General features: G+C 70.5%; 39 protein-coding genes and 1 riboswitch. Of the genes, 5 read left to right on the top strand and 34 right to left on the bottom strand.

From position 1 onward, the window contains the following. Positions 1–27: 27 nt before the first annotated feature. Positions 28–789, bottom strand: coding sequence for an alpha/beta hydrolase family protein (locus AC1DVZ_RS14145; RefSeq protein WP_477618836.1), 762 nt, complete (start codon positions 787–789; stop codon positions 28–30). A gap of 90 nt (positions 790–879) precedes the next feature. Here AC1DVZ_RS14145 and AC1DVZ_RS14140 point away from each other — a divergent pair, with 90 nt between their 5' ends. Further along, on the top strand, positions 880–1,251 hold the full coding sequence (locus tag AC1DVZ_RS14140; protein WP_477618835.1) for a DUF805 domain-containing protein: 372 nt from the start codon (positions 880–882) through the stop codon (positions 1,249–1,251). Between the two features lie 55 nt (positions 1,252–1,306). On the opposite strand, the gene AC1DVZ_RS14135 is transcribed toward AC1DVZ_RS14140, so the two are convergent. The 23 genes from AC1DVZ_RS14135 to AC1DVZ_RS14025 all read right to left on the bottom strand — a co-directional run bounded on the left by AC1DVZ_RS14135 (position 1,307) and on the right by AC1DVZ_RS14025 (position 30,775). Next, positions 1,307–2,113, bottom strand: coding sequence for a hypothetical protein (locus AC1DVZ_RS14135; RefSeq protein ID WP_477618834.1), 807 nt, complete (start codon positions 2,111–2,113; stop codon positions 1,307–1,309). A gap of 77 nt (positions 2,114–2,190) precedes the next feature. Then, positions 2,191–2,415, bottom strand: a complete 225-nt coding sequence (locus AC1DVZ_RS14130; RefSeq protein WP_477618833.1) for a hypothetical protein — start codon at positions 2,413–2,415, stop codon at positions 2,191–2,193. Positions 2,416–2,630: 215 nt separating this feature from the next. Then, entirely contained in the window at positions 2,631–4,805 is a 2,175-nt protein-coding gene (locus AC1DVZ_RS14125) for an ATP-binding SpoIIE family protein phosphatase (RefSeq protein WP_477618832.1), read from the bottom strand. A gap of 71 nt (positions 4,806–4,876) precedes the next feature. Next, the gene (locus AC1DVZ_RS14120) at positions 4,877–7,036 is read right to left on the bottom strand and encodes a S9 family peptidase (RefSeq protein ID WP_477618839.1); all 2,160 of its coding nucleotides are present in this window, start codon (positions 7,034–7,036) and stop codon (positions 4,877–4,879) included. Positions 7,037–7,064: 28 nt separating this feature from the next. Then, positions 7,065–10,679 carry a DNA polymerase III subunit alpha gene (gene dnaE, locus AC1DVZ_RS14115; RefSeq protein ID WP_477618831.1) on the bottom strand — a complete coding sequence of 1,205 codons (3,615 nt, stop codon included), beginning with the start codon at positions 10,677–10,679 and terminating at the stop codon, positions 7,065–7,067. A gap of 167 nt (positions 10,680–10,846) precedes the next feature. Beyond that, entirely contained in the window at positions 10,847–11,770 is a 924-nt protein-coding gene (locus tag AC1DVZ_RS14110) for an RluA family pseudouridine synthase (protein WP_477618830.1), read from the bottom strand. Beyond that, positions 11,767–12,345: a signal peptidase II gene (locus AC1DVZ_RS14105; protein WP_477618829.1), complete on the bottom strand. Its 579-nt coding sequence runs from the start codon at positions 12,343–12,345 to the stop codon at positions 11,767–11,769. Before AC1DVZ_RS14105 ends, AC1DVZ_RS14110 begins: the two co-directional genes overlap by 4 nt. Further along, entirely contained in the window at positions 12,318–13,199 is an 882-nt protein-coding gene (locus tag AC1DVZ_RS14100) for a TraR/DksA family transcriptional regulator (RefSeq protein WP_477618828.1), read from the bottom strand. The genes AC1DVZ_RS14105 and AC1DVZ_RS14100 overlap by 28 nt, the downstream gene beginning before the upstream one ends. Before the next feature lie 211 nt (positions 13,200–13,410). Next, positions 13,411–14,688 (bottom strand): DivIVA domain-containing protein, encoded by a 1,278-nt coding sequence (locus tag AC1DVZ_RS14095; protein WP_477618827.1) that lies wholly within the window; start codon positions 14,686–14,688, stop codon positions 13,411–13,413. 117 nt (positions 14,689–14,805) lie between these two features. Continuing rightward, positions 14,806–15,093, bottom strand: coding sequence for a YggT family protein (locus AC1DVZ_RS14090; protein WP_477618826.1), 288 nt, complete (start codon positions 15,091–15,093; stop codon positions 14,806–14,808). A 42-nt stretch (positions 15,094–15,135) separates the two neighbouring features. Beyond that, a complete protein-coding gene (locus AC1DVZ_RS14085; RefSeq protein WP_477618825.1) occupies positions 15,136–15,615 on the bottom strand; it encodes a cell division protein SepF in 480 nt (159 codons plus the stop codon). Positions 15,616–15,698: 83 nt separating this feature from the next. After that, entirely contained in the window at positions 15,699–16,406 is a 708-nt protein-coding gene (locus AC1DVZ_RS14080; protein ID WP_477618824.1) for a YggS family pyridoxal phosphate-dependent enzyme, read from the bottom strand. Beyond that, positions 16,403–17,128, bottom strand: coding sequence for a peptidoglycan editing factor PgeF (pgeF, locus tag AC1DVZ_RS14075; protein WP_477618823.1), 726 nt, complete (start codon positions 17,126–17,128; stop codon positions 16,403–16,405). The genes AC1DVZ_RS14080 and pgeF overlap by 4 nt, the downstream gene beginning before the upstream one ends. A 68-nt stretch (positions 17,129–17,196) precedes the next feature. After that, positions 17,197–18,432 (bottom strand): cell division protein FtsZ, encoded by a 1,236-nt coding sequence (gene ftsZ, locus AC1DVZ_RS14070; RefSeq protein ID WP_477618822.1) that lies wholly within the window; start codon positions 18,430–18,432, stop codon positions 17,197–17,199. Positions 18,433–18,744: 312 nt separating this feature from the next. Then, on the bottom strand, positions 18,745–19,506 hold the full coding sequence (locus AC1DVZ_RS14065; protein WP_477618821.1) for a cell division protein FtsQ/DivIB: 762 nt from the start codon (positions 19,504–19,506) through the stop codon (positions 18,745–18,747). Beyond that, the gene (gene murC / locus AC1DVZ_RS14060; protein ID WP_477618820.1) at positions 19,503–20,939 is read right to left on the bottom strand and encodes a UDP-N-acetylmuramate--L-alanine ligase; all 1,437 of its coding nucleotides are present in this window, start codon (positions 20,937–20,939) and stop codon (positions 19,503–19,505) included. The genes AC1DVZ_RS14065 and murC overlap by 4 nt, the downstream gene beginning before the upstream one ends. Further along, positions 20,936–22,054 carry an undecaprenyldiphospho-muramoylpentapeptide beta-N-acetylglucosaminyltransferase gene (gene murG, locus AC1DVZ_RS14055; RefSeq protein ID WP_477618819.1) on the bottom strand — a complete coding sequence of 373 codons (1,119 nt, stop codon included), beginning with the start codon at positions 22,052–22,054 and terminating at the stop codon, positions 20,936–20,938. The genes murC and murG overlap by 4 nt, the downstream gene beginning before the upstream one ends. Further along, positions 22,054–23,349 carry a putative lipid II flippase FtsW gene (ftsW, locus tag AC1DVZ_RS14050; RefSeq protein WP_477618818.1) on the bottom strand — a complete coding sequence of 432 codons (1,296 nt, stop codon included), beginning with the start codon at positions 23,347–23,349 and terminating at the stop codon, positions 22,054–22,056. Before ftsW ends, murG begins: the two co-directional genes overlap by 1 nt. A 2-nt stretch (positions 23,350–23,351) precedes the next feature. Beyond that, positions 23,352–24,869: a UDP-N-acetylmuramoyl-L-alanine--D-glutamate ligase gene (gene murD, locus AC1DVZ_RS14045; protein WP_477618838.1), complete on the bottom strand. Its 1,518-nt coding sequence runs from the start codon at positions 24,867–24,869 to the stop codon at positions 23,352–23,354. Positions 24,870–24,880: 11 nt separating this feature from the next. Continuing rightward, a complete protein-coding gene (gene mraY / locus AC1DVZ_RS14040) occupies positions 24,881–25,963 on the bottom strand; it encodes a phospho-N-acetylmuramoyl-pentapeptide-transferase (protein ID WP_477618817.1) in 1,083 nt (360 codons plus the stop codon). Then, positions 25,960–27,408, bottom strand: coding sequence for a UDP-N-acetylmuramoyl-tripeptide--D-alanyl-D-alanine ligase (locus tag AC1DVZ_RS14035; protein WP_477618816.1), 1,449 nt, complete (start codon positions 27,406–27,408; stop codon positions 25,960–25,962). Before AC1DVZ_RS14035 ends, mraY begins: the two co-directional genes overlap by 4 nt. Next, complete coding sequence (locus AC1DVZ_RS14030; protein WP_477618815.1) at positions 27,405–28,973, bottom strand: UDP-N-acetylmuramoyl-L-alanyl-D-glutamate--2,6-diaminopimelate ligase; 1,569 nt, start codon at positions 28,971–28,973, stop codon at positions 27,405–27,407. Before AC1DVZ_RS14030 ends, AC1DVZ_RS14035 begins: the two co-directional genes overlap by 4 nt. Before the next feature lie 17 nt (positions 28,974–28,990). After that, positions 28,991–30,775 (bottom strand): peptidoglycan D,D-transpeptidase FtsI family protein, encoded by a 1,785-nt coding sequence (locus AC1DVZ_RS14025; RefSeq protein WP_477618814.1) that lies wholly within the window; start codon positions 30,773–30,775, stop codon positions 28,991–28,993. On the opposite strand from AC1DVZ_RS14025, the gene AC1DVZ_RS14020 reads away from it, so the two are divergent. Then, positions 30,753–30,974 carry a hypothetical protein gene (locus tag AC1DVZ_RS14020; RefSeq protein WP_477618813.1) on the top strand — a complete coding sequence of 74 codons (222 nt, stop codon included), beginning with the start codon at positions 30,753–30,755 and terminating at the stop codon, positions 30,972–30,974. The genes AC1DVZ_RS14025 and AC1DVZ_RS14020 overlap by 23 nt on opposite strands. A gap of 180 nt (positions 30,975–31,154) precedes the next feature. Here the strand turns inward: AC1DVZ_RS14020 and ftsL are convergent, their stop codons facing one another. The 3 genes from ftsL to mraZ form a co-directional block, all read right to left on the bottom strand. Beyond that, positions 31,155–31,808: a cell division protein FtsL gene (gene ftsL / locus AC1DVZ_RS14015; protein ID WP_477618812.1), complete on the bottom strand. Its 654-nt coding sequence runs from the start codon at positions 31,806–31,808 to the stop codon at positions 31,155–31,157. Beyond that, positions 31,805–32,797 carry a 16S rRNA (cytosine(1402)-N(4))-methyltransferase RsmH gene (gene rsmH, locus AC1DVZ_RS14010; RefSeq protein WP_477618811.1) on the bottom strand — a complete coding sequence of 331 codons (993 nt, stop codon included), beginning with the start codon at positions 32,795–32,797 and terminating at the stop codon, positions 31,805–31,807. Before rsmH ends, ftsL begins: the two co-directional genes overlap by 4 nt. Before the next feature lie 165 nt (positions 32,798–32,962). Then, a complete protein-coding gene (gene mraZ, locus AC1DVZ_RS14005; protein WP_477613318.1) occupies positions 32,963–33,394 on the bottom strand; it encodes a division/cell wall cluster transcriptional repressor MraZ in 432 nt (143 codons plus the stop codon). A gap of 439 nt (positions 33,395–33,833) precedes the next feature. On the opposite strand from mraZ, the gene AC1DVZ_RS14000 reads away from it, so the two are divergent. The 3 genes from AC1DVZ_RS14000 to AC1DVZ_RS13990 are packed head-to-tail and all read left to right on the top strand — an operon-like array spanning position 33,834 to position 38,483. Continuing rightward, the gene (locus AC1DVZ_RS14000; protein WP_477618810.1) at positions 33,834–34,835 is read left to right on the top strand and encodes an AAA family ATPase; all 1,002 of its coding nucleotides are present in this window, start codon (positions 33,834–33,836) and stop codon (positions 34,833–34,835) included. Between the two features lie 10 nt (positions 34,836–34,845). After that, complete coding sequence (locus tag AC1DVZ_RS13995) at positions 34,846–36,108, top strand: DUF58 domain-containing protein (protein WP_477618809.1); 1,263 nt, start codon at positions 34,846–34,848, stop codon at positions 36,106–36,108. After that, entirely contained in the window at positions 36,105–38,483 is a 2,379-nt protein-coding gene (locus AC1DVZ_RS13990; protein ID WP_477618808.1) for a transglutaminase TgpA family protein, read from the top strand. Before AC1DVZ_RS13995 ends, AC1DVZ_RS13990 begins: the two co-directional genes overlap by 4 nt. 43 nt (positions 38,484–38,526) lie before the next feature. On the opposite strand, the gene AC1DVZ_RS13985 is transcribed toward AC1DVZ_RS13990, so the two are convergent. The 7 genes from AC1DVZ_RS13985 to metX form a co-directional block, all read right to left on the bottom strand. Continuing rightward, a complete protein-coding gene (locus AC1DVZ_RS13985; RefSeq protein WP_477618807.1) occupies positions 38,527–39,288 on the bottom strand; it encodes an ABC transporter permease in 762 nt (253 codons plus the stop codon). Between the two features lie 9 nt (positions 39,289–39,297). After that, positions 39,298–40,056, bottom strand: coding sequence for an ABC transporter ATP-binding protein (locus AC1DVZ_RS13980; protein WP_477618806.1), 759 nt, complete (start codon positions 40,054–40,056; stop codon positions 39,298–39,300). Continuing rightward, positions 40,053–40,436 (bottom strand): DUF1048 domain-containing protein, encoded by a 384-nt coding sequence (locus AC1DVZ_RS13975; RefSeq protein ID WP_477618805.1) that lies wholly within the window; start codon positions 40,434–40,436, stop codon positions 40,053–40,055. Before AC1DVZ_RS13975 ends, AC1DVZ_RS13980 begins: the two co-directional genes overlap by 4 nt. A gap of 2 nt (positions 40,437–40,438) precedes the next feature. After that, a complete protein-coding gene (locus AC1DVZ_RS13970) occupies positions 40,439–40,792 on the bottom strand; it encodes a PadR family transcriptional regulator (protein ID WP_477618804.1) in 354 nt (117 codons plus the stop codon). A gap of 165 nt (positions 40,793–40,957) precedes the next feature. Next, on the bottom strand, positions 40,958–42,610 hold the full coding sequence (locus AC1DVZ_RS13965) for an RNA polymerase sigma factor (RefSeq protein WP_477618837.1): 1,653 nt from the start codon (positions 42,608–42,610) through the stop codon (positions 40,958–40,960). Positions 42,611–42,858: 248 nt separating this feature from the next. After that, positions 42,859–43,260: a universal stress protein gene (locus AC1DVZ_RS13960; RefSeq protein ID WP_477618803.1), complete on the bottom strand. Its 402-nt coding sequence runs from the start codon at positions 43,258–43,260 to the stop codon at positions 42,859–42,861. A gap of 106 nt (positions 43,261–43,366) precedes the next feature. Further along, a complete protein-coding gene (gene metX / locus AC1DVZ_RS13955; protein WP_477618802.1) occupies positions 43,367–44,503 on the bottom strand; it encodes a homoserine O-acetyltransferase MetX in 1,137 nt (378 codons plus the stop codon). 17 nt (positions 44,504–44,520) lie between these two features. Next, positions 44,521–44,631: riboswitch (SAM riboswitch) on the bottom strand. Positions 44,632–44,725 lie beyond the last annotated feature (94 nt).

The raw sequence follows: 44,725 nt of genomic DNA, 5'->3' as shown, positions 1-44,725 counted from the left end.
GACTCGCTGGTGTCGTCGACGCCGTCGTCACCGCTCCACGAGGTAGGGGTCCGCCCACGCGCTGATGATGCGGGCCGCCCGCTTGGCCTGGTTCCTGCCGGTGAGCAGGTGGTCGGCCCCCTCGAGTGACACGAAGCTGCGCGGGTGCCGAGCGGCCCGGAAGATCTCGCTCGCGTTTGCGATGCCCACCGTGTTGTCGGTCGGAGAGTGCATCACCAGCAGCGCCCTACGCAGGGTGCGGATCTGCTCGTGCAGGTCCACCGCGCGCACGTCCTCGATGAAGTGGCGGCGCAGGACGAGCGCCTTGCCACCGATCAGGAACGGAGCCTCCCCGTCGGCAAGGATGCGTTCCACGAGCGCGTCATAGTTGTGCTCCACGTGCCCTGGCTCGTACGGCGCCCCGATGCTCGCCACGGCGCGCACGGACTCGAGGTGGTGGGCGGCCGCGATCACCGCCGCGCCTCCGAAGGAGTGCCCTACGAGCAGCCTCACCAGGCGCCCGGAGTCGTTCATGAACCGCACGGCCTGGGCGGTGTCCGCGACCTTGTGCGAGAACGACCCGTCGCCCCAGTCCCCCTCGGACTCGCCGAGCCCGAGGTTGTCGAAGCGCAGCATCCCGATGCCCTCGTGGGCCAGCTGCTTGCAGATCCGGTTCGCGGCGGGGCTGTTCTTGCCCAGGGTGAAGCCGTGGGAGAAGACACCCCAGCCCCGCACGTGTCCCTCGGGCTGGTCGATGACGCCGGCGAGTCGCGGTCCGCTCGTACTGGGAAACCACACCGACTCAGGCACGGCGCCCATCCTCTCAAACCGCTGAGGGACGGCGTCGGGCTGCACGAGGCGTGAGAACATCGACGGGCCACCCACGCACGAAGGGGTCACATGACGTTCGCACAGGCCATCAGCAGCGTCCTGCGGCAGTACGCGACGTTCACCGGTCGGGCGCGACGTTCCGAGCTGTGGTGGTTCGTGCTCTTCACGGCCCTCGTCTCGGCCGCCATGCAGGTGCTGGACAACGCACTCTTCGGCAGTCTCGGCTCTGATGTGGCGGGCGGGCCGCTTCGGACCCTCGTCGGGATCGCCCTGCTCGTGCCGACGCTGGCGGTCGGCGCACGGCGCCTGCACGACACGGACCGCAGCGGCTGGTGGCAGCTCATCGCCCTTGCGCCGGTCGCCGGCATCATCGTCCTGGCCGTGCTGTGGGTGGTCGACTCCAGCCCCGGCGCGAACCGGTTCGGCGCGTCGGCGACGTAGCCGGCCTGACTGCTCTGGGCAGCTCGGCGGGCAAGGTCCGATGTCGCGGGTGGGGTCAGAACCCGCCCATGTCGCCGCCACCACCGAAGTCGCCGCCACCGAAGCCACCGGAGTCGAAGCCACCGGAGTCGAAGCCGCCGGAGTCGAACCCGCCCGAGCCGTAGTCGTCGCCGGCGACACCCGCGTCGCCGCCGGGGTCCCCTGCAGCGTCTCCCCCGGCGCCGTCTTCCCCACCGGTGTCAGCTCCCGACCCGTCCGAGCCGTCCGAGCCGTCCGAGCCGTCCGACCCGCTGGTGGTGTCTGCTGCCTCGGCCGCCTCCGGCGAGGAGTCGTAGCCGTCGAACAGCGCGTCGGCGATCGCCGACCCGATGACCACACCGGCGATCGTGCCCATCATCGAACCCATGATGCTGCCGCCCATCCCCGGGCCGCCCAGCCCGCCACCGAACCGGCCCCGGCTGAAGGTCTGCTCGAGGTAGCCCGGTTGCCGCAGCTCGGCCCGCGTGGCGGCCCGCGCCATCGACTGCGGGTCTGAGGTGGGGGCGGATTCACCGGCAGGCAGACCGGACGACAGCTCGGCCAGCACCTGCTCACGCTGCTGGGGCGTCAGTCGGGCGAAGGCCTCTGCGTGCACCTGCTCCAGCGACTCCGGTGGCGCGGTCCGAAGCAGGTACCGGTACCGCGCGATCGCCTGCTCGTCGGTTGCGCCCGCGGCGCCTCTCTGGCCGGCGTTGCCCTGGGTGCCGCCGGCTGCGGCGGGTGCGCCCTGCCCAGGTGCCGGTCGGGCAGGCGGCGCCGACCCGGCATACCCGCCCTGGGTCTGGAGCGGCTCGCGGCCGAGCAGTCGATCGAGGAAACCCATGGCGCTCTCCACTTCGGAGGTGGGCGCTTGGTCGCCCACGGTGCCACCACCCTGCAACGCGAGGGGCGGCAGCGCAATCAGGAGGTCAGCGGGCTGATGCGTCCCTCGTAGGCCGTGCGTGTGCGACCCGCAGGCGCTGCCGGCGCGCCGACGCCACGAGGCAGGTCCAGAACAGAGCCGCTCGAGGCGCCCACACCGTCACGCCGGTCGAGGGACGAGACGTCCTCGTCCCTGAGCGGGACGAACCGTTCGAGCAGCCGTTGCCACATATCCATCGACCCTTCGCCGTTCCGGAGGAGCACTCATCGGGGCAATCCTTCTGAGGCGCAGCATGAACGATGCCGCAGGCCAGGTGTTGGCGGCGCGCCGGACCGGGCCCTGTCGTTCGTTGGTCAACGAGGGCTGGCCGAACGGACGATCGGTCACTCCACACCACATCCGGACGAGTCCGACGGTGCTCCACCGAGTCGTGCGACGGCTCACCCGGTCGGTGAGGAGCGGCTCGCGGGTGCGCGGGTCAGCCGGCCCAACCCTGAGCGGTGGGCTGCGCCCCGAGCAGCTCGACGGCCACCTCGAACCAGACGGTGGAGCCTGCCGACGTGCGATGGGCTCCGAACGAGTCGGCGATGGCGCGCACGAGTGACAGTCCACGACCGCGGACGGCCATGGGCTCCGCGCCAGTCAGGAGTGGCTCGCCCCTGTTGCCGCTGTCGGCGACCGTCACCGCGAGGATGCCGGTGTCGAGGTCCATGGTGAGGTGCGACTCGGTTCCGGCGTGCAGCACGGCGTTGGTGATGAGCTCGGAGATCCCCGTGACGATGGTGTGCTGGTCACCGTCACCAACGTTCCAGTCGGTGAGCTGCTCGCGAGCCCAGTCACGGGCTGCACGCACCGACTCCGGCATGGGTGGCACCACGATCGCGGCCCGCCGGTGACCCTCGGGTGAGCGCCCGATGGCCAGCACCGCGCAGTCGTCCTCCTGACCGGAGGTCTGCAGCATCGAGTCCATGACGTGCTGCGCCACACTGCGCGGACTGCCCGGCGGCAGGTCGGCGAGCACCTCCAGCAGCCTGGCCTCGCCCTCGTCGAAGGCCTCGCCCCGACGCTCGAGCAACCCGTCGGTGAAGCCGACCAGCATGTCGCCGACCCCGAGGGTGAGGTGGTGGGCCGGTCTGACTCCCTCGATGCCCAGCGGTGGACCAACCGGCATCGTCACCAGCTCACCCCGCGCCCGGCCATCGGCCCTGGAGGCCTGGCCGAAGAGCAGCGCCGGGAGCGGGTGCCCAGCGCTGGCCAGCACCACGTCGCCCGTCTCGGGATCCACTGTGCCGTACAGCATCGTCACGAACAGCTCGCCGCCGAAGGCCATCCCGGGTCGTGCCCGGGGTGAACCGAGCGGCATCGACGCGGGCCACAGGGCATCCAGGTCCCAGACCACCCGGTCCAGTGCGTTCATGACCGAGGCAGGGTCGCTGTTGGTCAGCGCCGCACCCCGCACGGCGGCACGGACCTGACCCATCACCGTCGCCGCCATGACTCCGCGACCGACGACGTCTCCGATGACCACCGCCAGCCGGCCGTCCGGGAGGAAGAACGAGTCGTAGAAGTCTCCCCCTGCCACCGTCCCCTCCGACACCGGTTCGTACCGAGCGGCGATGCTGATCGCATCGGACTGCGGGAGGTTGGGTGGCAGCAGGGTGCGTTGGAGCAGCTCGGCGGTGGTGCGTTCGGCGTCGTAGACGACGGCCCGGCCCAGGGCGTCGCCCACGAGCTCACGGAACGGCGCCAGCACCGCCACGACGTCGTGCGGCACCGGGACGGCCTGGCGCTGGATGACGAGCGCGGCCTGCCCCCTCCCTGCCCAGAACGGGACGGCCACGATCTCACCGTTGTCGGACAGGTAGGGCTCGCCCCGCGCGATCGACTGGGCGATGACCGACGCCATGTCCTCCCCGAGCTCGGACCAGATCAGGGGCAACCGCTCCTCGTCGGGCGAGAGCTGCTCGATCCGGTGTCGTCGCGCCATCCGCCACGAGGCCGGGCCCGGTGACGGCAGGCAGATCGACACCGAGAGTCCGTCGAAGGCCACCATCGCCTGGCGCAGGACCACCTTGCACACGTCGTCGACGGTGACTGCGACGGCGAGCTGGGCAGCCAGCTTCGCGACGGCGCGGGCTCTCCCGATGGCACTGGTGGTCTCGACGATGACGTGCAGCACGGCCAGCACGCTCCCGTCGTCGGCCCGGACCGGCGATCCGCTCCTCAGGTAGTACCCGACGTCGGTCCCGTCCTCCAGCCCGTCCGGGAGGCCCTTGCCCCCGCCGTCGTCCGACGCCCGCCCGCGGTCGAGCCGCAGCTCGGTGCCCTCGTCGAGGAAGGCCTCTGCCTCGGAGTACGCGCGCTCCAGGAGTGGACCGACCTTGGGGTCGTTCCAGACCTCGGCCACCACCGTGCGCGCGGACTGGCCGAAAGCCGACGGGTGCTTGCTGCCCAGCAGGTCGCGGAAGGCGTCGTTGTAGAGCATGGTGAGCTCGGCTCCACACAGGAGCGCAACCGGCAGGGGACACTCCAGAGCGATCTCCCAGGCAGCTTCGAGCTGTGCGGGCCACTGCGACCGGGGCCCGAGCGGCGTCGCGGCCCAGTCGCTGTGGGCAGCGAGACGTCGCGCCTCCTGCGTTCCGCCCTCACCCACGCATTCCGCCTCTGTCCGACGTCGACCGCTCTATCCGAAAGGGTATTGCCCCTGCGCGACCTGAGACACGATCACTCGCCACTCAATCGGGAGTTCCTCGTGACGGCGCCCACCTGGTCGATGAGGAAGGCCCACTCCCACGCCACCTGCCGCCACGCGTCGTAGCGCCCACTCTTGCCACCGTGGCCCGCCACCATCTCGGTGCGCAGCAGGACGGGACGGTCGGCCGGGTCACTGGTCGTCTCCTCCCGCAGGCGGGCAACCCACTTCGCCGGTTCGGTGAAGAACACCCGCGTGTCGTTGAGCGACGTGGTGGCAAGCACCGCCGGGTATGCCGCGTGGTGGACGTTCTCGTACGGCGAGTAGGACTTCATGTAGCCGTACACCTCGGGGTCCGTCAAGGGGTTGCCCCACTCCTCCCACTCCACCACGGTCAGCGGCAGCGAGGGGTCGAGGATCGTGGTGAGGGCGTCGACGAAGGGCACCGCGGCGTGCACGGCGCGGAACCGTGTCGGCGCAAGGTTGAGCGCCGCGCCGATGAGCAGACCCCCAGCCGAACCGCCTTCTGCCACCAGCCGATCCGGCGCGACCCACCCGCTCGCGACGAGGTGCTCCGCCGAGCTGACGAAGTCGGTGAAGGTGTTCTTCTTGGTCGCCAGCTTGCCGTCGTCGTACCACGCCCGACCGAGCTCGCCGCCCCCGCGAACGTGGGCGATGGCGTAGACGAAGCCGCGTTCGAGCAGCGACAGCCTGGCCACCGAGAAGTAGGGGTCGGACGAGATCTCGTACGACCCGTAGGCGGTGAGCAGCCCCGGGTGGGTGCCGTCGGGATGGGCGCCGGCGGGGTAGACCAACGACAGCGGCACCTTGGTGCCGTCGGCTGCGGTCGCCCACTCGCGCCGCTGCTCGTACTGCGTGGGGTCGTAGTCGCCGAGCACGGGCTGTCGCTTGAGCAGCTGGAACTCGCGGCTCACGACGTCGTAGTCGTAGACGGTCTTGGGCGTCACCATCGACTCGAAGACCACCTGCAGCCGGGTCGTGGCACTCTCGGGGTTGTCGCCGAGCCCGACGGAGTAGACCGGCTCGTGGAACTCCAGGTCGTGGTGGCCGGCGAAGCCCGATGCCTGGGCCGGGTCGCGGTCGAGGACCCGCAGGGCGGTCAGCCCGTCCCTGCGCAGCGACAGCACGGCCACCTCGTCGAACGCGTCGATGCCCTGGAACCGCTCGCCTCGCCCTGCGCGCATCAGGGTCTRCCACTGGTCGGCCGACGTGGCGTCCAGCGGCGCCCACGCCAGGTCGGAGTCGATCGAGTCCGCGTTGTGCACGATGAGGAGGCGGTMTCCGGCGGGTTCCACGTCGTACTCGACGCCCTCGCGCCGGGGCGCGACGACCCTGAACTCACCCGTCGGGTCGCCGGCGTCGAGGATCCGGACCTCCGACGTCGTCTTCGAACCCAGGCCGATCATCAACCAGCGGTCGTCCCGGGAGGACCCCACCCCCATCCAGAACCGCTCGTCCTCCTCGTGGTGGACGAGGACGTCATCGGTGGCGGGGGTGCCGACCTGGTGTCGCCAGACCTGGTGGGGGCGCCAGGTGTCGTCGACCCGCGTGTAGAAGAGGTGCTGGCCGTCCAGCGAGAACACGCACCCGTAACCCACCTCGTCGACCGCGGTGTCGATGACGTCGCCCGTGCGAAGGTCCTTGACCCGCAAGGCGAACCGTTCGTCGCCCTCGGTGTCCACGGCATACGCGAGGCGTTGGTGGTCGGGGCTCACGGTCAGCGCCCCGAGCGCGAAGAAGTCATGCCCCGCGGCCTCGGCGTTCGCGTCGAGCAGGACCTGTTCGCCCTCGACCTCGGACCCGGGCTCAGGCATCGGCCGCGGCACGCCCTCGACGCGGGGCGCACGGCACTCGACGGCGTACTGGGAGCCCTCGAAGCTGCGGGAGTAGTACCACCAGGGGCCGCTCGCCACAGGGACCGAGAGGTCGGTCTCCTGGGTGCGGGAGCGGATCTCCTCGAAGATCGCGTCGCGCAGCGGCTGGAGGTCGGCCGTCACTGCCTCGGCGTAGTCGTTCTCCGCCTCCAGGTGCGCGCGCACCGCCGGGTCTTCCTTGTCACGCAGCCACTCGTAGCGGTCGACGACGACGTCCCCGTGGTGTTCCCGCGTGCTCTCGCGCTGCGCGGCCCGTGGTGGGGTCGGCGCAGCGATGGGCGGGCTTGCCTCAGGCATGGTCACGCTCGCACCCTATGTGGTGGCCTCAGCCGGCCAGGCAGCGCGGGCCGAGGATCACCTTGAGATCGCCGAAGAGCGCCTCCGTGGCGTTGACGCGGTACGAGTCCTCGAGCCTCATCAGGACCGAGCGGCCCGGCTGGCTCAGCCGGACGTGCACCTCGGTGGAGCCGGGATGCGACGACAGCACCGACTTGAGCTCCTCGACCTTGGTCTGGGTGGCCCGGTTGGTGTCGATGGTGACGACGACGGGGCCACGCGGCCCCTCGGAGATGTCGGGCAGCGTCAGGTCGGAGGCGAAGATGGTCGGGGTGTCGTCGCGACGGTTGACCCGGCCCTTGACGACGACGACGGCGTCGTGGGTGAGGGCGTGCTGCACCGTGAGGTAGGCGCTGGGGAAGAAGAGGCACTCGATCGCGCCCTCGAGGTCCTCGACCGTGACGATCGCCCACAGGTCGCCCTTCTTGGTGCGCTTGACCTGCAGCCCGGTGATCAGGCCGGCGATGGTGACGTTGGCGCCCTCGGGCTTGCCGTCCTCGCCCATCAGGCTCGCGATGGAGGTGTCGGCGTGCGAGCTGAGCACGTGCTCGATGCCGAACAGCGGGTGGTCGGACACGTAGAGACCCAGCATCTCGCGCTCGAACTGCAGCAGGGTCTTCTTGTCCCACTCGACGCTGGGAATGGTCGGCAGCACGGAGAAGTCGACGGACTCCCCTGCCGCGTCGTCGCCGAAGGACCCGAACAGCGAGTCCTGGCCGATCGCCTCCTGGCGCTTGATGTCGACGAAGTTGTCGACGAAGTCCTCGTGCACGCGGTAGAGGCCCTGGCGCGACTCCTGCAGTCCGTCGAAGGCGCCGGCCTTGATCAGTGACTCGATGGTGCGCTTGTTGCAGACCACGGCAGGGCACTTGGACAGGAAGTCCTTGAACGAGGTGAAGGCGCCCTTCTCCTCGCGCGCGGCCACGATGGCCTCGACGACGTTGTGCCCGACGTTGCGGATCGCCTGCATCCCGAACCGGATGTCGGTGCCCACCGCGGCGAACCGCGCCACCGAGTCGTTGACGTCGGGGGGCAGCACCTTGATGCCCATCCGCCGGCACTCGCCGAGGTAGAGCGCGGACTTGTCCTTGTCGTCGCCGACGCTGGTGAGCAGGGCAGCCATGTACTCGGCCGGGTAGTTGGCCTTGAGGTAGCCGGTCCAGTAGGACACCAGCCCGTAGGCCGCGGTGTGCGCCTTGTTGAAGGCGTAGTCCGAGAACGGCACCAGGACGCCCCACAGGGCCGCGATCGAGGCCTCGTTGAAACCCTTGGCCTTCATGCCCTGGGAGAAGGGGACGTACTCGGCGTCGAGGACCTCCTTCTTCTTCTTGCCCATGGCACGCCGCAGCAGGTCGGCGTTGCCGAGGGTGTAGCCCGCGAGCTTCTGGGCGATCTCCATGACCTGCTCCTGGTAGATGACCAGGCCGTAGGTGGTGCCGAGGATCGGGAGGAGGGCGTCGACCATCTCCTGCTGGAGCTTGCCTGCCAGCTGCGGGTCGAGCGGCGTCAGCTCCTGCTTGCCGTTCTTGCGCAGGGCGAAGTTGGTGTGGGCGTTGACCCCCATGGGACCGGGTCGGTAGAGCGCCAGGGCCGCCGAGATGTCCTCGAAGTTGTCGGGCTGCATCAGCTTGAGCAGCGTGCGCATGCCGCCGCCGTCGAGCTGGAACACCCCGAGGGTGTCACCGCGCGAGAGGAGGTCGAAGGTGGGCTGGTCGGTCATGTCCTTCGACAGCGCGTCGAGGTCGATGTCCTCGCCACGGTTGGCCGCCACGTTGTCGATGGCGTCGTCGAGGATGGTGAGGTTGCGCAGGCCCAGGAAGTCCATCTTGACCAGCCCGAGCGCCTCACAGCTCGGGTAGTCGAACTGGGTGATGACCTGGCCGTCCTGCAGCCGTCGCATGATCGGGATGACGTCGATGAGCGGCTCGCTCGACATGATCACCCCGGCCGCGTGGACGCCCCACTGCCGCTTGAGCCCCTCGAGTCCGAGCGCGGTGTCGACGATCTCCTTGAAGTGCGGCTCGGTGTCGACCAGCGTCCGGAAGTCGCCGCCCTCGTTGTAGCGCTTGTGGTCCTTGTTGTAGATCTCGGCCAGCGGCACGCCCTTGCCCATGACGTCCGGTGGCATCGCCTTGGTGAGCTGCTCCCCCACCACGAACGGGTGACCCATCACGCGGGCGGCGTCCTTGACGGCCTGCTTGGCCTTGATGGTGCCGTACGTGACGATCTGGGCGACGCGGTCGGCGCCGTACTTGTCGGTGACGTACTTGATGACCTCGCCGCGTCGGCGCTCGTCGAAGTCGACGTCGAAGTCGGGCAGCGAGGGTCGCTCCGGGTTGAGGAACCGTTCGAAGATCAGGCCGTGCGGGACCGGGTCGAGGTCGGTGATCTTCATGGCGTAGGCGCACATCGAGCCCGCACCGGAGCCACGACCGGGACCGACCCGGATGCGGTTCTGCTTGGCCCAGTTGATGAAGTCGGCGACGACGAGGAAGTAGCCGGCGTAGCCCTTGGACACGATGACGTCGGTCTCGAAGGCGGCCTGCGTGGTGGCGTACTCGGGGATGCCCGTGGGGAATCGCTCGACGAGCCCCTTCTGGACCTCCTTGATGAACCACGACTCCTCGTTCTCCCCTGGGGGACAAGGGAACCGGGGCATGTAGCGGCCCTCGTCCTCGGTGAACGAGATGTCGCACATCTCGGCGATGAGCAGGGTGTTGTCGCAGGCCTCGGGCAGCTCGCGCCAGGTGTGCCGCATCTCGGCCGGGCTCTTGAGGTAGAAGTCGTCGGCGTCGAACTTGAACCGGTTGGGGTCCATCAGGGTCGAGCCGGACTGCACGCACAGTAGCGCGGAGTGCGCCTTGGCGTCCTCGCGTGTCGTGTAGTGCAGGTCGTTGGTCGCGACCAGGGGCAGGCCGAGCTCGCGGGCCAGGCGCAGGAGGTCCTTCTGCACCCGCCGCTCGATGTCGAGGCCGTGGTCCATCAGCTCGGCGAAGTAGTAGTCCTGGCCGAAGATGTCGCGGAAGTCCGATGCAGCCTGCAGCGCCTCGCGGTACTGGCCGAGGCGCAGCCGGGTCTGCACCTCGCCCGACGGGCAGCCGGTCGTCGCGATGAGCCCCTGGCCGTACTGGCCGAGCAGCTCGCGGTCGATGCGCGGCCACTTGGCGTAGACCTGGTCGAGGCTGGCCTGGGAGTCGAGCCGGAACAGGTTGTGCAGACCGTTGTTGTTGCGGGCCAGCAGCGTCATGTGGGTGTAGGCGCCCGAACCGGACACGTCGTCGCCCGACTGGTGGTCCTCTCCCCACTTCACGCGGGTCTTGTCGGTGCGGTGGGTGCCCGGCGTGACGTAGGCCTCGACGCCGATGATCGGCTTGACGCCCGTCCCCTGGGCCTTCTTCCAGAACTCGTAGGCGCCGAAGACGTAGCCGTGGTCGGTGGTGGCCAGGGCCGGCATCCCCATCTCGGCCGCCTTGGTGAACAGGTCACCGATCCGCGCCGCGCCGTCGAGCATGGAGTACTCGGTGTGCACGTGGAGGTGGACGAACGAGTCGCTGCTGTTCGAGCTGGTGCTGGAGGAGGCGCGGGAGCCGGGCTGGGAGGACATCGAGACGATCCTAAGCCTCCCCACCGACTGCCCCTCGGCGTGTCGGGGCCCCGTGTCGCGGCGGGTTCCCGACGCCCTCCCCCACCACGCTCAGGTATGCCGCGGAGCCGGCGCCCACGCGCCTGCTGGGACCCGCACGGCATACCTCATCGGCTCGGGGTGGTGCCTCAGACCCGGTCGAGCGCCTGGGCCAGGTCGGGCGGGTACGGGCTCTCGTAGGTGACGTACTTGCCGGTGCCGGGGTGGTCGAAGCCCAGACCCACGGCGTGCAGCCACTGCCGCTCGAGGCCGAGGCGGGCCGCCAGCTTGGGGTCCGCGCCGTAGGTCAGGTCGCCCGCGCAGGGATGGTGCAGCGCCGAGAAGTGCACCCGGATCTGGTGGGTGCGCCCGGTCTCGAGGTGGATGTCGAGCAGCGAGACGGCCCGGAACGCCTCGATGACCTCGTAGTGCGTGACGCTGGCCTTGCCCTTCTCCATCACGGCGAACTTGTAGTCGTGGTTCGGGTGCCGGCCGATCGGTGCGTCGATGGTGCCGACCACCGGGTCGGGGAGACCCTGGACGAGGGCGTGGTACTTCTTGTCGACGCTGCGGCTGCGGAAGGCCTGCTTGAGGACGCTGTAGGCGTACTCCGACTTGGCGACGACCATCAGTCCGCTGGTCCCGACGTCGAGCCGCGAGACGATCCCCTGCCGCTCGCTCGCCCCACTCGTGGCGATGCGGTAGCCGGCCGCGGCGAGGCCGCCCACGACGGTGGGGCCGGTCCAGCCCACGCTGGGGTGGGCCGCCACCCCCACCGGCTTGTCGACCACGACGAGGTCGTCGTCGTCGTGGATGATGCCCATCCCGGGCACCGGCTCGGCGATCACCTTGAGCGTCGGGCTCTGCTCGCTGGCCGGCAGGGTCACCTCGAGGAGGTCGCCGGCGCTCACGCGGTCGGACTTGCCCGCCTGCTTGTGGTTGATCTGGACCTCACCCGCCGAGGCGAGGTCGGCCGCCTTGGTGCGCGAGACCCCGAAGAGCCGGGCCAGGGCGGCGTCGACGCGCTCCCCCTCGAGGCCGTCGGGGACGAAAAGGGTTCTGGCGTCGGTCATTCTGCGGCCTCGTGTCGTCCGTGGTGGGGGCGTTTGCCGTCGACGCCGATGCCGCGCAGGGCCAGCAGCCCGATGGCTGCGGCGGCGCCGACGATGGCGATGTCGGCGACGTTGCCGATGAACAGTCCGAAGTAGTCGATGAAGTCCACGACGTGTCCCCGACCGGGGCCCGGCTCGCGCACCATCCGGTCGGTGAGGTTGCCGAGCGATCCGCCCAGCAGCAGCCCCAGCGCCCAGGCCCAGCCGCGACTGCCGATGCGGCGCGCGGTGCGGATGATGACGACCAGCACGGCGAACGCGATCAGGGTGAGCACCCAGGTGGCGCCGTTGCCGATGGAGAACGCGGCGCCCGCGTTGCGGATCAGGTTGAGCCGGATGAACTCCCCGACGACGTTGACGGGCGCTCCCGGGTCCAGGTGGTCCAGGGCCCAGGCCTTGGTTGCCTGGTCGGCGAGGTAGGCCGTGAGGGCCGCCGCGGCCATGAGGCCGAAGAGGCCGCGGCGCTCTGGTGTGGGTCTGGTGGTGGAGGGGGACTCGTCGGCCGCGATCAGCGGCGCTCCTGCTTCGTCTTGCATGTCACGCATAGGGTCGCACGAGGAGCGGCCTGAAGGCGAAGTTTGCCGATCGGGTTGCCGCAGGACTCGCAGATTCCGTAGCTGCCGTTGTCGAGTCGCTCGATCGCGTGGAGGTTCTGGTCGAGCATCTCGCGGGCGTTGTTGGCCAGCGAGATCTCCTGCTCGCGCTCGAAGGTCTTGGCTCCGGCATCCGCCTGGTCGTCACCGGCGCCGTCGCCGGCATCCCGCATCAGCCCCACCAGGTCGGCCTCGGCGACGGTGATCTCCTGGCGCAGGTGCGCGACGTCGCCCTCGATCGCGGTGCGGATCTCGCGCAGCTCCTTGGCTGTCCACGGGGACTCGTCGTCGCGGACCCGCAAGGACCGGGGGGCGGTCCTGGTGGCGGCGCTGGTCTTCTTCGCGGGCGCGGCGCTGGTCTTCTTCGCGGGCGCGGCCTTCTTGGCGGGCGCAGCGCTGGTCTTCTTCGCGGGCGCGGCCTTCTTGGCGGGCGCGGCCTTCTTGGCGGGCGCCGCGCTGGTCTTCTTCGCGGGCGCGGCCTTCTTGGCTGGCGCGGCGCTGGTCTTCTTGGCCGGCGCGGCGCTGGTCTTCTTGGCCGGCGCGGCGCTGGCCTTCGTGGCGGGCGCGGCCTTCTTGGCCGGGGCGGCGCTGGTCTTCTTCGCGGGCGCGGCCTTCTTGGCGGGCGCGGCCTTCTTGGCCGGGGCGGCGCTGGCCTTCTTCGCGGGCGCGGTCTTCTTCGCGGGCGCGGCGCTGGCCTTCTTCGCCGAGGTGGTCTTCTTGGCAGGGGCGGTCTTGGTCGCGCTGGAAGCCTTGCTCGCCGATGCGGACTTCGTCGCCGCTCTCGCCTTTTGAACCATGGTGTGCCAGGCCCCTCGGTCGCATGGCGCTCCTAGACGAGCGCGCACAGGTGCGGTGAGGATAAGCGCTGGGCGCTGCGGACTCAACGGCAAAACGCGGTCGGAGCCAAAACCGTTGGAACGCGGGCCCTCGGAACGCCAGGGAGCGCCCACCGCGATGCGGTGGGCGCTCCCTTCGTGCACTGATGCCCGTGGCCGGACGCAGGGTCTCCTACTGGTTGTCGGAGTTGCCCTCGTCCTGCGCCTGGTCCTCGTCGTCGCCGGCCTCTGCAGGCTCCACACCGATGTGGTCGAGGTCGGCGAGCTGCTCCTCGATGTAGTTCTTCAGTCGCGCACGGTAGTCGCGCTCGAAGGTCCGCAGCTCGTCGATCTTCTTCTCGAGCATGCTGCGCTCACGACCGAGCTCCTCGAGGATCTGCGCCTTCTTCTGCTGGGCCTCGTGGACCATGCCGGTCGAGCGCTCGCGGGCCTCCGTGATCATCTGCTCGTGCTTGGAGGTCGCATCGCTGACGAGCTCGTCGTGCCGGGCCTGCGCCGTCGCGAGGAGCTCGTCGTGGCGGGACTGACCGACGGACATCAGCTCGTCGTGCTTGCTCTGGCCCACCGTGAGCAGCTCGTCGTACTTGCTCTGGCCGTCACCCACGAGCTCGTCGTGCCGTGCCTGTGCCTCGGAGATCAAGCGGTCCCTGGTGGACTCGCCCTGCCCGACGTGCTCGTCGTGCAGTCGCTGAGCCATCTCCAGCAGTGCTGCGGCGCTGGCGCCACCAGCTGCGGCCCCGGCACCCACTGCCGCGGCGTTGTTGCCTTGTTCCGCTGCGACGATGGGCGCCGCCTGGGCGGCCTGCGCCGCCTGCGCCGCTTCGACTCGTGCGGCTTCGAGGGCCTTGGTCTGCTCGGCGTTGGCGCGCTTGAGCTCCTCGGCCTGCTGCTGGGCCTCCTCTGCCTGCTGCTGCGCCTCGGCGGCACGCTGCTCGGCCTGCGCCGCGCGCTGCTCCGCCTCCTTGGCGCGGGCCTCGACGGCCTGCGCGCGCTCCTGGGCACCCTTCTCGGTGTCCGAGATCCGACCCTGGGCGGCCTGCTCGGCCTCCTCGGCGCGTGCCTGCGCCGTCTTCTCGGCCTCCTCGGCGCGAGCGACGGCTGCCGCCACCCGCTCCTGGGCTGCCTTCTCGGCCTCGTCGGCCTTGGCCGCGATGGCGGCCAGGCGCTCCTCGGCCTCGCGGGTGGCCTTCGCCTCCGCCTCCTGGGCGGCCTTGGCGTCCGCTGCCTTGGCGGCCGCGGCGTTGGGGTCGGCCTTGGCGACGACCGGCATGCCCTTGGTCTGCCGGCACTCGTTCAGCTGGTCACGGAGGTCATCCCCCTCCTTGACGATGCGACGCATCTCGGCGACCACCTCGTCGAGGAAGTCGTCGACCTCGCGTTCGTCGTAGCCACGCCGGAACTGCGTCGGCGTGAAGTTCTTGTTGAGGACGTCCTCAGGCGTGAGCGTCATGTAGTCACCTCGGTTGGCTGGCATGAGCAGTGCAGGTAAAGCATCCCAGAGAATGGGTCACGCGCCAGCCTAGAGGATGCGGCGCCGACCGGATGAGGCTCGTCGGAAAGTGTCCGGCTAGAGCAGGCTCAGCGCCAGGCTGGTCAGCAGCATCAGGACCAGGAACGCCAGGTCGAGGCGCAGGGTGCCCAGCGTCAGCGGGGGGATCACCTTGCGCAACGCCTTCAGAGGCGGGTCGGTGATCGTGTACACGAACTCCGCGACGACGAGGATCGCGCCACGCGGGCGCCAGTCGCGTGCGAAGGCCTGCACCCAGTCCAGGACCAGCCGTCCCAGCAGGATGACGAAGAAGAGGAAGACGACGAACCGAAGGGCGCTCGCGACGATGTTCTGACCCAGCAGCATGGGCTCACCCTGCCATGGGAAGCGTGGCGTGGGCTGTGTGGGTCAGCTCTGGTTGAACAGGCCGCGGGTCGCGGTGGGGGCTGCGGGGCCCTCCTCGGCCGAGACCTCGACGTGTGCCGGGGACAGCAGGAACACCTTGGAGGTGACCCTCTCGATCTGCCCGTGCAGGCCGAAGACCAGGCCGGCAGCGAAGTCGACCAGGCGCTTGGCGTCCGAGTCGTCCATGTCCGAGAGGTTCATGATGACCGGCGTGCCGTCGCGGAAGCTCTCGCCGATGTTCTTGGCCTCGTTGTAGGTGCGCGGGTGGATCGTGGTGATGCGGTTCAGCGCACCCACCTCGACGTCACGGACGACCCTGGCCACGGGCGTGCGCTGCGGCAGCGGGGTGACGGCGGCCGAACGCTCGGCCGGTGCCTCCTGGCGGGCGGGCTCGTCGTAGTCGTACTCGTCGTAACCGTCGTAGCGCTCGTCATCTTCGGCGAGCCCGAGGTACACCATCGTCTTGCGCAGCGCCCCAGCCATGTGCGAGCTCCCTTTGGGTTCAGTGCCTACTGTCCGTTCACGATCACGCCTGGTCCACGTCATCGCCGTCTTCGGGACTGAAGTTACCGGTGTGACTGCCGAGAACCGAGGATTGCGCTCCCGACACGCAGGTGTGTCGCTCCGTGCGCCACGGCAGCCTCGAGGTCCCCGCTCATCCCCGCGGAGATCCAGGTCGCCCCCCGATGAGCCTGTTGTATGCCGTGTGCCACCGTCCGCAGGCGGGCGAAGGCCGCCCCGGGGTCGGCCCCGAGCGGCGCGACCGCCATCACCCCGCGCAGGTCGAGGTGGTCGCACCCAGCCACCTGGTCAGCCAGCGCCTCCGCGGACTGCGGCTCGACACCGCCCCGGTCGGGCGGGTCGTCGAGGGAGACCTGGACCAGGACAGCGGGACGGACTCCGTGGGCGGCGGCCGCGCGATCGAGGGCTGCGACGAGCTTGGGACGGTCGACAGACTGCACGACGTCGGCATAGGACACGACCGACCCTGCTTTGTTGGTCTGGAGCTGACCGATGAAGTGGACCTGCACGTCCTGCCGCCGGGCCAGCTCGGACACCTTGACCGAGGCTTCCTGGTCGCGGTTCTCCCCGATCGCGCCGATGCCGAGTTCCACGAGGAGCTCGATGTCGCTGGCGGGGAAGAACTTGGTCACCGCGATCAGCTGGACGTCCGACGGATCCCGTCCCGCCTGGGCACACGCCGCATCGATGCGCTCGCGGACCCGGGCAAGGTTGTCGGCGAGCTCGGCGCGACGCGCCGCCCCGTTGCTCACGCGACCCCGGCCACGACGACCCCGGCACAGCGACCGGTGCGCCCGTCCCTGCGGTAGGAGAACAGCCGCTGGTCCTCGCGGGCACACCCCGGGACCCACTGCACCCCGACGCCGTTGGCCACCAGCTGGGCGACGACCCCCGTCGCGACATCGATGGCCGGAGTGCCGGACCACGACCGCGCGGACGACTCGGGTGCCACGTCCGCCGCGGCCACGCGCATCTGCTCCGGCACCTCGTAGCACCGGCCGCAGACCGACGGTCCGACCACGGCGCTGATGTCGCGGGCACCGAGGTCGCGCATCTGACGCACCGCGGACTCGACGATGCGGGACATCATCCCGGGCCGACCGGCATGCACGGCTCCCACGACGCCGGCAGCAGGGTCGGCCAGCAGGACCGGGGTGCAGTCGGCCACGAGGACCGCGAGGGCCAGCCCAGGGGTGGCGGTGACCAGGCCATCCGCCGGCGGCGGGCCCTCGGAACCCCACTCCCGGTCGACGACGATGACCTCGTTTCCATGGCACTGCTGCATGAACAACAGGTGATCGCGTTGTACCCCAACGGATTTCGCGACCCGAGAACGGTTCTCCTCGACGGCCACGACGTCGTCCCCCACGTGCCCACCCAGGTTGAGCGAGTCGAACTCGCCGCCGCTGACGCCGCCCTCGCGGTCGGTGAAGCCCCATTGGACGGGACCGGTGTGCGCGCGCCAGTAGTACACCGCCCCAACCTACGACAGGGGCGCCGGAGTCGTCCGGCGCCCCTGTCGGCGTGGTCTCAGCGTGTTGCTTACTTCAGGAAGTCGGGCACGTCCAGGTCGTCGCCCTCGTCGAAGGTGACGGTCCGCGGCGGGCGACCTGCGGGCTCGCGCTGTGCCGCAGGCTCGACCGGCGCTGCCTCCGAGGTCTGCACCGGGGCGTCGCGCGACGGGGCCGGCGGCGCGGAGGGCTCGAACCTCGGCGCCTCGGCAGCCGGAGCAGCCGCGGCGGCTGGTGATGCCTGGGTCGGCTGCTGCTGCGCCGGGCGCGAGGAGCCCTGGATCTGTCCGATCGCGCGGTCGTTCTCGCGCTTGAGGGGGGCGCCGCCGTCAAAGCCTGCGGCGATCACGGTGACCCGGACCTCGTCGCCGAGGGCGTCGTCGATGACGGCGCCGAAGATGATGTTGGCCTCGGGGTGGGCCGCTTCCTGCACCAGCCGCGCGGCCTCGTTGATCTCGAAGAGACCGAGGTCGCTGCCGCCCTGGATGGACAGGAGCACGCCGTGTGCCCCGTCGATGCTGGCCTCGAGCAGGGGGCTGGAGATGGCGAGCTCGGCGGCCTGGACCGCCCTGTCGTCGCCCCGCGAGGAGCCGATGCCCATGAGGGCCGAGCCCGCGCCCTGCATGACGGACTTGACGTCGGCGAAGTCGAGGTTGATCAGTCCCGGCGTCGTGATCAGGTCGGTGATGCCCTGGACACCGGACAGCAGCACCTGGTCGGCCGAGCGGAAGGCGTCGAGCATGCTGACGGTGCGGTCGCTGATCGACAGCAGCCGGTCGTTGGGGATGACGATCAGCGTGTCGACCTCTTCGCGCAGGTTGGCGATGCCGGTCTCCGCCTGGTTGGCGCGACGACGTCCCTCGAACGTGAACGGGCGCGTCACCACACCGATGGTCAGGGCACCGAGCCCCCTGGCGATCTTGGCGACCACCGGCGCTCCACCGGTGCCGGTGCCACCACCCTCACCCGCGGTGACGAAGACCATGTCGGCACCCTTGAGGACCTCCTCGATCTCCTCCGCGTGGTCCTCGGCGGCCTTCTTGCCGACCTCGGGGTCGGCGCCGGCACCGAGGCCCCGCGTGAGCTCGCGGCCGATGTCGAGCTTGACGTCCGCGTCGCTCATCAGCAGCGCCTGCGCATCAGTGTTGACGGCGATGAACTCGACGCCCTTGAGGCCGACCTCGATCATGCGGTTGATGGCGTTGACGCCACCTCCGCCGATGCCGACGACCTTGATGACGGCCAGGTAGTTCTGTGGTGCTGCCACGGCGTGGGCCTTCCTGAATGCGGTGCTCGGTGGTGGTCGTCGCTCGGTGCTGACGAGTCCGTGGTGGTGCTCGTCGACCGATCGCAGTACCTCAACGTCACGTTGAGGGTTACCCTCATCGACGTCCAGATGCCTACGTTTCGGTGTCGCCGACGCTATGCGTCACATGGGTCGCAGGCAACCTGATCGACCGCGTGTCGCAGCACAGATTCACCCGATTCAGCAGTTTTCGGCGAGGCCGTCGGATGGCCTGTCACACCCGTCACTTCAGCCCCACCGGTCACAGTGTGACACGAGCTGCGGGCGTCGCCCTCATCGGGTGACGGGCGTGCTCGGAGCACTGACGTCGATCAACGTCGGCCGCGAGGCGAGCAGCGCCGTCATGATGGCCACCTTGCGCTCCGGCTCCTCGATCCCACCCCACACGACGGACGTACGACCGATCCGCAGGGTGACCAGGTTGGCGCTGCTCACGGTGATGTTGGTGACCCGCTTCTGTGTCGCCGCGGGGAGCGCCTTGAGGACGCTGACGGCTGCTGCGAGGGCATCCCGGGACAGGGCTGCGGTGGTGGCGGCATTCACCGTCGGAACGCCGCGCGGAGGGGTGCTGACCTGGGCGTAGGCCATCCCTGTCTCGTCTACAACCTGTAGTTGACCTTGAGGGTTCTTGACGACGAGGAACGGCTGCCGCGGGCTGGCGTGGATGACCAGGGTGCTGGGCCAGGACCGTTCGATCGAGACGTCCGCCACGGTGGCCCGCTCGGCCACGCGGGCGGCCACGGCGCCGCTGTCGACCCGCGCCAACGGCTCCCCCAGCGGCACCTGGGCCATCGCCCTGATGGCCGCGACCTCGGCCTCGGGGACCCCGACGACCTCGACGTGGCGCACGGCGAGGACCGGGCTGAACCCGACCACCCACCCGAGGAAGACCACGACCGCCAGGCTCGCGGCGGCATACGCGAGCAGTCGCAGCGGGCGCTGGCGCACCTCGTGGGCGCGCCGCTGGAACCGCGCACGGGACGACGCGAGCCCCGTGCGGCCCGCGCGACCGCTGGACCCGGGATGACGGCTCATGCCTGACCGAGGGCGCGCAGGATCTCGGGCCCGATCATCGTCACGTCCCCAGCACCCACCGTGATGACGAGGTCACCCTCGCGGGTCCGACCGGCCACGTGCTCGGCCACGGCCGACCACGAGGGGACGACGGTGACGTCCACGTCCGGCCGCAGCTCACGCAGCGCGTCGGCGATCAGCTGGGAGGAGACGCCCGGCATGGGGTCCTCCCGGGCCGCGTAGATCTCCATGAGCACGACCACGTCCGCGGGCAGCAGCGCCGACGCGAACTCGCGGGCGAAGTCCCGCGTGCGCGAGTAGAGGTGCGGCTGGAAGACGACGACCAGCCGCCCCTCGCCTGCGAGGTCCGCGCCCGTGCCCACGACGGCCGCGACCTTGCCGGGGTTGTGGGCGTAGTCGTCGACCACCGAGACACCGGCCGCCGACCCCTTGGGCTCGAACCGACGCCGGGTGCCGGTGAAGCCGAACAGCCCGTCGAGCACGCGGGTGGGGTCCTGACCGAGGCCGTCGACGGCCACGGTGTAGGCGGCAGCCGCGTTGAGCAGGTTGTGGCGACCGGGGATGTTGATCCGCAGGTTGCGCGGGACGCCGTCGGGCCCGGTGACGGTGACCCGACCCATCAGCCCGCGGAAGACCTCGTCGCGCAGGACGACGTCGGCGTCGCTCGACCACCCGTAGGTGAGCACCCGGGTGCCGGCGGCCCGCGTCGCCTCCGCCAGCGAGCGGGATCCCTCGTCGTCGTGGCAGGCGACGAGGAGCCCACCATCGACGATGGTCGCCGCGAACGCGGTGTAGGCCTCCTGGACCCGCTCGAAGGTGCCGTAGAAGTCGAGGTGGTCGGGCTGCACGTTGGTGACGACCGCCACCTCGGGCCGGTAGACGAGGAACGAGCCGTCGCTCTCGTCGGCCTCCGCGACGAACACCTCGCCGGTGCCCCAGTGCGCGTTCGTGCCGTGCTTGGCGAGCTCGCCGCCGGCAGCGAAGGACGGGTCGACGCCGCAGTGCTGGAGCGCGACCGTCAGCATCGAGGTCGTCGTGGTCTTGCCGTTGGCCCCCGCGACGGCCACGCGTCGCGAGTCCGCCATGGTGCTCGCGAGGGCCTGGGAGCGGTGCAGCACGCGCAGGCCCGCCGCGCGGGCGGCCGCCAGCTCGATGTTGGTCTCGCGGATCGCCGAGGAGATGACGACGGTGTCCTTGCCCTCGACGTATGCCGCGTCGTGGCCGACGTGGACGTCGGCGCCTTCCGCGGCGAGGGCCGCGAGCACCGGGGACTGCTTGGCGTCGGAGCCGCTGACCGCGCACCCCCGGGCCAGCATCACGCGTGCCACGCCGGACATGCCGGCGCCACCGATGGCGATGAAGTGGATCGAGCCCAGGTCGCCCAGAGGAGGCACGGGCTCGGTGAAGTCGAACCGTTCGTTGGAGCCGTTCATCGTTGCCCCGCAATGGAGTCCGTGAAGGCAGCGACCACCAGGTCGGCCAGCAGCTCGTCGGCGCCCCGCTCCCCTGTCGCCGCAGAGGCGGCTGCCATCGCGTCCATCCGGTCACGATCCGACACGAGCGGCACCAGGGTGTCGTCGACCCAGGACGGGGTGAGCGCCGCGTCCTCGACCAGCAGTCCACCACCGGCGGCCACGACGTCGGCGGCGTTGAACCGCTGTTCGCCGTTGCCGATGGGCAGCGGGACGTAGACGGCCGGCAGCCCCACCGCGGTCAGCTCACAGACGGTGTTGGCGCCCGCGCGGGCGACGACGAGGTCGGCCGCGGCATACGCGAGGTCCATCCGGTCGGCGTAGGGCGCGACCACGTAGGGCGCGCCGGGCCCGCCGTTGTCGGCGACGAACTCCTTGCCGGCGCCCGTGAGGTGCAGCACCTGCACCCCGGCCGCCCGCAGCGTCGCGGCCCTGGCCTCGAACGTCGTGTTCAGCCGCTGCGCCCCGAGCGACCCGCCGGTGACGAGCACCGTCGGCCAGTGGGGTTCCAGCCCGAAGTGGGCAAGGGCCTCCGGGCGCAGCGCGACGCGGTCGAGCTGGGCGATCTCGCGGCGCAGCGGCATGCCGATCGCGGTCGCGTGGGCCAGCTTCGTGCTCGCGAACGTCGTGGCCACGAAACGGGTCATCCGGGCGCCGACCCGGTTGGCCAGGCCCGCGCGGGCGTTCTGCTCGTGCACGACGATCGGGACGTGTCGGCGACGGGCGGCGAGGTAGGCAGGGGTCGAGACATAGCCACCGAAGCCCACGACCACCTGGGCGCCGGACTGCTCGATGGCCCGTTCGGCGGCCGCGACTGCGGCGCGGAGGTTGCCCGGGAGGCGGAGCAGGTCACCGGACGGACGGCGGGGCAGCGGCACCTTGGGAACGGTCATCAGCGGGTACCCACGGTCGGGGACCAGCCTCGCCTCGAGGCCGGTCTCGGTGCCCAGGGCGGTGATGACGACCTCGGGGTCACGCCGGCGCAGGCAGTCGGCCAGGGCCAGGAGGGGCGAGACGTGGCCGGCCGTCCCGCCACCGGCCAGCAGGACCGACGTGGGGGTGGACTCGGCAGACATCAGCGACGTCCCCGACGCCCCGGCAGGACCGCGAGCGAGCGACGCACCACGGACGGCTTGGCCGACAGCGCCTCGGAACAGCCCGGTTCCTTGCGGGCGAAGGACAGCAGCATCCCCAGGGCGAACATCGTGGTCATCAGCGACGACCCGCCGTAGGACACGAGCGGCAGCGGCACCCCGATCACGGGGAGCAGCCCGATCACGGCGCCGATGTTGATGATGGCCTGGACCACGATCCATGCCATCACACCAGCGGTCGCGACCCTCACGAAGAGGTCGTCGCTGCGCAGCACGATCCGGTAGCAGACCAGGGCGAGGGCGCAGAACAGGGCGAGCAGCACCAGCGTGCCTGGCAGGCCGAGCTCCTCGCCGAGGATCGCGAAGATGAAGTCGTTGTGCGCCTCGGGCAACCACTGCCACTTCTCACGGCTGGCGCCGAGGCCCACTCCCCACCAGCCACCGTCGGCGAGGGCGTAGCGGCCGTGCAGCGGCTGGCGGTAGGCGCCGTACTCGTTGGTGTCCTTGCCCAGCCAGACATCGAACCTGGCCAACCGGTTGGGGCTGGTGACGACCATGGTCACGGCGAGGGCCGCGAAGAGCGAGCAGCCGTAGACAAACATCCGGCGCGGCACTCCCGCGGCGAACAGCAGTCCGGCGACGATCCCGCCCATCACCATGACCGTACCGAGGTCGTGACCGAGCAGGACGAGGCCGATCGTCCCTGCCGCGACGGGGACGAGGAACGGGATGAGGACGTGCCGCATCTGGCCGAGCAGCCTGCGCTTGGCCGTGAGGACGGTGGCACCGACGAGGATCAGCCCGATCTTGGCGAACTCGGAGGGCTGCAGGGTGACCGGGCCTAGGGCCAGCCAGTTGCGGTTGCCGTTGACGGACACGCCGAGGGGGGTGAAGACGAGGAGCTGGAGCAGCAGGGAGCCGACCAGGATCGGCACCGCCAAGGCCTTCCAGGCCCGTGGGGGGATGCGCACCGCGACGACCATGGCGATCGCGCCCATGGCTGCGAACTGGAGCTGCTTGCGGAAGAAGACATAGGGGGTGGAGTTGTCGGTCTGGACCAGCGACTTCACCGAGGAGGCGGACAGGACCATGATCAGGCCGATGACGACGAGCACCACGGTGACGCTGAGCAGGACGTAGTAGCTCGTGACCGGCGAGTCGAGTCGCTGCAGCCAGCCTCCGACCCGGCCGGGCTCCCCCTGGGTCGAGGACGCGCGGTTCGAGGAGGCGTGCGACGCGGTCCGCGCCCCGGGGGGCGAGGTGGTGGCACTGCTCACGGCTAGTCTCCCGCGGACCCGGCGTGGCGTGCGACCGCCGCAGCGAAGGCATCGCCTCGGGCACCGTAGTTGGGGAACATGTCCATCGAGGCCGCTGCCGGGGCGAGCAGCACGACGTCGCCGGGCTCGGCGAGCTCGGCCGCGCGCGCGACGACGGTCTCCATGACTCCAGTGTCCGTGCTCGACACCTCGACGACGGGGACATCCGGCGCGTGTCGGGCCAACGCCTCAGCGAGCCGGGCGCGGTCCGCGCCGATGAGGACGACGCCGTGCAGCCGGTCGGCCGCCTCGCGGACCAGGTCCTCGACGTCGGCGCCCTTGAGCAGGCCCCCGGCGATCCAGACGACGTGCTCGAAGGCGTGCAGCGAGGCGGCCGCCGCGTGCGGGTTCGTGGCCTTGGAGTCGTCGACGTAGCGGACCCCGTCGACCTCGCCGCAGTCGGCGATGCGGTGCGGGTCGGGGGTGAAGGCCCGCAGCCCGTCGCGGACGGCCAGCGGGGCCACGCCGTAGGCCCGGGCCAGGGCCGCCGCCGCCAGGGCGTTGGCCAGGTTGTGCGGTGCGAGGGTCGCGGCGCTGCCGCGGACGTCGTCGAGGGTGGCCAGCTCGGCTGCCGAGGTCTTGCGCTGCTCGACGAAGGCACGGTCGGCGAGGATGTCGTCGACGACGCCCACCATCGACAGCGCCGGGGTGCCGAGCGTGAACCCGATCGCGCGGCAGCCCTCCTGCACCTCGGCGTCCATGACCAGCCGTTCGGTGACGGGGTCCTGCACGTTGTAGACGCACGCGACCTTGGTGCGCGCGTAGACCTTGCCCTTGGCCCGCTGGTACTCCTCCATCGAGCCGTGCCAGTCGACGTGGTCCGGGGCCACGTTCAGGCACGCCGAGGCGTAGGGGGCGATCGAGTCCGACCAGTGCAGCTGGAAGCTGGACAGCTCGACCGCGATCACGTCGTAGGGCTCGGGGTGCAGCACCGCCTCGAGGATCGGGGTGCCGACGTTGCCGGCGGCGGTGGCGCGCAGCCCCGCAGCCCTCAGCATCGACGCGAGCATGGTGACCGTCGTCGTCTTGCCGTTGGTGCCCGTGATGGTCAGCCACGGTGCCGGGCCGACCTCCGCACGCATCCGCCAGGCGAGCTCCACCTCGCCCCAGACGGGTATGCCGGCCTGCGCGGCTGCCAGGAGCAGCGGCTGGTCCGGGCGCCACCCCGGGGAGGTGACGACGAGGTCGGGGAGCCGGCCGTCCGGCACACCCACGACGTGGTCGGAGCCGAGGCGCACGTCCACGCCGAGGATGTCGAGGATGCGCGCCCGCTCTCCGAGGGCGGTGTTGGCCTCGGGGTCTCCCCCGTCGACCGCGACCACTCGCGCGCCGCGCTCGTGGAGTGCGTCGGCCGCGGCGAAGCCGCTCACACCGAGACCGGCGACGAGGACGGACAGCCCGCTCCAGTCGGCCGAGGCGCTCGTCAGGCCGTCGAGCCGTCCACCGACGGGGCCGTTGCTGCCACTGCCGGGACCCGGGATCGGTCCGGTGCTCACGCCGTGCCCACGACCCACTCTGCGTAGAACAGGCCGAGGCCCAGGGCGACGAACAGCCCCGCGATGATCCAGAACCTGATGACGATGGTGACCTCGTTCCAGCCGAGCAGCTCGAAGTGGTGCTGCAGGGGCGCCATCCGGAAGACCCGTTTGCCGGTCAGCTTGAACGAGCCGACCTGGATGATGACCGAGAGCGTGATCGCGACGAACAGTCCGCCGAGGATGACGACGAGCAGCTCGGTGCGGGTCGTGATCGCCAGTCCGGCGAGCAGTCCGCCGAGGGCGAGGGACCCGGTGTCACCCATGAAGATCTTGGCCGGGGACGCGTTCCACCACAGGAACCCGAAACACGCGCCCATGGCCGCGGCGGCCACGACGGCAAGGTCTCGCGAGTCACGCACCTCGTAGCACTTGAGACCGGGGGTGGTCTGGCAGTTCTGGTTGCCCTGCCAGATGCCGATGAGGACGTAGGCCGCGAACACCATGACGGAGGCCCCGGTCGCGAGACCGTCGAGTCCGTCGGTGAGGTTCACGCCGTTGGACGTGCCGGCGATCATGATGTTGGCCCAGATGATGAACAGGATCAGCCCGAGCAGCGTGCCGGCGAAGGCCAGGTCGAACCCGGTGTCACGCACGAAGGAGATGTGGGTCGAGCCGGGGGTGCGGTTCTTGCTGTTGGGGAACTGCAGCACCAGCACGGCGAAGACGACGGCGACCAGGGTCTGGCCGATGAGCTTCTCGCGTGACCGCAGACCCAGGCTGCGCTGCTTGGAGATCTTGATGTAGTCGTCGAGGAACCCGACCAGCCCCAGCCCCGCCATGAGGAACAGGACGAGCACGCCGCTCCACGTCAGCGGAGTGCCGGTGAGCAGGTGCGCGAGGCCGTATGCCGCGAGGCTGGAGCCGATGATGACCGCGCCACCCATGGTGGGCGTCCCGCGCTTGGTGTGGTGCGAGGTCGGGCCGTCGTCGCGGATGAACTGGCCGTAGCCGCGGCGGACGAGGAACTTGATGAACATCGGGGTGCCGAAGAGCGCGCCCACGAGGGAGATGACGGCCGCGAGCAGCACCGCCTTCACGTCGTGCCCTCCTCGCTGTTGGCTGCGCCCCTGCCGGCCAGTCTGTCTCCGAGCCACCGTAGTCCGGCATCACGGCTGGACTTGAACAACACGACGTCACCGGGCCGAAGTTCTTCGGCCAGCAGATCGTAGGCGGCGTCGGCATCCGGCACCCACACGGCCTCGTCGCCCCAGGACCCCTCGTGCTGGGCTCCGGTCGCCATCGGGCGGGCGGTGTCACCCACCACGACGAGTCGGGAGATGTTGAGCCGCACCGCGAGTCGTCCGATGGCGTCGTGCTCGGTGGTCGAGTCCTCGCCGAGCTCGAGCATCGACCCTAGGACGGCCCACGTGCGGCGGGCCGGCGCGGTGTCGTCGCGGCCGCGGCCGCCGCCCATCGCCACCAGGGCCTTGAGTGCCGCACGCATCGAGTCGGGGTTGGCGTTGTAGGCGTCGTTGACGACCGTGACGCCGTCGGGACGTTCGGTGACCTCCATCCGCCAGCGTGACGCCGGCACGGCGGTGGCCAGGGCGGCAACGACCTCGGTGAGGGCCAACCCGCACTCGAGCGCCGCGGCCACGACGGCCAGCGCGTTGCCGACGTGGTGCTCGCCGTGCAACGGGAGGGTGACCCGCGCGCTGCCCTCGGGTGCGGCAACGGCGAAGGACGGTCGACCCAGCTCGTCGAGGGTGATGTCGGTGGCCCGGACGTCGGCCTCGGGTCCCGTGCCGACGAGCCGCACCCTCGCGGTGGTCTGCGCTGCCATGGCGCGGACGACCGGGTCGTCGGCGTTGAGGACCGCGAGCCCACCCGGCGGCAGGGCCTGGACGAGCTCGGCCTTCGCGACGGCGATCGCCTCGCGGGAACCGAACTCCCCCACATGCGCAGTGCCCACGTTGAGCTCGATCCCGATGCTGGGCGGGGCGATTCGCGTGAGGTAGTCGATGTGGCCCACCCCGCGGGCACCCATCTCGACGACGAGGAACCGGGTCTGCGGCGTGACGCGGAACACGGTCAGGGGCACGCCGACCTCGGAGTTCAGGGAACCCACCGGCGCCACGGTCGGCGCGGCGCTGGACAGGACGCTGGCGAGCAGGTCCTTGGTCGAGGTCTTGCCTGAGGAGCCCGTGATGCCGATGACCCTGAGGTCTGGATGCCTGTCGACGACCGCCCGGGCGAGCGAGGCCAGGCCGGCCTGGATGTCCTCGACCACGACGCACGGGAGTCCGTCCACCGGCCTCGTCGTCATCGCGGCCACGGCCCCCAGCCCCGCGGCCGAGGAGACGAACTGGTGGCCGTCCATCTGTTCCCCGACGCGGGCGATGTAGAGCCCGCCCGGCCCGGCCTCGCGCGAGTCGGTGACGACCGGTCCGTCGATGACGACTGCAGCCGCCTCGGCGTCGTCCAGGCCCTCGAGTCGGCCGTCCGTGATCTCGGCAATCTCCTTGAGCGACAACGGGATCATCGACCGCCACCACCCTGAGGACGATCGGCCTTCGCGATCAGTGCTTCCAGGGCCCGACGCGCCTCGGCCCGGTCGTCGAACGGGTGCACGGTTCCCGCGATCTCCTGCCCTGTCTCGTGGCCCTTGCCGACGACGGCGACCACGCTCCCGGGTCCAGCGGCGTGGGCGGCACGCACGGCCTCGGCAATGGCGGCTGCCCTTCCGCCGACGTCATGGAGCCCAGCAGCCGTCCCCGCCTCCCGCGCGCCCTCGAGCACGGCGGCGCGGATGGCCTCCGGGGGCTCGGACCTGGGGTTGTCGTCGGTGACGACGACGAGGTCGGCCCCCTGCGCCGCCGCCCGTCCCATGGCGGCGCGCTTGCCGCGGTCCCGGTCTCCCCCCGCGCCGAGGACGACGACGAGGGCGCCGGTGGTCTGGGGGCGCAACGCCTTGAGCGCCGCTGCCACCGCATCGGGGCTGTGCGCGTAGTCCACGACGACGAGTGGCAGGTCGAGCCCGGGAGGGGTGACGACGTCGACGTCCACCCGCTCCATCCGGCCGGGGACGTGGGGGTCGACCAGGAGGGCGCGCTCGGCATCCTGCGGCTCGATCCCGCCGGCCACCAGGGCCAGTGCGGCCATTGCCGTGTTGACGCGGTTGAAGTCGCCGGGCAGGGCGGACCGCAGGTGGAGCGTCGTCACGCCATCGGAGAGGGTGAACATGGCCGGGTCGTCCTCGCCGGCGACGAGGCGCCAGTCGGCGTCCACATCGGTCAGCGAGGTCAGGGTCGTCACCGGCACCGTCGAGATGGTGGCCAGCTCCCGCCCCCACTCGTCGTCGACGCAGACGATGCCGGTGCGGGACCGCCGAGGGGTGAACAGGTCGGCCTTGGCCAGGAAGTACTCACGCATGGTGGCGTGGAAGTCGAGGTGGTCCTGCGAGAGGTTGGTGAACAGCGCGACGTCGTAGACCACGCCGTCCACCCGGTGCTGGCTCAGGGCGTGGCTCGACACCTCCATGACACAGGAGTCGATGGCGCGCTCGGTCATCACCGCGAGCAGGGCATGCAGCACCGTCGCCTCCGGCGTCGTGCGGACGCTCTTGACCCGCTCGTCACCGATCCGCGTCTCGACGGTGCCGATCAGGCCGGTCGTGTGACCGAGGGCCGTCAGGGCCGAGTTGATGAGGTATGCCGTGGTGGTCTTCCCGTTGGTCCCCGTCACGCCGTACATGTGCAGCGGGAGGGTGCCGGTGCCGTAGACGAGGGAGGCCGCGAGCCCGACGATGCTGCGTGGCCGCTCGACGACGACGCGGGGCAGGCCCACCCCCTCGGCCTCGAGGACGTCGAGTCCCGCCTCGTCCGTGAGGACGGCGACCGCGCCCGCCTCCCGCGCCCCCGCGGCATACCTCGCCCCGTGGGCGTTGGCACCGGGAAGGGCGGCATAGAGGTCTCCGGGCACGACGTCCTGGGAGGACAGGCTCACCCCCGTGACCTGGCCGTCCTCACCGACCAGCGCGCCCCCGACGAGGGAGGCCACGGCGGAGAGCGGGGTCGCCTGCGGGGACGACGGACGGGGGGATGGCACGGACAGCGAGCCTACCCTCAGCGGGAGGCGCCGGACGCGCCCGACCTGCGGTCGCGGATGACGCTCAGGTCGCTGGCGGCCGGGACCTTCTCGGGGTGGATCTTGGCCACCGGTGACGACGTCCCCGTGGGCGGGATCTGCAGCTCCTGGAGCGCATAGGTCATGACGTCGTGGAACACCGGGCCGGCGACCACCCCGCCGAAGTAGCCCTTGATCGGGCGCTGCAGGGTCACCGCGACGACGATCTCCGGGTCATCGGCCGGTGCGAAGCCGATGAAGCTGGAGGTCTTGCCGGAGTACCCGCCGACCCGCGCGTCGTACCGGTCGGCGGTGCCCGTCTTGCCCGCCACGCGGTAGCCCGGGATCTTGGCCTCGGGCGCCGTGCCCTCCTTGGTGACGACACCCTCGAGCATGTCGCGCACCTGCTTGGCCGTGCCGGGTGAGACGACCTTGACCGGTTCCGACTTGGGAGCCGGGGTGAACCCACCCTTGCCGTCCCCCGTGGCGGCCACGATCCGCGGGGGGATGCGCACGCCGTCGTTGGCGATCGTCTGGAAGACACCGGCTGCCTGGAGCGCGTTGACCGACAGCCCCTGGCCGAACAGCACGGTGTAGCGCTGCGACCCGCTCCAGTCCTTGACGTTCGCCAGCAGACCGGGACCCTCACCCGGGAACCCCATCCCCGACGTGTGGCCGAGGCCGAACTTCGTGAAGTAGTCGTACATCGTCGCCGCCTTGACCTTCTCGCCGGCCAGGATGGTGCCGATGTTGCTGGACTGCGCGAGAACCCCCGCAAACGTGAGGTACTCGGTGGGGTGGTCGTGGCTGTCCTTGAACTCCGTGCCCGCGCGGTGGATCCGGTTGGGGACCTCGACCACGTCGGCGGGGGTCACGACACCCTCTTCGATGGCGGCCGCGGCCGTCATCACCTTGCCGGTGGAGCCGGGCTCGTAGACGTCGTTGAAGGCCTTGTTGGTCCAGTTCTCACTCGACTGTCCGGGCTGGTTGGGGTCGAAGGTCGGGTAGGACGCGACAGCCAGCAGCTCCCCCGTCTTGACGTTCTCCACGACCACGGTGCCCGACAGCGCCTGGGTCTCGATGACCTTCTGGGCCACGGCGTTCTGGGCGAACCACTGCAGGTCGGAGTCGATGGTGAGCTGGACCTCCCGACCCGGCACCGGGCTGATGGTCTCCTGCCGGGCGTTCGGGATCGGCCGGCCGTCCTGGGACTGCTCGAAGATGGTCTTGCCGGACTTGCCCTTGAGGGTCTTGTCCATGAGGACCTCGAGGCCGGCACCGGCGGTGCCGTCCGACTGGACGAAACCGACCAGCGCCGAGGCAGCGGTCGCGGTGGGGTACACGCGGTCCGAGGTGGCCTCGGAGTAGATGCCGTTGATGCCCAGCTCGGAGATCTTGCGCCAGTTGAGGGGCGTGATGTTCTTCTGCAGCACGCGGTACCTGGCGGTGCCGGTGAGCTCCGCCGTCAGGGTGTCCACCGGTATGCCGAGCAGGGGTGAGAGGTCGGCCGCGGCACCGGCCACCCCGACCTTGCTCCGCACACCGTTCACGGTCTTGACGTACTGCGGCACGGCGGTCTGGTCGACGGTCACCGTGCGGCGCTCGATGCTCGACGCGAGGATCGTGCCGTTGCGGTCGGTGATGGAGCCGCGCATGGCCGGCAGCGCGATGGTCGCGGTGCGCGAGGACTGCGCGTCCTTGGACACCGCCGAGGCGTCGAAACCCTGCAAGCGCAACAGCTGCGCGCCGAAGATGCTGAAGATGAACAGCACCGCGATCGTCATGGTGCGCATCCGCCGACGCGGGCTGGAGGCGCCGAGGCTGACCCGGCGACGGGCAGGTGGACGCGGCGGCGCGGGAGGCCGTTTCGTCGGGTGGGAGCCCGGTTTCGCCGCCTTGGCGGCGTGCGCGGGCTTCGCCGACCGGGCTGGCTTGGCGATCTTGCGGGGTCCGGGCGCGGCGGCCTTGCGCGGAACCGGCTGACTGCGGGCGGTCGCGGTGCGCGGCTGACCGGCCTTGGGGTGTGGCGCGCCGGTGCGAGCGCCGCGGGAACCTGAGGACGCAGTGGGGCGCGGGGCTCCGGGGCGGCTGCCTCGGGTCTGCGTCACTGGGTACCTCGCGTCCTGTCCTGGGGTTGTCTGGTGGTGCTGTCGAGTCGTGGTGCTAGCGCCTGGGGGTGGGCTGGGCAGCCGGGTTCTTCGCCGGCGCCTTGGTCGTCGTCGTGCTGGTCGTGGTCGTCGTCCTGGCATTGACACTGGTCACCGTGGTCACGACCGAGCCGTCGGGCTTGGTGACGACCACGGTCGTCGTCGTCACATCCCCCTTCTTCGTGACGGTCGCCGCCGGGCTGCTGCTCCGGGCCGAACCGGACCTCGCCGAAGGCGCCTGTGGAGCCGTCACCACGGTAAAGCCGCGGCCCTTGGTGGCCGGCTTCGCCACGCCGAGGACCTTGCCGTCCGACAGGCGGAGAAAGGCGGCCGAGTCGGCCGGCACCATGCCGAGCCGGGTGGCCCGGGCCGCGAGGTTCGCGGGGCTGCGCTGCGCGTCGATGGCCTGGGTCAGGGCGTCCTGGGTGTCGGCGAGCTCACCCGAGGTCGACTGCAGGTTGTGCAGCGTGAACGACCCCTCGGCCATGGCGGTGTTGAGCATGAGCAGGCCGAAGAGCCCTGCGCAGAGCAGGGTCATGCACAGCGCAGCGAACACCCCGTTGCCCGGGTGCCCGACGGCCGCGGGAACCACCCTCAGGGGCTGCGGGGCCGCAACCCTTCTGGCGGGTGCCCGAGATGCGACCCGTGCGGTCGCAGTCTGCTGGCTCATCGGTGGGTTCCCTTCGTGGTGGCGACAGTGGGTCGGGTGCGCTCGGCGGCACGCAGGCGCACCGAGGCGGATCGGGGGTTGGCGGCCTGCTCAGCGGGGCTGGCCTCCTCGGCGCCGCGGGTGAGCAGGCGCAGGTATGCCGCGTGCTCGGGCAGCTCCACCGGCAGGCCTTGCGGGCTGCTGCCCTTGGCTCCAGCCGAGAGCACGCGCTTGGTGATGCGGTCCTCGAGCGAGTGGTACGACAGCACGGCGATGCGTCCGCCGACGCCCAGGGCATCGACCGCGCGCGGCAGCGCGGCGGCCCACACCGAGAGCTCGGCGTTGACCTCGATGCGCAGGGCCTGGAAGGTGCGCTTGCCCGGGTGGCCGCCGCTCTTCTGGGAGGCGGCCGGGACGACCTTCTTGAGCAGCTCGACGAGACGACCCGACGTGGTGAAGGGCTCGGTCTCGCGCTCGCGGACGATGGCCGCGACGATCTTGCGGGCGAACCGCTCCTCCCCGAAGTCGCGCAGCACCGTCTCGAGCGCGGCCGCGTCGTAGGTGTTGAGCACCTCGGCGGCGGTCAGGCCGGCGGACTGGTCCATGCGCATGTCCAGCGGGGCGTCCTGGCTGTAGGAGAAGCCGCGGTCGGTCTCGTCGAGCTGGAGCGAGGAGACGCCCAGGTCGTAGAGCGAGGCGTCCACGTGGTCGACCCCGGCCTCGGCGAGGGCACGCGGCACCTCGTCGTACACCGCGTGGACGAAGGTGACCTGCGCGGCATACGGAGCGAGGCGTTCGGCAGCGAGCGCGAGCGCTTCGCGGTCGCGGTCGATGCCCACCACGTGCGCCTGGGGACAGCGTTCGAGGATCGCCTCGGCGTGCCCGCCCATCCCGAGGGTGCCGTCGAGGTAGACCGCCCCGGGCTCGGTGAGGGCCGGGGCGAGCAGGTCGACGATGCGGTCGCGGAGCACCGGAATGTGCCGGTCGGCGGCCATTCCTCGTGCGTTCATCGACATCTCCTGCGGGACGGTGCTGGTACTGCGGTGGCGGTCGTGCTGGTGGTGCTGGTGGCCCTGTGGTCAGGTCTCCATCCGCTTCAAGGGATGCGGCCCGGGGCGGGGGAAGTCGTCCCGGGATGCGAAGCGGCTGGAGACCTGGCTCCAGGGGCACGTGGTTCAGAGGAGTCCGGGGATGACCTCCTCGGACTGGTCGGAGAAGCCCTGCTCGGTGCTCTCGAGGTAGGTGTTCCAGCTGTCGGTGTCCCAGACCTCGACGCGGGACCCTGCGCCGATGACGGTGCACTCGCGGGTCAGGCCCGCGTAGGCCCGAAGGTTGGCGGGGATGGTCACGCGCCCCTGCTTGTCGGGCACCTCGTCCGAGGCTCCGGAGAGGAACACGCGGGTGAAGTCACGGACGGCCTTGCTCGTGGTCGGCGCGGCCTGCATCTGCTGGGTCACCTTGAGGAACTCGTCCATCGGGAAGACGTAGAGGCAGCGCTCCTGGCCCCGGGTCACGACCAGGCCGTCGGACATCCGCTCGCGGAACTTCGCGGGCAGGAACAGGCGGCCCTTGTCGTCGAGGCGGGGGCTGTGCGTCCCGAGAAACATCGCGCCCACCTCCCCTGCCGACCCGTCCAAGGACCCCACGGCCCTCTGGTTTCCCCCACTTTACTCCACCATCAGCCGTCCCTACCTCACTTTCACCACAATTTGCGATCCAATCACGATATTTCTGCAGGTCACATGGGTGGAGGAAAGTGGTGCACGATTGACCATACTTGGGGAGAACGGCGCCCTCAGGCATCCCTCGAGTGCCCCGACGAGGGATCACGGCGGCCAGAGTGGCGCCGGTCCGGCACCGCCGCGGTGACGAACAACCCCGTGCAGCCGACTCGGGAGGTCACGAGACGGCATACCCCTTGGTTTGGTGGTGCGATGTGGGGGAAGATCGATCGACCACCCGGAGGGGCGCAGCGTGGCGGCCTGGGGGACGACGGAAGGACATCCGGTGCAAGGCAGGCACGAAGACCAGGCAAGGCCGACACCCGTGGGCACGACGAAGCCGGACACGTTGCTCTCCCTCCCCGCGGGATCGCCCGCGTCACTGGGGCAGGTCACCGAGGTCGCCGGACGGCTCGCCCGCGCCATCAACTCGGTGATCGAGGGCAAGCCGGACGTCGTTCACACCGCCATCACCGTCCTGCTCGCCGAAGGACACCTGCTCCTCGAGGACGTCCCCGGCGTCGGCAAGACGATGCTGGCCAAGACGCTCGCCCGGTCGATCGACTGCTCGGTCCGACGGGTGCAGTTCACCCCCGACCTGCTGCCGAGCGACATCACCGGCGTCAGCGTGTTCAACCAGGACGTGCGTGACTTCGAGTTCCGTCCGGGCGCGATCTTCGCCAACGTCGTCGTGGGTGACGAGATCAACCGCGCCTCCCCCAAGACGCAGTCGGCCCTCCTGGAGTCGATGGAGGAGGGACAGGTCACCGTCGACGGCCAGACCTACGACCTCCCCAAGCCGTTCATCGTGATGGCCACCCAGAACCCCATCGAGATGGAGGGGACCTACCCCCTCCCCGAGGCGCAGCGCGACCGCTTCATGGCGCGCATCTCCCTCGGCTACCCCTCGGCGCGCGCCGAGGTGGCCATGCTCGACAGCCACGGGCAGGTGTCGCCGCTCGAGACGCTCAGCCCGGTCACCGACGCCGCCACCGTGTCGGCCATGGTGCGGGCGGTCCGGTCGGTCTTCACCAGCGACGCCATCAAGCAGTACGTCGTCGACCTCTCGGCGGCCACCCGGTCCAGCTCGGCGCTGCGGCTGGGCGCCTCCCCCCGGGCGAGCCTGCACATGCTGCGTGCCGCCCGCGCCCACGCGGCACTGGAGGGCCGCGACCACGTGCTGCCCGACGACGTGCAGGCCATCGTGCTGCCGGTCCTCGCGCACCGCATCATCCCCACCGGCGAGACGCAGCTGGCCCGACGCAGCACCGGCGAGGTGCTGCAGGACCTCATGCGCCGCGTGCCGGTCCCTGCTGCCGGCCGCTGAGGCGTTCGTCGTGCGTCGGGTTCGCGACCTGCTCACCACCCGCGGGCGGGCGTTCGTCGCCGCGGGAATCACCTTGGTGCTGTGCGGAACTGGGCTCGGCTTCACCGACCTCACCCGCATCGGCGTGCTGCTCGTGGCACTGCCGTTGCTGAGTGGGCTGCTCATGCGTCGCCACGACCTGCGGTTCGCCCTGGAGCGCACCGCCGTGCCGGGGCGGATCCAGGTCGACGAGCAGTCGCTCGTCACGCTCGGCATCGAGAACGCCGGCGGCGCCGCCAGCCCGCTGCTGATGGCCGAGGAGCAGCTGGACTACGCCCTGGGTGACCGGCCGCGCTTCGTCGTGCCGAGGCTGCGCCGTGGGGACCGCCAGGAGGTGCACTACTCGGTGCGCTCGCACGTCCGGGGCCGCCACCGGCTCGGACCCCTCGGCGTCCGCCTGCGCGACCCCTTCGGGCTGAGCACCCGGGTGGCCGCGATCTCCGGATCCAGCGACATCCTCGTCCTGCCCAAGATCGTCCCCCTCGGAGGCGGACAGCCCCCGGGCAGCGGAGTGGGAGCCGAGGGCGCCATCCCCCACATGGTCGCCCTCCACGGCGAGGACGACGTCTCCATCCGCTCGTACCGGGACGGCGACGACCTGCGCCGGATCCACTGGCCGGCGACTGCCAAGACGGGCGAGCTGATGGTCCGCCAGGAGGACCGCCCGGCGCGCCGTCGGGCAGCGATCGTGCTCGACTCCCGCGCCCGTGGTCACCACGGCTCGGGCACCTCGGGCTCGTTCGAGTGGGCCGTGACCGCGTGCGCCTCCGTCGCCGCCCACCTCCTCGACCAGGGGTATGCCGTGCACCTGATCAGCGACGAGACCGCCGATGACAGCCGGGCCGCCACCGCGATGGAGGTCGACCCGCTCCTGGACGTGCTCGCCATGGCCGAGACAGGGTCGGACGACCAGTTCGGCGACGTGCTCCAGGCCGCCCACCCGGTGACGGCGCCCGGCGGACTGGTCCTCGCCGTGGTGACCGACCTCGACGAGGAGCTGGCCCGGCGGGTCGCCTCGCTGCGCCAGCCCGGCGGCACGGCCCTGGCCATCGTGCTGGACCCGGACGGCTTCACGACGACCCGACGCCACCGGGCGGGGACCGCCGACGAGATCGCCTGTGTGCCGGTGCTGCGTGGCGCGGGGTGGGCGGTGGCGGTCGTGGGCTCGGGCGACGACATCCCCTCCGTCTGGGGCGTCCTGTCCGGCACGACCAGTCGGGTTGGTGTGGCATGAGCCGCGGACGGGTCGCAGACTCCCTCATCGCCGGGGCCGCCTCTGCTGTCGTGGCGTGGCCCCTCACCACCTTGTTCACGCCGAACACGTGGATCCGCCCCATGCTGGCCATGGTGTTCGCGGTGGTCGTCATCGGGATCCTCGTCCGGCTGCTCACCAGCTCCTGGGTCACCGTCGCGGCAGCCCAGCTGGTGGGGGTCGTCCTCGCCGCGGGATGGATCTTCGGCCGCGGCCACCTCTGGCACGCGCTACCCACCCCTGACATGGTGCTGGCCTTCAACAACCTCCTCGTCGAYGCGCGCGAGACGATCAAGAACTACGCCGCGCCCGCCCCCACCAACCGCGGCATCACCTTGGCGATCGGCCTCGCGATCGGGGTCGTGGCCACGATCGTCGACCACCTTGCCGTGATGCGGCGCTCCCCCGCACTGGCCGGCCTTCCGCTGCTCACCGCCTTCCTGCTCTCAGCCTCCAACTCCGGGGACTCCCTGCACCCGATGTTCTTCGTGGCGGCGGGCGGTCTGTGGCTGCTGATGCTCGGACGCCAAGGCATTGCATCGCTGCGACGGTGGAGCACCACCGTGCCGATGAGCACGACAGGCAGGCGCAACGCCGACGACCGCGACGGCGCCTACGGCTATGCCGCGGTGGGCCGGACCCTGGCCGTCGCCGGGCTGGCGGCTGCCGTCGTCCTGCCCGCGGTCATCCCCCACCTCCCCACGCGCTACCTCATCGACGGCCTCGGCCGGTCCAACGCTGCCACCGGCTTCAGCGATGGCCAGATCGGGCTCAAGTCGACCCTCGACCTCACCAAGAGCCTGACCACCCCGTCCAAGGCACCGGTCCTGAGCTACACCACGAATGCCGCGATCCTGACGCCGCTGCGCGTCGTGGTGCTCGACACCTACATCGCCGGCAAATGGCGACCCGGCGCCGACGATGTCGACTACGGCCGTCGCACCACCCTCGAGCCGCCGCCAGACCTCGCCCCCGATGTCCCACGGGAGACGTACCGGGTGTCCGTCGAGAACTCCCGCATCGAGGCTCCCCAGATCGCCGCGCCGACGCCGCTGGTGTCCGCCGACCTCGGCCGCGCGACCTGGGGCCTGGACCGCAACACCTCGGTCGCCGTGGTCACCCGCTCGGTGCGCTCGTACAGCTTCTCCTACCTCGCGCTGAACCCGACGCAGGACTCGCTGGCCCAGAGCCGCCAGGGGGCCAGTGGAGGCTTCCTGCGGGACGACCTGCAGGTCGACCCGGCCTCGCAGGAGATCGTCAGCCAGCTGGTCCGCGACATCGTGCCGCAGAACGCGTCGCGCATCGAGGCCGCCCGCGCCATCCAGAAGTACCTCCGTGCGGACGGCGGCTTCACGTACTCGCTGAAGGTGCCCCAGACCATCAAGAACGAGGCCGGTCAGGAGGAACGGCCCGACGCGATCACCCTGTTCCTCCGGTCCAAGGTCGGCTACTGCGTGCAGTTCGCCTCGGCCATGGTCATGATGGCCCGCGAAGCCGGGATCCCGGCCCGGATGGCGATCGGCTTCCTCCCGGGCACCGCCGACCGCGGCACCTACACGGTGCGGTCGTCCGACGCCCACGCCTGGCCCGAGCTCTTCTTCGACGGCATCGGCTGGCTGCGGTTCGAACCGACTCCCTCAGGCACGCAGAACACCGTCGCCCCGTCCTACTCGCTCGCCCCGACGAGTCCCGGCGGAGACACCCCTTCCACCAACACCGCCACCGGCGGCGCCGCGCCCAGCGCCACCCGCCCCGGTGATCGCAACGACCCGGGTGCCACGGACCCGGCGAGCACCGACGGCGGTGGCTCCGACTTCGGCGGCTGGTTCGGATCCCGCACCCGGACCACCGCGCTGTGGATCGTGCTCGGGCTGCTCGGCGGGGTCCTGGGGTCGCTCGCCGTACCCCTCGCCGCACGCGGCCGGCTGCGGCGCCGGCTGCGGCACGCGCCCGACGAGTCGACCCGCGTGGAGATCGAGTGGCAGGCCATGACCGAACGGATCGGCGACCTCGGCGTGATCCCTCCGCGGGGCAGCACCCCGCGTCAGGCCGGCCGCTTCTACCAGCGGGAGGCCTATCTCGAAGGGGAGCAGACCGAGGCCCTCAACCGCGTCGTCTCCGGAGTGGAACGCTCGCGCTACGCGCCACCCGGAGCGACCATCTCCGACATCCGCGCCGACACCCACACGGTCGTCAAGGCAGTCTCCGGTGTGCGCCGACGCAAGGACCGGCTCCGCGCCGCGTGGTGGCCCACCGACGGCCTGATCGAGTGGCGCGAGCGCCGTGCCGCGGTGGGACGCTTCCTTCGCCGGCCCCTGGATCGCTTCCAGGACTGGCGCGCCGAACGCCGCGGCTAGCCCGACGCCGCGGCTGCCCGAGGCCGCGCCTGCGCGAACGCGATCACGAGACCTTGCGGCGGTAGGTGACCATGGCGAAGGTGTAGGCGACGACGAGGATGGCGACGCACCAGGCGAGCGCGACCCAGAGGTCGGCGTCCACCGGCTGCCGTGCGAACAGGTCACGGATGGCGTTGACGATGGACGTCACCGGCTGGTGCTCGGCGAAGGCGCGCACCGGGCCCGGCATGGTGTCGGTGGGCACGAACGCCGAGCTGATGAACGGCAGGAAGATGAGCGGGTAGGAGAACGCGCTCGCCCCGTCCGCGGAGGTCGCGGAGAGGCCGGGGATGACGGCGATCCACGTCAACGCCAGGGTGAAGAGCACCAGGATCCCGGCGATCGCGAGCCAGGCCAGCACGCCCGCCCCCGAGCGGAAGCCCATGAGGAGTGCGACGAGCACGACCACCACGACCGAGACCAGGTTGGCGACCAGCGAGGTCAGCACGTGCGCCCACAGCACGGACGACCGGGCGATCGGCATCGACTGGAACCGTTCGAAGATGCCGCCCGACATGTCGAGGAAGAGCCGGAACGCGGTGTAGGCGATGCCCGAGGCGATGGTGATGAGCAGGATGCCGGGCAGCAGGTAGTTGACGTACGAGTCCGACCCTGACCTGATCGCGCCGCCGAACACGTAGACGAACAACAGCATGAAGGCGATCGGCATGACCGTCGTCGTGATGACGGTGTCCAGGCTGCGGGTGATGTGGCGCAGGGATCGTCCCAGCAGGACGGCCGTGTCGCCGAAGAAGTGCGTGGTCATGGGGGCTCCTCAGTGGTTCGTGCCGACGAGGGCAAGGAAGACGTCCTCGAGGGTCGGCTGCTTCTCGACGTACTCGACCGTGGCCGGCGGCAGGAGCTGCTTGAGCTCGGAGAGGGTGCCGTCCACGATGATCCGACCTTCATTCAGGATCGCGATCCGGTCGGCGAGCTGTTCGGCCTCGTCGAGGTACTGCGTCGTGAGCAGCACCGTGGTGCCGTGCTCGGCGAGCTCCTTGACTGCCTGCCACACCTCGATGCGCGCCTGGGGGTCGAGCCCGGTCGTGGGCTCGTCGAGGAAGATGACCGGCGGGGTGCCGATCAGGCTCATGGCGATGTCGAGGCGGCGGCGCATGCCGCCCGAGTACGTCGACACCCTCCGCTTCGCCGCGTCGGTCAGCGAGAACCGCTCGAGCAGGTCGTCCGCGATCGCGCCCGGGTCCTCGAGGTGGCGCAGTCGCGCGACCAGCACGAGGTTCTCCCGCCCGGTGAGGATCTCGTCGACCGCGGCGAACTGTCCCGTCAGGCTGATGGACTCCCGCACCGAGGCCGGGTGCGTCCCGACGTCGAAGCCGTTGACGGAGGCCGTCCCCGCGTCGGCCCTCAGCAGCGTCGCCAGGATCCTCACGACGGTGGTCTTGCCCGCCCCGTTCGCACCGAGCAGGGCGAAGATGGTCCCCCGCTCCACCTCGAAGTCCACGCCGCGCAGGACGTCCAGGTCCTTGTACGACTTCTCGAGGCTCCGCACCTGGATGGCTGCGTTGGTCGTCATTGCTCCGGACCTTCCTGCACGTCACCTTCCTGCGCGTCGTCGATCGCCTTGGTGAGGCGGGCGCGTTCCTTGTCGATCCACCGGGTGCCGGTGTAGGCCTGTGCGAACGCCTCAGCGAACTCGACCGGGTCCGCGCCGACGATGGCGCGCACAGGGGTCCCGTCGGCGGCGGCGCGGTCCCAGAGGTCTGCGAGGTCGCCCAGCATCGTGACGAGGATGCTTCCGTCCGTGATGCCCCCGTAGTGCATGAGGTACCGCTGCACCGCCTTGGCCGCGGCGCCGTACGGCTCCGGCAAGGCGTCGATGCGGGCCTGGTACTGCCGGTACTGCTTCTTCTGTTCCCACGAGCCGGTGACGGTCTCGATCCACTTCGCGCCCATGCCTACTTCTCTCCTTCGTCCGGGTTGTCGGCGGGTTCACTGCGGAGCTGGTTGAGGCGTTCGGTGAGGAAGCTCCAGGTCCTCCAGAACTCGTCGAGGTGCTCGCGTCCCTGCGCGTTGAGGGAGTACACCTTGCGCGGCGGGCCCTTCTCGGACGGGACCTTCTCCACGTCGACGAGGCCGCGCTGCTCGATCCTGACCAGCAGGGCATAGACGGTGCCCTCGGCGATGTCGGCGAAGCCCTGGTCCCGCAGCCACGCCGTGATCTCGTAGCCGTAGGCCCGCCGAGCGAACAGGATCGCCAGGACGATGCCCTCCAGCGTCCCCTTGAGCATCTCGGTCTCCTGCTTGCCCATGGAACCCTCTCCTCGCTACTCAGTGTTGCTGACTACCAGTAGATAGTAACACTGAGTAGTGGCCGCGGCGCAAGCCCTCGCACGGCATACCGACACGACGAACGCCCCCCGAGTCTCGGGGGGCGTTCGTGACGCGTGGGTATGCCGGCGAGCCGGCACCGCGGCTCAGTCCAGGTAGTCGCGGAGCACCTGGCTGCGCGACGGGTGGCGCAGCTTGCTCATGGTCTTGGACTCGATCTGGCGGATCCGCTCGCGGGTCACGCCGTAGACCTTGCCGATCTCGTCGAGCGTCTTCGGCTGGCCGTCGGTGAGTCCGAAGCGCATCGAGACCACACCGGCCTCGCGCTCGGAGAGCGTGTCGAGCACCGAGTGGAGCTGCTCCTGCAGCAGCGTGAAGCTGACCGCATCGGCTGGCACGACGGCCTCGGAGTCCTCGATGAGGTCACCGAACTCGCTGTCGCCGTCCTCACCCAGGGGGGTGTGCAGGGAGATGGGCTCGCGACCGTACTTCTGGACCTCGACGACCTTCTCGGGGGTCATGTCGAGCTCCTTGGCGAKCTCCTCCGGGGTGGGCTCGCGCCCGAGGTCCTGGAGCATCTGGCGCTGCACCCGGGCCAGCTTGTTGATGACCTCGACCATGTGGACCGGGATCCGGATGGTGCGGGCCTGGTCGGCCATCGCGCGGGTGATCGCCTGGCGGATCCACCACGTCGCGTAGGTCGAGAACTTGTAGCCCTTGGTGTAGTCGAACTTCTCGACCGCACGGATCAGGCCGAGGTTGCCCTCCTGGATGAGGTCGAGGAAGAGCATGCCGCGACCGGTGTAGCGCTTGGCCAGGGAGACCACGAGGCGCAGGTTGGCCTCGAGCAGGTGGTTCTTGGCCTTCTTGCCGTCCTGGGCGATCCACCAGAGCTCGCGCTTGAGCTTCATCTCGATCTTGTCGCCGGAATTCAGCCGCTCCTCCGCGAACAGGCCGGCCTCGATGCGCTTGGCGAGCTCGACCTCCTGCTCGGCGTTGAGCAGCGCGACCTTGCCGATCTGCTTGAGGTAGTCCTTGACCGGGTCGGCGGTGGCGCCGGCGGTGACGACCTGCTGGACAGGAGCATCGTCCTCGTCGTCATCGCGCAGGACGAAGCCGGAGCCCTCGTCCTCGTCGTCCTTCTTGGCGTCCTCGGTGTCCTCGTCGACCACGACGTCCTCGAGCTCGCCCTCGACCACCTCGGTCGGCTCGGCGGGCACCGGCTCGTCGCCATCGACGGCGGCATCGCCGTCCGCGGCAGCCTTGCCCGCGGCCGCGGTCTTGGCGGCCGCCGTCGAGGTCGCCGCCTTCTTCGTGGCCGGGGCTGCCTCGCCCGCGGCTGCCGAGGCGGCCTTCTTCGTCGTGGTCGCCTTGGCGGGCGCGGTCTTGGCGGCCGCAGCCTTGCCGGCAGCGGCCTTGACGGGGGTGGCCTTCGTCGTCTCGGCCTTCGGCGCAGCGGCCTTGGCAGCCGACTTGGCAGCAGGCGCGGCAGTCTTGACGGCGGTCTTGGCGGCCGCCTTCTTGGCCGGTGCCGTCGCCGTCTTCTTCCGGGTGCTGGTCGCAGCCACCGCGCGGGAGGCGGTCGCCGAGTCGAGGGTCACGTGGATGCCCTGCTCGTCCAGGGAACGCAGCACAGCCTTCATCCGCTTGGGTGCGATCTCGGCCCCTTCCAGAGCGTCACGCAGCTGACCACTGTCGACCGAGCCGTTGGTGCGGCCCTGCTTGAGCAGCTTCTGCAGTGCGGGGTGGGAGAACTCGGGGGGAAGAGACGGTGCGGGGCTCGCAGCCTTCTTGGACACAGGCGACACGGACTACCTTTCGTCGCGGACTCGCGGCACGGCGCACGTCATCACAGCCATGCTTGAGGGGATGTCTGTGACAACAACAGCGGGAGTGGAAGTATTGCCGAGATCGGCTGGGCTGGACCCTGACGAGATCTCGTTGATGACATTGTAAAACGAGTTGCCCGCAGATCACGCATCGGCACACTCCGGAGCCTGCTCGAGACTTCCGTGGACGCCCTGCGCAGCGGTTGCCGCCAGTCGACTCAGGCGTCGGCCTTGACGGCCAGGACGGGGCACGACGCGTCGAGCAGGATGCGCTGGGCGTTCGAGCCCAGGATGAGCTTGCCCACGGGGGTGCGACGACGCAGGCCGATGACGATGAACTCCGCGTGCTCCTCCTCGGCCACTGCGATCAGGTCCTCGGCCGGCTCGTTGCCCCGGACGAGCTGGCGCACCTCGTGCTCCAGCCCCTCCTCGTCGAGCTCACCCTGGATGCGGGAGAGGTCGGCCTCGAAACGGTTCGCCTCGTCACCATCGAAGTCTCGGCCGCCGCGCTGGGAGTTGATGACGATCAGCTTGGACTTGCGCAGCAGCGCCTCGTCCGCGGCGCGGCGCAGAGCGGCGCGCCCTTCCTTCGTCGGTACATATCCCACAACGATGGCCACAGGGACCTCCTACGTTCAGTTGACCGAGTAGCAGTGTTGCCCCGGGTGGACCGGGGCACACCAGGCGACGGCAGCCGCTGGGGCGACCGTACCGGAAATCGCCCGGTCAGGCAGGGCCACCGAGCACTCGGGCGACGATCTGCCCGACCTGCTCGATCTCGATGAGGAACCCGTCGTGCCCGTAGTCCGAGTGCACGGTGTGCAGCTGGGCCGCCGGGACCGCGTCGGCGATCTCCTGGGACAGCCGCGGCGGGTAGAGCCGGTCCGAGTCGACGGCGACCACTGCCACCTGCGCGGTGATCCTGGCGAGCGCCTGCGCGACTCCCCCACGCCCTCGTCCGACGTCGTGGGAGTTCATCGCCTCGGTGAGGACGACGTAGGAGTTGGCATCGAAACGCCCGGCCAGCTTGCCCGCGTGGTGGTCGAGGTAGGACTCCACGGCATAGCGACCATTTCCACCCAGCGGGTCCTCCGCCGGTTGCGGCTCGCGACCGAACCGCTCGTGCAGCTCGAGCTCACTGCGGTAGGTGACGTGGGCGATCCGCCGGGCGATCCCCAGCCCCGCCTCGGGTCCCGCGCCGTGCTCGTAGTAGTCGCCGCCGTGGAAGTTGCCGTCCGCGCGGATCGCGAGCAGCTGCGCCTGGCACCACCCGATCTGCTCCGCAGTGGCGTATGCCGTGCTGGCCAGCACGATGGCCGTGGCGACCCGCTCGGGGTGGGTCACCGCCCATTCGAGGACGCGCATTCCCCCCATCGAGCCACCCAGGACGGCGCGCCAGCGGTCGATGCCGAGGACGTCGGCGAGCAGGACCTCGGTCTGCACCTGGTCACGCACGGTGACGAAGGGGAAGCGGCTGCCCCACGGGGCACCGTCGATGGCCGGCGAGGACGGGCCGGTGCTCCCCTGGCAGCCGCCCAGGACGTTGGCGGCCACGACGAAGTGCCGATCGGTGTCGAGGGGCCGACCGGGCCCGATCAGCCCGTCCCACCAGCCCGGCGTCGGATGGCCCGGACCCGTCGGGCCCTCGACGTGGCTGTCGCCGGTCAGGGCGTGCTCGACGAGGATGGCGTTGTCCCCGGCGGCGTTGAGCTCACCCCAGGTCTCGTAGGCGACCCGCACCGCGGGAAGGACACCGCCGCGCTCTAGCTCCACCGCACCGAGGTCGACGAACTGGCGTCGACCGGCGGGGTCACCGTCCCGCCAGGCGCCTGACGTCGCTCGTGGTGGGGAGGTCGTGGTCATCGAAACTGCTCCTGTGGCGCTCGCGCTTGCCGCCCAGGTCAGGGTCGGCCGGGTCTTCACCCGGGGCACCCCACCGCGAGGAGGGTTGCCGCCCAGCAAGCCGGGGCTTGGTGCTGGGACTCATGACCTGCCGACCATCATACGAGGCCGCCGTCGGCGCGTCCCCGGCGTCCGCACGATGGACGCGTAGGGCGGCGGGCCGTTGGCGCGCCGCCCCGGGCC

The sequence above is a fragment of the Pedococcus sp. P2_E5 genome (assembly GCF_056403895.1).
This window is presented reverse-complemented; position numbering and strand designations above follow the sequence as displayed.

Bases quoted from the DNA above. Each gene is read 5' to 3' on its own strand.
- AC1DVZ_RS14140 (WP_477618835.1), top strand. From the start codon at position 880: ATGACGTTCGCACAGGCCATCAGCAGCGTCCTGCGGCAGTACGCGACG.
- AC1DVZ_RS14135 (WP_477618834.1), bottom strand. From the start codon at position 2,113: ATGGGTTTCCTCGATCGACTGCTCGGCCGCGAGCCGCTCCAGACCCAG.
- dnaE (WP_477618831.1), bottom strand. From the start codon at position 10,679: ATGTCCTCCCAGCCCGGCTCCCGCGCCTCCTCCAGCACCAGCTCGAAC.
- AC1DVZ_RS14110 (WP_477618830.1), bottom strand. From the start codon at position 11,770: ATGACCGACGCCAGAACCCTTTTCGTCCCCGACGGCCTCGAGGGGGAG.
- AC1DVZ_RS14105 (WP_477618829.1), bottom strand. From the start codon at position 12,345: ATGCAAGACGAAGCAGGAGCGCCGCTGATCGCGGCCGACGAGTCCCCC.
- AC1DVZ_RS14100 (WP_477618828.1), bottom strand. From the start codon at position 13,199: ATGGTTCAAAAGGCGAGAGCGGCGACGAAGTCCGCATCGGCGAGCAAG.
- AC1DVZ_RS14095 (WP_477618827.1), bottom strand. From the start codon at position 14,688: ATGACGCTCACGCCTGAGGACGTCCTCAACAAGAACTTCACGCCGACG.
- AC1DVZ_RS14090 (WP_477618826.1), bottom strand. From the start codon at position 15,093: ATGCTGCTGGGTCAGAACATCGTCGCGAGCGCCCTTCGGTTCGTCGTC.
- AC1DVZ_RS14085 (WP_477618825.1), bottom strand. From the start codon at position 15,615: ATGGCTGGGGCGCTGCGCAAGACGATGGTGTACCTCGGGCTCGCCGAA.
- AC1DVZ_RS14065 (WP_477618821.1), bottom strand. From the start codon at position 19,506: ATGAGCCGTCATCCCGGGTCCAGCGGTCGCGCGGGCCGCACGGGGCTC.
- murC (WP_477618820.1), bottom strand. From the start codon at position 20,939: ATGAACGGCTCCAACGAACGGTTCGACTTCACCGAGCCCGTGCCTCCT.
- murG (WP_477618819.1), bottom strand. From the start codon at position 22,054: ATGTCTGCCGAGTCCACCCCCACGTCGGTCCTGCTGGCCGGTGGCGGG.
- AC1DVZ_RS14035 (WP_477618816.1), bottom strand. From the start codon at position 27,408: ATGATCCCGTTGTCGCTCAAGGAGATTGCCGAGATCACGGACGGCCGA.
- AC1DVZ_RS14020 (WP_477618813.1), top strand. From the start codon at position 30,753: ATGAACAGCACCGCGATCGTCATGGTGCGCATCCGCCGACGCGGGCTG.
- AC1DVZ_RS14025 (WP_477618814.1), bottom strand. From the start codon at position 30,775: ATGACGATCGCGGTGCTGTTCATCTTCAGCATCTTCGGCGCGCAGCTG.
- ftsL (WP_477618812.1), bottom strand. From the start codon at position 31,808: ATGAGCCAGCAGACTGCGACCGCACGGGTCGCATCTCGGGCACCCGCC.
- rsmH (WP_477618811.1), bottom strand. From the start codon at position 32,797: ATGAACGCACGAGGAATGGCCGCCGACCGGCACATTCCGGTGCTCCGC.
- mraZ (WP_477613318.1), bottom strand. From the start codon at position 33,394: ATGTTTCTCGGGACGCACAGCCCCCGCCTCGACGACAAGGGCCGCCTG.
- AC1DVZ_RS13985 (WP_477618807.1), bottom strand. From the start codon at position 39,288: ATGACCACGCACTTCTTCGGCGACACGGCCGTCCTGCTGGGACGATCC.
- AC1DVZ_RS13980 (WP_477618806.1), bottom strand. From the start codon at position 40,056: ATGACGACCAACGCAGCCATCCAGGTGCGGAGCCTCGAGAAGTCGTAC.
- AC1DVZ_RS13975 (WP_477618805.1), bottom strand. From the start codon at position 40,436: ATGGGCGCGAAGTGGATCGAGACCGTCACCGGCTCGTGGGAACAGAAG.
- AC1DVZ_RS13970 (WP_477618804.1), bottom strand. From the start codon at position 40,792: ATGGGCAAGCAGGAGACCGAGATGCTCAAGGGGACGCTGGAGGGCATC.
- metX (WP_477618802.1), bottom strand. From the start codon at position 44,503: ATGACCACGACCTCCCCACCACGAGCGACGTCAGGCGCCTGGCGGGAC.